The organism is Aquamicrobium terrae, assembly GCF_052978165.1.
In genome coordinates this window covers 2,238,393-2,294,160 of record NZ_JBRKLZ010000001.1, presented here as the reverse complement: position 1 = coordinate 2,294,160, position 55,768 = coordinate 2,238,393, and the positions used below count along the sequence as shown (strand labels likewise).

The window sequence follows — 55,768 nt, the reverse complement described above, 5'->3', positions numbered from 1 at the left end:
ACATCCTCACCTTCGAGGAGCATCGCGGCCCGGTGGCGGGGCGCACCTTCGCCTGGGCCGGCGACGGCAACAATGTGCTGCACTCGCTGATGGAGGCGGCCGCCCGCTTCTCCTTCAACGTCAACGTCGCCGTGCCGCAAGGCAGCGAGCCGATGCAGAGCTATGTCGACTGGGCGCGCGCCAACGGCGCTTCGGTGACCTTCTTCCCGACCGCCGAGGAAGCGGTGAGCGGGGTCGACTGCGTCGTCACCGATGCCTGGGTGTCGATGAACCAGGAGCACCGGGCGCGCGGGCACAACGTGTTCCTGCCCTATCAGGTCAACGCCGCCTTGATGGCCAGGGCCAAGCCGGACGCGCTGTTCATGCACTGCTTGCCGGCGCATCGCGGCGAGGAGGTCACCGACGAGGTGATCGACGGCCCGAATTCTGTGGTGTTCGACGAGGCCGAAAACCGGCTGCACGCCCAGAAGGCCATCCTGGCCTGGTGCCTGGACGCGGGCGCCTAGCGGCAGCGCTTGAATCCGTCGGGGTCGGTGCCTATCTCCGGCGCACCATCCCACACCACGACGATGCCAGGGGCCGGCCTTGCTTGCTAAGGCGGGGCCCGCGGCCGGAGACAAGCCATGCTGGAATCCATGACAGTGACCGGACACGAAGCAAAGCCCCGCGAGAAAAAGCTTGGTGAATTCGGCCATGCCGGCGACGACCATGTCGTGCCCTTCGAGGTCGCCGCGCTCGACGTGCGCGGCCGCGCGGTGCAGCTCGGCGCCATGCTCGACGCCATCCTGTCGCGCCATGCCTATCCGGAGCCCGTCGCGCGGCTGCTGGCCCAGGCCGGCGTGCTCACCGTGCTGCTCGGCACGTCGCTGAAATTCCAGGGCAAGTTCATCCTGCAGACGCGCACCGACGGGCCGGTCGACATGCTGGTGGCCGACTTCAGCACGCCGGATGCGCTGCGCGCCTATGCCCGCTTCGATGCGGACAAGGTGGCCGCGCTCGAAGCCGAGGGCAGGACTGACGACATCGCCCTGCTGGGTTCCGGCGTGCTGGCCCTGACCATAGATCAGGGCGCGCATATGCAGCGCTATCAGGGCATCGTGCAGCTCGACGGCATCTCGCTGGAGGAGGCCGCGCGCGTCTATTTCCGGCAGTCGGAACAGATCCCGACCGACCTCAGGCTCGCCGTCGCCAAGCAGGTCGTGGCCGGCGGCGCCGAGCAGTGGCGGGCCGGCGGCCTGCTGGCGCAGTTCCTGCCGCAGGCGCCCGAGCGCATGCGCATGCCCGACCTCAACGGCGGCGACGGCGACGAGACCGAGCCCAGCCACCATCCGCAGGACGACGCCTGGCAGGAGCTTCTGGCGCTGGTCGGCACCATCGAGCCGGCCGAGCTGATCGATCCGACGGTGGGCGCGGAGCGGCTGCTCTACCGGCTGTTCCACGAACATGGCGTGCGCGTCTTCGACGGCGTCGAGGTCACCGACCGCTGCTCCTGTTCGCAGGCGCGGATCAAGGGCATGCTCGACGGCTTCACCGCCGAGGAGGTGCGCGACAGCATCGAGGACGGGCGCATCCGCGTCGAGTGCCAGTTCTGCTCGAAGGCCTATGAGTTCGACCCGGCCGAGTTCCTGCCGGCCGCAGACTGATCACCAACCCGCCGGCGCGCCACAACGGGCCGGCTTTTTTCTGAAAAAGCCTCAATTGACGGTTCGCCGCTCGCCGGGAAGGTCGAGCGAGAAGGCCGGAATGGCGACGTCGAAGGTCTCGCCCTTGGCGTTGCGCATCGTGTAGCTGCCGACCATGAAGCCGGACGGCGTGGTGAGCGGGCAGCCGGAGGTGTATTCGTAGCTGTCGCCGGGGTCGAGTTCGGGCTGGTCGCCGACCACGCCGGCGCCGCGCACTTCCTCCACATGTCCGGTGCCGTCGGTGATGCGCCAGTAGCGCGACATGAGCTGGACGAACTCGCCCGAGTGGTTCCAAACCGTCACCCGATAGCCCCACACATAGCGGCTTTCCGCCGGATCGGACCGCTCCTCCAGATAGAAGGGCCGGACCCTGACCTCGATGTCACGTGTGGTGGCGCTGTACATGCTTCGCCCTCCCGACAGGAAGAATTGGCCTCCGCCCGCGGCCGGTCAAGCCCCTACCTTGCCGGCCTCGCATCCTGATGCGGCTTTTGGCATGATGGGAGCAGGGAACACGCCGATGACGACAGGACAACAGTTTCGCGACATGGCGCTGTCCTTCGAGGGCGCCGCCGAAGGCAGTCATTTCGATGTCACGGACTTCCGCGTGAAGGGCCGGATATTCGCGACATGGCGCGAAAGCGACGGACGGGCGGTGCTGAAGCTCGCGCCCGACCAGCAAGGGCTGCTCATGGAAACCGCGGCGGACATCTTCTCGCCCGCCGCCGGCGCATGGGGCCGCAAAGGCTGGACCGAGGTGGCGCTCGCCGGCGCCGATGAAGCCACGCTGCGCCACGCCATGACCATGGCCTGGCGTTCCGTCGCACGGAAGGCGGGCCGCTGAAGCCCGCCTCCGGGGCCGGAACAATCAGGCCGTCTTGGCGGCTACGGACAGCGCCTGCTCGATGTCCTCCAGCAGATCGTCGGCGTCCTCGAGGCCGATCGAGAAGCGCAGCGTGCCCGGCCCGATGCCGCTTTCGGCGCGCGCCTCCTCGCTCAGGTTCTTGTGCGTGGTGGTCGCCGGATGGGTGATCAGGCTCTTGGCGTCGCCCAGATTGTTGGAGATCAGCACGATGTCGAGCGCGTTCTGGAAGGCGAATGCCGCCTTCTTGCCGCCCTTGATATCGAGGCAGATCAGCGTCGAGCCGCCCGACATCTGCCGTGCGATGATGTCGGCCTGCGGATGGTCGGGACGGCCCGGATAGACGACCCGCTCGACATGGGGGTTCTGCGCCAGGAAATCGGCGATGCGGGCGGCAGAGCGCATCTGCTGGTCGACGCGCACCGGCAGCGTCTCCAGCCCCTTCAGCAGCGCCCAGGCATTGAAGGGCGACATCGAGGGCCCGGTGTGGCGGAAATAGTCGTGCAGGTTCTCGTCGATCCAGTCCTTGTCGGACAGGATGATGCCGCCGAGGCAGCGGCCCTGTCCGTCGATATGCTTGGTCGCCGAATAGACGACGACATGGGCGCCGAGATCCAGCGGCCGCTGCAACAGCGGCGAGGCGAAGACGTTGTCGACCACCAGGCGCGCACCGATGGAATTGGCCAGTCCCGCGACGGCGGCGATGTCGATGACCTCGAGCGTCGGATTGGTCGGGCTTTCGAGGAAGAACAGCTTGGTGTTGGGGCGCACTGCCTGTTCCCAGTTGGCGATGTCGGTGCCGTCGACCAGCGTGGATTCGATGCCGTAGCGCGGCGCCAGGACATCGATGATCCAGCGACACGAGCCGAACAGGGCGCGCGCCGCCACGATATGGTCGCCGGCCTTCAGGCTGCACAGGATGGCGCCGGCCACGGCGGCCATCCCCGAGGCGGTGGCGCGGGCGTCCTCCGCGCCTTCCAGCGCGCACATGCGCTTCTCGAACATGTCGACGGTGGGGTTGGCGTAGCGCGAATAGATGAAGCCGGGCACCTCGCCCTTGAAGCGGGCCTCGGCCGACTCGGCCGTCTCGTAGACATAGCCTTGCGTGAGGAAGATCGCCTCCGACATCTCGCCGAACTGGGACCTGAGCGTTGCACCGTGCACCAGCGTGGTGCGGGGTCTCCAATTGCGTGTCTTGTCTGATGTCATGGCTCTCTTCCAACAACAAAAAAACCGGTCGCGAAAGTCGCAACCGGTACAGACGGCCTTGAGGCCAGACGGTCCTTTAGCGACTTGTTTAACGTGGCTGCAAGCCGACCGGCCAAATCACCACGGGATAAGCCTCCTTTAAACCCCGCTCCGTCTTGCGTCAATCGGCCGTATGTTTAAGACATTCGCGATTGTGGCCCGATCATCGGCCGGGAGCGTACCCTTGCGTCAGACAGGCATTCTACCCGATCAGGACATCGCCGCGCTGTTCGAAAGCGGCGCGCTGGCCGCGCCGCGCGCGCTCGACGCCGACCAGGTCCAGCCGGCCAGCCTCGACCTGCGGCTCGGCGAAAAGGCGTTGCGGGTGCGCGCCTCCTTCCTGCCCGGTCCCGGCCACAGCGTGGCGGAGAAGCTCGACCGGCTGCAACTGCACGAGATCGACCTCACGCAGGGCGCGGTGCTGGAGACAGGCTGCGTCTACATCGTGCCGCTTCTGGAGACATTGGCGCTGCCGGCCGGCGTCTCGGCCTCGGCCAATCCGAAAAGCTCCACCGGGCGGCTCGACATCTTCACGCGGGTGATGACCGACCACGGCGCCGAATTCGACAAGATCGCCGCCGGCTATCACGGCCCGCTCTATCTGGAAGTCAGCCCGCGCACCTTCCCCATCATCGCCCGGACCGGCTCGCGGCTGTCGCAGATCCGCTTCCGCACCGGCAATGCGCTGCTGTCCGAAGATGAACTCAGCGCGCTTCATCGCAGCGAGACGCTGGTCGCCACCGAGCCGCCCGACATTTCGGGTGGCGGCATCGCCCTGTCGATCGACCTCGAGGGCGACGCCGGCGGGCTGATTGGCTACCGCGCCAAGCACCACACCGGCCTGATCGACGTGGACCGCCGCGCCGCGCACGACGTGCTCGACTTCTGGGAGCCGCTCTACAATCGCGGCGCCGCCGAACTGGTGCTGGACCCGGACGAGTTCTACATCCTGGTAAGCCGCGAGGCGGTGCATGTGCCGCCGCTGCATGCTGCCGAGATGACGCCCTTCGACCCGCTGGTGGGCGAATTCCGGGTGCACTATGCCGGCTTCTTCGATCCGGGCTTCGGCCATTCGGCCGCCGGCGGCACCGGCAGCCGCGCCGTGCTGGAGGTGCGCAGCCACGAGGTGCCCTTCATCCTCGACCACGGCCAGATCGTCGGCCGGCTGGTCTATGAGCACATGCTCAAGCGCCCCAAGGCGCTCTACGGCACCGATCTCGGCTCCAACTACCAGGCGCAGGGCCTGAAACTGTCCAAGCATTTCCGCAGCGCTTCCTGACGCAAGGTCAGCGCCCGCACTGCTTTCACCCTAAAGCTTTCGGCTTGTATCGGGCCGATGGCTGTGCTTGGCTGCCCTCCAGGCCAAAGGGGGCCTGTGATTTTTGGGAAGAGGTTCACTATGCGAATTTCCGGATGGCTCGCGGGCGTCGCCACGGCAGCCGTGGTCGCCCTTGCTGCCGGGCAGGCAGCGGCACAGGAAGGGGGCAAGCTCAAGATCGGCACCGAAGGTGCCTATCCTCCCTTCAACACGCTGACCGCCGACGGCAAGCTCGAAGGCTTCGACGTCGACATCGCCAAGGCGCTGTGCGACCAGATGAAGGTGGAATGCGAATTCGTCGTGCAGGACTGGGACGGCATCATCCCCGCCCTGCAGGCCGGCAAGTTCGACGCCATCGTCGCCTCCATGTCGATCACCGACGAACGCAAGGAGCAGGTCGACTTCACCAACAAATACTATGTGACGCCGCTGGCCGTGGCCGCCGTCAAGGACAGCGACCTCAAGGGCACCACGCCCGAAGACCTCGCCGGCAAGACGGTCGGCGCGCAGGCGGCGACCACGCAGGCGATCTACGCCCAGGACCACTACGCCAAGGCCGGCGCCGACGTAAAACTCTATCCGACCCAGGAAGAGGCGGTGCAGGACCTCATCAACGGTCGCCTCGATGCCGTCGTCTCCGACAAGTTCGTGATGGTCGACTGGCTGAAGAACTCGGCCGATGCCGATTGCTGCAAGATGATCGGCGACGTCGAGGGAACCGAGCTGGAAACCGGCATCGCCATCCGCAAGGGCGAGAACGAGCTGCGCGAGAAGCTCAACGCAGCCATCGACGCCATCGTTGCCGACGGCACCTACAAGAAGGTCCAGGACAAGTATTTCGACTTCGACATCTATTGATATCGAAGCCTGTCTCTGGGACCGCACGCAAAAGGCCGCGGTGAAAACTGCGGCCTTTTTGCCACTCTCCCCCTCTTTGTCCGGCCGGCGCAAATCTCTCCTTCCTATTTTTTCGGGTCCGACCTATAGGATTTGTTGACTTTCAAAGTCATGTTTTTAACGCCCGCTCGGCCATCGTGCAGAGCGGTCGAGCAGGAGAACTGCCGGACGGGCCTTCCCGCCTGTGCGGCGAATGTCAAACGCCGATGCACATGATCGAACACTGAACCGCAACGGCTTTTCTGCCGGCACCGTCTCCCCTCCACTTCAGCCAGTCGACCGACCAGCCGCATGGGAACTCTCCCTGTGGGGCGGATCGCGCCTGTCGGACATCTAAAGTGAGGGACTATCGAAATGCATTTCCGCCCGACATCTCGAACGGTAACAGCCTTGGGCCTGCTGCTATCGCTTTCTGTTTTTCCGGCGCTGGCCCAGACGGCGAACTCGGCGGCCGAAGACGAGGAAGAAACAGCCAGCCAACAGGCATCCGGCGATATCGTCCTCAACCAAATCACGGTGCTGTCGGCAAAGGAGCAGCTCAAACAGGCACCCGGTGTCTCCAACATATCCGCCGAGGACATCGCCAAGACACCGCCCACCAACGACATATCCGAGATCGTGCGCAAGATGCCCGGCATCAACCTGACCGGCAACTCAGCGACCGGCGTTCGCGGCAACAATCGCCAGATCGACATCCGCGGCATGGGGCCGGAGAACACGCTGATCCTCATCGACGGCAAGCCGGTTCTGTCGCGCAACGCCGTGCGCTACAGCATGAACGGCGAACGCGACACGCGCGGCGATTCCAACTGGGTGCCGGCAGAAGCCATCGAGCGCATCGAGGTCATTCGCGGACCGGCGGCGGCGCGCTACGGGTCGGGCGCCTCAGGCGGCGTGATCAACATCATCACCAAGCGTCCCGACAAGGCGACCTACAGCGTCAACACCTATTTCAACGTCCCCGAGCATTCGGACGAAGGCGGCAGCAGGCGCGCCAACCTTCTGGCATCCGGCCCGATCAACGATTTTCTGTCCTACCGCTTCTTTGCCGGCATCGGCGAGCAGGAGCCGGACAAGCTCAGCATCAACGGCGGGGAAACAGACGGGGTCACGGCGCCGGCCGGCCGCGAGGGCGTCGTCAACAAGGACCTGAAGGGCCTGCTGTCCTGGGAGGTCAACGAGTCCCACCGGCTCGACTTCGAGGCGAACTGGAGCCGGCAGAGCAACCAGTATGCGGGTGATACGCAATATGGCGGCACCGGCAGCGACATCCTCAAGGAGATCGCGCGCAACGGTGACGAAACCAACCGCATGACCCGCTCGGCGCTCGCCGCCACCCACTACGGCCAGTATGATTTCGGCACGTCGGAAAGCTCCATCCAGTGGGAGCATACCGTCAACAAGCGCCTCAACGAGGGCCTTGCCGGCGGCGGCGAAGGCACCATCTCCACCGGCGGGGACGGCCCGACCTGGGGCACGGCGACGCTCGACAACATCTACGCCAAGAGCGAGTTCAACATCCCGGTTTCGCTCCACTTCGACCAGAAGCTGACGCTCGGCGTCGACTATCGCGGCGAGCTGATGGACGATCCCATTTCGATCCGGCAGACGATCGGCGACGGCATCGATTTCGGCATTCCAAACAACCCGGAAGACCGTGACCCGAAATCCTCGGCTCACATGTTCGGCATCTATGCCGAAGACAACATCATGATCTCCGACGACTTCATCCTGACGCCGGGACTGCGGGTGGACTACCACGACAAGTTCGGCTTGAACTGGAGCCCGAGCCTGAATGCGTCCTACAATTTCACACCCGAGATCACGCTGAAGGCCGGCATCGCGCGGGCCTTCAAGGCGCCCAACCTCTTCCAGCTCAACCCGAACTATGTCTATACGAGCCGCGGCTTCGGATGCCGGGCACCCTATTTCGGGATGTCATGCTACATCATCGGCAACCCCGATCTCGACGCGGAAGTCAGCGTCAACAAGGAAATCGGCATCAATTACACCGACGATGCCGGCTGGAACGCCGGAATCACCTATTTCCACAACGACTACAAGAACAAGATCATCACCGGCTATGAGCCGATCTGGTTCCAGTTCCCCGACCGTCCCACGGAAGGCACCCGTCTCTACCGCTGGGAGAATGGCGGCCCGGCAATCATTTCCGGTCTGGAGGCAAACCTCGCCGTTCCGGTTTTCGACAAGCTGACATGGACGACGAACGCCACCAGGATGATCGAGTCCAAGGACTCCAACGGACAGCCCCTGTCTCTGGTGCCCGAGTACACCATCAACACGGCGCTGAATTACCAGGCGACCGAGGACCTCGGCTTCACCGTGTCGGCCACGCATTACGGCAGGATCAAGCCGCTCACCTGGAACTCCACCAGCGGTGAACCGCGTGAAGGGGATGAGCTGAACGCCCGCAAGGCCTACACCGTCGTCAACGCCAGCCTCGACTTCCGGCTGAACGAAAATCTCAAGCTCGCCGCCGGCGTGAACAACATCTTCGACGAGAGGCTGTTCCGAACCGGCGACGGGGCCAACACGTTCAACGAACCCGGCAGGGCCTACTTCCTCTCGCTCTCGGGCGCGTTCTGAGCGGAGGCTGCCGCCTCCCCTATCGACACGGGCATCCGCGCATGGCGCGGATGCCTTCCCGGCTCTCCATCCCTTGCCGCGGCCGATGCATGAAGGCCGGGGAACCCATTGCGGTCAGGCTGCGTTCATGTTTGTTGTGCAATGTGGGGCCGGCTTTCAGACAAGGAGAAGGACCAGATGAACATCCTCAAATTTGCCGCCATGGGCGCCGTAGCCCTGACGATCGGTCTTGCCGGCTGCTCGCAGACGCCCCAGCAGCAACGCGCCACCACGGGTGCGGCACTGGGTGGTGCCGGTGGCGCGCTGGTCGGCCAGGCCATCGGCCGCGACACCAAGAGCACGCTGATCGGCGCCGGCGCCGGCGCGCTGCTCGGAGCCGTTGTGGCCACCTCGGGCGGCCCGCAGCCGGGCGACCGCCAGATGTGTCGCTATCGCGCGCCGGACGGCCGCGTCTATGTCGCGGAATGCGACGAGCGCTACTATCGCGGCCAATACTAAGCCGCAGGACCAAGGGGCCGCGGGCATACTGGCGAACGCCACCCGCAGCTCCGGCCCGCATTCCTGCAACGCCAGACGATTCCGTCTGGCGGAAAAATGCTCGACGCAGGGAAAACCGCGCGGATGACTTGGAGCGGGTAGCGGGAATCGAACCCGCGCGTTCAGCTTGGGAAGCTGACAGGCTACCATTACATCATACCCGCGCCGCGCTTCGTTAGCATGCGCGGGCTGCCCGCCGCAACGGGCAAAGTACAGCGATTTTTTGCGAACCGGCCGGCTGCTGTAGCAAGGCGACCGGCGAGTTTGATGTTTTGGCCAGGCAGTCACAACGTATGGAACTTTCGTCCAGTCCCAGTCGGACGAAAGCGTCTGTCCGTACTTTCAACCAGGTCAGGGTGCACTCACTTGCCCGGACGGCCCATGTGCCGGGCCGTCACTGCTTGAGGATGCCGGATTTCCTGGCGGTCCAGGTGGCGATGTAGTCCATCAGTCCGGGCGACAGGCAGTCATAGGGTTCGAGGCCGAGTTCCCTCAACCGGGCGCGCACGCCATCCATCTCGGCAGGGTCGACGCCCGCCTCGATGATCGAGGAGACGAAGGCGGCAAAGCCCGGTTCGGGCCAGCCGCTCTCCTCGAAGCGCTCCGGATGGATGAAATCCAGCCCCTTGAACGGGTGGTCGCGCTCGACCGGGCCGTACATGTGCACGCCGCATTCCTTGCAGGCATGACGCTGGATCAGCGCCGAGGCATCGACCACCGCAAGCTTGTCGCCGTTCTCGACGACGGCAACATTCTCGTGGGCGGCCACCGCGACGATCGAGAAGGCGGCTCCTTCCGGCTTCCAGCACTTGGTGCAGCCGCAGGCGTGGTTGTGGGCGATCTGGCCCTTGATGGCCACCTTCACCGGCCGGCTGGCGCAGGCGCATACCAGCGTGCCCCCCTCGAAGCCGGCGCTGCCCTGTTTCACCCCGCCGTCGAGGGCCGGATGTATCGTCACGGTACTTGTCATGAGTTCCTCCTCCGCCTTTTTGCTTGTTCGCGGTCCCGGACATCGAAGGCCGGCCGCCGCAGCCTCAATATACCACGACGCTTCGGATGCTTTCGCCCCTGTGCATGAGGTCGAAGCCGTTGTTGATGTCGTCGAGGGGCATGGTGTGGGTGATCATCGGGTCGATCTGGATCTTGCCCTCCATGTACCAGTCGACGATCCGCGGCACGTCGGTGCGGCCCCTCGCGCCGCCGAAGGCGGTGCCCATCCAGCTGCGCCCGGTGACCAGCTGGAACGGCCGCGTCGCGATCTCCTGGCCCGCCCCCGCAACCCCGATGACCACCGACTTGCCCCAGCCGCGATGCGAGGCCTCCAGCGCCTGGCGCATCACCTTGACATTGCCCGTGCAGTCGAAGGTGTAGTCGGCCCCGCCGATCTGATCGGCCCCGCGCCTGGTCAGGTTGACGATCTCGGCCACCACGTCCTCGACCTCGCTCGGGTTGACGAAATGGGTCATGCCGAACCGCTCGCCCCAGGCCTTCTTGTCGTTGTTCAGATCGACGCCGACGATCATGTCGGCCCCGGCCAGCCGCAGCCCCTGGATGACGTTCAAACCGATGCCGCCCAGCCCGAACACCGCCGCCGTCGCCCCGATCTCCACCTTGGCGGTGTTGATCACCGCCCCGATGCCGGTCGTCACCCCGCAGCCGATGTAGCAGATCTTGTCGAAGGGCGCGTCCGGGTTGACCCTGGCCAGCGCGATCTCGGGCAGCACGGTGAAGTTGGAGAAGGTCGAGCAGCCCATATAGTGGTGGATCTTTTCGCCGCCCACCGAAAAGCGCGAGGTGCCGTCGGGCATCAAGCCTTGCCCCTGGGTGGCGCGGATGGCCGTGCACAGGTTGGTCTTGCGCGACAGGCACGACGGGCAGGACCGGCATTCGGGCGTGTAGAGCGGGATGACGTGGTCGCCCTTCCTCAGGCTGGTCACCCCCTTGCCGACATCGACCACCACGCCCGCCCCCTCATGGCCGAGGATGGCCGGGAAGATGCCTTCGGGATCGGCCCCCGACAGGGTGAACTCGTCGGTGTGGCAGATGCCCGTCGCCTTGACCTCGACCAGCACCTCGCCCTCGCGCGGGCCCTCAAGGTCAACCTCCATCACCTCCAGAGGCTTGCCCGCTCCAACAGCTACAGCGGCACGCGTTTTCATTGAAATGCTCCTGATATTCTTTGGCAGCAACATAAATACTTGATTTATTCTGAGACAGGCGACCAACATCGCCGCCCGCCTCACCGTGATCAGTCAGCCGGTGGAGAGAGCCGACCCGACGGAGCCTTTGGACGCAGTCGATGCCTCGGCCGCGTCGGTTTCTTCCCCAAAGTCCTTCGGCATGCGACGGCGCAAAATTGCGACGCAAATGATGCTCAGCACCGCCATGGCCGCGAGGTAATAGCCGATGGAGTGCGAACCGTAGGTGGCCGCGAGGTCCGTGGCGATGATAGGCGCCAACGCCCCTCCGAATATCCCGCCCAGGCTGTAGGCGAGCGCAGCACCCGTATATCGCAGGCTGGGCTTGAACAATTCCGGCAGGAAGGCGCCCATCGGACCATAGATTCCTCCCATGACGGCCAGCGTCATGGACAACGCCAGCGCAATGAGCCAGGAATTGCCGGTGTCGAGCATCGGGAAAAAGAAGAACGACCAGATGATCGCGACGAAGGCCGAAATCGTGATGACGCGCGGACGGCCGTAGCGATCGCCCAGCATGCCGCAAACCAGCGTCGATGTGGCCATGGCGACAACCGCAACCATCGTCAGGCTCAGCATATGGGAGCGCTCGAGGCCAAGTGTCTGCACCCCATAGGAGAGGCCGAAAGTTCCGGTGGTGAAGAACAGCACATAGGTAATGGCCGTCGACATGCCTCCCAGAACAACCTGAACCGAATTGGTCTTCAGGACACTTACGATCGGCGCGGACGACTGGGCTTCCTTATCGAGCACCCGCTGGAAGACCGGCGTCTCGGCTATGCTGAGCCGGATATACAGGCCGAAGACGATGAGGACGGTGCTGAGCAGGAACGGAATTCGCCATCCCCAGTTCATGAATTGCTCGTCGCTGAGGAAAAGGCTGAGGCCGAGGAAGATGCCGTTGGAAAGCAGGAAGCCGGGGGCGCTGCCGAGCTGCGGAAGAGCACCAAACAGCCCCCGCCGCCCCTTGGGTGCGAATTCGGTCGCGACCAGCGCCGCTCCGCCCCATTCGCCACCCAGGCCTATGCCCTGAAGAAAGCGCAGCAGGCATAGAAGGACCGGTGCGGTAATGCCGATGGAATCGTAGGTCGGCAGGAGGCCGATCAGAACCGTCGCGACGCCCATGGTCACCAGCGAGGCGACCAGCATGGCCTTGCGGCCGATGCGGTCGCCGAAATGGCCGAACACGACCGCTCCCAGAGGGCGCGAAACGAAGCCCACCGCAAAGGTGGCAAAAGCCGCGATGGTTCCAACTACAGGATCAAGGCTCGGGAAGAAGATCTTGCTGAATACAAGTGCTGCGGCGATGCCGTATATGTAAAAATCATAGAATTCGATAGTCGTTCCTATCAGGCTTGCAATGGCCACGCGCCTTTGCATCGCTTTCGGGGCTTCCGCCATAACTCCCTCCCATCATGTAGATGCAGTGGTCCGTCCTGTGCCGGCCGGGTTCTTGCGATTCAGCCTTGCCGGGCAAACTTCATCCGGACCAACGCAAACGATACTCAAAAGTTTATCGCATGCAATATCGATTACTTTGTATGCATTCCCAAAAATTTATGTTACGCGAGCGCGCGCACAGGCGAGCAAAATCTGGCGGGCCCGGGTTTTCCCGCTAAATTTTTTTCAGTTGGCCTCCATCATGGCCGCCGGAAGGCACCGGAACCGGCCCACCGGGCAGCAACTCCCGGTTCAAGGCGGCCTGACGGCGCGAAATCCTGACGATCCAGGCCCGCAGTTCTGCGCCGAGCGGCTTGTCGAGCGCGGAAAGCTCCCATGCCAGGAAATAGGTTTGCGCCAATTTGAGGCGCAGATCGAAGGGGGCGACCAGGCGGCCGGCCATCAGATCGTCGCGGACCATCGAAAGCTGGGCCAGGACAAATCCACGCCCGTTGACGGCGGCGTCGATGGCGGCGCTGGAAATCGAAAACCGCAGGTCCCTGGGTGCGTTGGGTGGCCGTTCGCCGATACTTTCCGCCCAGTCCCTCCAGCTCGGCGGCTGCTGGTAGCCGGAATCCCATTCGATGCCCAACAGTGTCCTGCGCAGAATATCGGCCGGCTGCCGCACAGGATTTGCGGCAAGGAATGCAGGCGAACACGCCGGCACGACCCAGTCGGTGAACAGCTCGGCATAGTGTTCGAACGCCTTGACCCGATCTCCGTAGGAAATTCGGAAATCGACGGGTTCGTCCCCGCGCTGCGGTTCGGCGCCGGTTCCCACCAGACGAACATGGGCGCCGGTCTTCATCTGCCAGTCGAAAAGCGGGGGGCCGAGCCACTTGCTGGCCAATGAAGGAAGGCAACTGACCACCAGGCTGCTTTCCTCCCGCAAGACCTGCAATTCGGCCTGCGCTTCCCGCAACTGGTCGAACGCCCCGCTGATCCGGCTGTGGTAGATACGTCCCCACGGCGTCAGCGAAATGACCTTGCCGTGCCGTTCAAGCAGCCGCAGTCCGAGCATATCCTCGATACGCCGGATCTGCTGGCTTACCGCACCACTCGTCACGCCCAGTTCGTCGGCGGTCGCCCTGACGCTTCCATGGCGGCCAAAGGCTTCGAACGCCTGCACCGCCCGCAATGGTGGGAGCTTTTTCACACCCGTTCCCTCTTTCTTATTTTGATTTAGTAAAACTAAACCAGAGCGCAATTGCAATCGTTTTGCTCCGGTTGGGTCCGGGGCTATCATCCGGTTGTCAGAAGGGCAGTTCGCAGGGATCAGGCGAGCAGGCGAATTTCAGAGCCCGGACAACAGAGCAATTCACAATCCTGCACGGTCGGGTCGGCATCGGTCATTCGATGACGCCGTCGTGCGGACGAATACCGCAGCTTTGCGAAGGAGGAATGGACATTGGTTGACGTGCGCAGGATCAGGGGCGGAGAAGGCCTGGACGACATCAACGACGAACTCGACGAGATTCTGGATTCGGTCGTCGAGAACACGCGTCAGGCCACGGAAGCGTTCTTCGCCGCTTACGATCAAAATCCTGACCCCAAAATTCTCGCAGCATGGCTGCAGCCGCGCGCCTGGCGTGAAATCGACTACGTTTTCCTGCTGAACGAACAGATCCGGCGCTATGGCCTGGCCTTCGAGCGGCGCCACATCACGCTGCTGGCCAAACAGTCGTTTCAGGAAGCCGAGCACTACGAAATGGTGGGCAGGGCCATTGAATCCCTGGGTGGCAAGGTTCCCGTCTCGACGCCTCCCCAAGCCAAGCCGTGGAGCGACTTCCTGTGGGATTGCCTGGAGCGCCACCCGCTGGCCGCCATTGCCGCGTGGAACTGCTCCGAGACCTCCGCATCCGGCAGCTTCGAGCCGACTTTCAGAGCCGGCGAACGCCATGGCTTCGATGAAGTGGTGCGGATCTACAAGCAGATCGAGAACGACGAGAAGTTTCATGTCGGACTGGGCCGGCAGGTGCTGGCCGCCTATGCCAAGACCGACACTGACCGCGAGGAAATCCTGAGGGCCATGCGCGGCATGCGCGACCTCGCATGGAAGACCTTCACGCCTGAATCCGTCACCCAGGCCCGGAGCGCCTGAGGCCGCTGCCCGAAATCATCTGGAACCACGGAAGATGTCGCAGGTGGCGACATCTCAGCCAAGCCGAACCGGTTGCGTAACGAGATTGGCCGAGCTTATGACGACATTCGACTCCTGGTCGCTCGAACAGGCGAGCAAACTGTTCGACCTGGTCATCACGCGACTCGATCGCATTGCCGAAGGTGTACTGAGCATCGAGCTTGCTGCACCGGACGGAGAACGCCTGCCGGACTGGCGACCGGGCGCGCATATCGATGTGCTGCTGCCCGGAGAGATCGTGCGCCAGTACTCTTTATGTGGGAACCCCGAAGATGCGGATCGCTGGCGCATCGGCGTGCTGCGCGATCCCTGCAGCCGGGGTGGCTCCAGCTATCTTCATGAAGAGCTGGAAGAGGGCGGCCGGCTCACCGTCGCCGGACCGCGCAACAATTTCGGCCTGGTCGATTCGAAACGCTACCTCTTCATTGCCGGAGGCATCGGAATAACGCCGATCATCCCGATGATCCGCACGGTCGCCGGGCAGGGAAAGCCATGGACACTTCTATATGGCGGGCGCAGCCGGCGTTCGATGGCCTTCCTTGAAGAGATCGGGGAGATCCCCGGAGGCGAGATCCATATCGTTCCGCAGGATGAATTCGGACTGCTCGATCTGGATCGGTTTCTCGGACAGCACGATCCGGAAGCGGTCGTCTATTGCTGCGGGCCTGGTCCGCTGCTCAACGCTGTCGAGGAAAAATGCCAGACATGGCGGGCCGGCGCCCTCCATCTGGAACGCTTTGCCCCGAGCGAGAAGGCGGCCTTCAAGGAGGCGGGCAGCTTCGAGGTCGAACTGGCCAGATCCGGCCGCCGGCTTGTCGTCCCGCCCTATCGCAGCCTGCTCGACATTCTTGAGGAAAATGGCTGCCAAGTCACCAATTCCTGCCGTGCCGGCATTTGCGGCACCTGCCTTGTGCGCGTGCTTTCCGGGGTCCCCGAACACAATGACGACGTTCTCAGCCGCGCCGATCAGGAAGCGGGGAAGGTGATGCTGGTTTGCGTATCCCGGGCCAAGAGCGATCGCCTCGTACTCGACCTTTAAGGGTGCGTGCCGGACACGGCCGGCGGAAGCAGTGCGCCGAAACAACCGATGCGAACCGATACGGGCTTTGAGCGGGACACCCAGAAACCCGGAGGCCAGGCAGGATATGAAAAAGGGAGGTATAAGAATAATGACGAAACAACCACGGAAAAGCGCAAGGGGAATCCCGTTTCTGATCGCGCTGGGTTTTACCCTGGCGTTTTCGAGCCTGTCGGCAGCACAGGAATGGGCCCCGTCCAAGCCCTTGCACCTGATCGTGCCTTACCCGGCCGGGGGCACCAGCGACACCATCGCCCGCTTGATCGCTCCACAACTCGGTGAGGCGCTCGGGCAACCGGTCGTGGTGGAAAACAAGACCGGCGGAGGCGGCGTTACCGGCACGGAGGCGATCCTGCGCGCGCCCGCGGATGGGCATACCTTCGGCATCATCGCAAGCTCATACGCCTCGAGCGTCCATCTTGTCCCCGACCTGCCCTATGACCCGGTCAAGGATGCCCAGCCTCTGACCCTGGTCACCCGCGTTGGCGTGGCCCTGGTCACCAATCCCCAGTTTCCGGCCAAGACGCTGGCTGAGCTTCTGGAAATGGCGAAGAAGGACCCCGGCACCATCCCCTACGGTTCCGCTGGAAACGGCCTGTCGGGGCATTTTGCCGGAGAGGCGATGAAGCTCGCGGCCAATGTCGACATGGTCCATGTCCCCTATCGCGGCGGCGCCCCGGGTCTCAACGACGTCATCGCCGGCCAGATTCCCATGATGTTCAACGTGATCTCGTCGGTGATGTCTTCGGTCGAGGGCGGCAAGGTGCGGCCACTGGCCGTAACCAGCGCCCAACGCTCGAAAGTCATGCCAGATGTTCCCACCATGGCCGAGGCCGGGTTGGAGAATGTCGAGATCTATGAGTGGTACGGCCTCGTCGCGCCAGCCGGAATTCCACCCGAAGCCACCGGACGCCTGCATCAGGAGCTGGAGAAAGTGTTGAAGCAGGACGCCTTCATCGAGCGGATGGACAAGCAGGGTATCGAGGTGGTGGCGAATTCACCGGAAGATTTCGCGACCTTCATCTCGGGGGAAATCGAACGCTTCGGCGCCCTCGTCAAGTCGGCGAACATCACGCTCGACTGAGATGACGACCATCGTGCGCGGCAGGGAGGCGATCCCGCAACCTGCCGCGTCTTCCCATCTTAAAATCATACATCTGGAGCGGAATTGCATGAAAAGAACGACGTTCGTCGATGCCGTCTACACGCAGACCGAAGGTGAAACGACCTGCATCATAAACGGGCAATTCCTCTTTCCGGGAGGGACCACCCTTCTGGAAAAGCGCGAGCATTTCAGGAAGCGCTTCGACTGGGTGCGCAAGGCCATCCTGAATGAACCACGCGGACACAATGATCTGTTCGGCGCGCTGATCGTGCCGTCCTCCACCCCTGAAGCCGATGTCGGCGTCATCTGGCTGGACGGCGACGGCTATGGCGACATGTGCGGACACGGCACCATAGCCACCTCGATGATCATGACGGCTTTCGACCTGACCCCACAGTCGTCGAGCCCCAACCGGATCCGGATCGAAACACCCGCCGGGATCGTTGTCTCCGAAGTCGAAGTCGATGGCGACGATGTAAGGTCGTGCCGCTTCGAAAATGTTCCGGCCTTCCTGGCCGAACGCGACATCCCTGTGGGGCTCCCTGATCTCGGTACGGTTTCCGCCGACATTGCCTTCGGCGGCAACTATTTCATCACCATCCCGCTTCCGGAATCGTTTTGCCGGATCGCGCCGGAGAACGGGGCAATCCTCGCCAGGCTGGGCGTGCTGGCCAAGCGCCAGATCAATGAGAAAATCCAGCTCGTCCATCCGGAAAAGCCGCACATCACCGAAATCGATCTGGTGACCTTCTACCAGCCGTCACAGCGGCCCGGCGCGTTCTATCGCTGCGTCCACACCTATCGCAACGGCAAGATGGACCGTTCACCGGGGGGAACCGGCACCTCGGCCATGCTTGCAATGCTCGAGGGACGCGGCCGGATAAAAATCGGCGAACCGATACAGGCGGAAGGACTGCTGGGCTCCGGCACATTCGAAGGCTGCATCGTTCGCGAGACGACCGTGGGCGGAAACCGGGCGGTGGTCCCTACCGTCAAGGGCCGCTCGACCATCGTCGGCTTTGCCAAATGGCATCTCGATCCGAATGACGAAAACGGCAGGGGCTACGTGATCAGCACCGTCTGATCACCGTTGTTCCCGTGTCCCGGAGGGTTCGAAGTGGCAAGTGCAAGGGCCGTGGCGCAGGCGCGCAATATCGATGATCTGCGAAGTCTCGCCCGACGGCGGGTCCCGCGCTTCTCGTTCGAGTATGTCGATGGCGGTGCCGAGGATGAAACGACGATGGCGGCCAATCGCGCCTCCTTTGCCGCCACGCGGATCCTGCCGCGGCAACTGGCCGGCATTCGCGCGGTCGATATGTCCGTCGACATTCTCGGCAAAACCTCGCAATTGCCTTTCGCGGTTGCGCCGACGGGTTACAACGGCCTGCTGGCCAAGAACGGTGACCTGGTCCTGGCCCGGACCGCGCGCCTGGCAGGCATCCCGTTCACGCAAAGCACCATGTCGAGCAGTTCGATCGAGGAAGTGGCCCGCGTGATCGATGGCGGCCGGCATTGGTTCCAGCTCTACATGCTGAAGGACACCACCATCACCCGCCGTCTGGTCGAACGGGCGCAGCAGGCGGGATGCGAAGCGCTGGTGCTGACCAGCGATGCCATCGTGCTCGGGAACCGCGAAACCGACAAGCACAATTACGCGAGCCCCGGCAAACTGACATGGGGCGCAAAACTGGATGTCGCCAGGCGCATGGCCTGGCTGCTCGACGTGGTGGCGCCCCATGGCCCGCCGGGGTTCGGCAATCTGGCCGAGTTTCTGCCACGCGGACAAACCAGTGCCATCGACGGCGCACGCTTCATTTCCGCCCAGATGGATACGGCCCTGTCCTGGGAAACCGTCGACTGGCTGCGCTCGATCTGGCCGCACAAGCTCGTGGTCAAGGGCATCATGCGCGTGGAGGATGCACTCGCCGCCGCCGAGCGAGGCGTCGATGCCATCGTCGTATCGAACCATGGCGGACGGCAGCTCGACGGCACGGCAAGCTCGCTCGAAGTACTTTCAGCCATCGGCAAGCCGCTGAACGGGCGCTGCGACATCATTCTGGACAGCGGCGTGAGGCGGGGCAGTGACATTTTCAAGGCTTTGGCCCTCGGGGCCAAGGCCGTGCTGTGCGGCCGCGCGATGCTTTACGGCCTGGCGGCGGGCGGTGCGACGGGGGCGGCCAGGGCGGTAGAAATCCTTCGAACCGAACTGGAGCGCACCATGATGCTGGCCGGCTCCAGCTCACTCATGCAGATCGACCGATCTGCGCTTTGTGTGGCATCGGGCAGCTTCCTGCACCGGTAGCCGACCGATCCAATGGAAGGGAGGTTCCATGCGTGCAATCAAGAATCCAAACGACATTCTCTTTGCGGCCACGCTTTTGTTGATGGCAGGCTTGCTCTACTGGCAGATTTCCAGCTTGCGGATCGGCACGATCCTGCGCATGGGCCCGGGATATATGCCGACGGCATTGTGCGGCCTTATTGCCCTCGCCGGTCTGGGCATTCTCCTACGCTCGTTTTTCCGCGGCGGCGACAGGTTGCATTCCTGGCCGATACGCCCGCTGGTCTTCCTGTTCGCCGGTCTTTTGTCCTTCGGCCTGCTGGTGGAAAGAGCGGGCCTGCTCGTGGCGATGCCGGCGCTCGTCGTGCTCGTCAGTCTGGCCGACCGCGACAGCAGCAAGGGAGAAATTCTGGCTCTGGCGATTGGCCTCACCGTGTTCTCGGCGGGTGTCTTCGTATTTGCGCTGCGCCTTCCCATTCCTCTGTGGGTGATGGGATAGGACGATGCTCGACGCCTTCTCCAATCTGTTCGCCGGCCTTTCGGTCGCCCTGCAAATCCAGAACGTGTTCTACTGTTTCAGCGGCGCGCTGATCGGCACCCTGATCGGTGTCCTGCCCGGCCTCGGGCCTGTTGCAACCATAGCCATTCTGCTTCCGGTCACCTTCTATCTGCCGCCCGTGGCCGCGCTGGTCATGCTCGCCGGCATCTATTACGGCGCACAATATGGCGGATCGACCACGGCCATTCTCGTCAATCTTCCCGGTGAAAGTTCATCGGTGGTCACCTGCCTCGACGGCTACAAGATGGCACGCAACGGGCGGGCTGGGCCCGCGCTTTCCATCGCCGCACTTTCCTCGCTGTTCGCCGGCTTCATCGCGGTGATTCTCATGGCGATATTCGCGACCGGCCTCAGCGAGCTGACGATGTTCTTCGGGCCGGCGGAATATTTCTCGTTGATGATCTTCGGGCTGATCGCCGCCGTCATCCTGGGGCAAGGATCGGTGCTCAGCGCCCTGGCGATGGTCTTCGTCGGCCTGCTGCTGTCGCTTGTCGGCACCGACGTTTCAAGCGGCGTGCAGCGAATGAGCTTCGGTTTCTTCGATCTCAGCGACGGCATCGATTTCGTCCCGCTGGCCATGGGCCTGTTTGCGGTTGCCGAAATCCTCAAGAATCTCGAAAGCCCCGAAGAACGGGTGGTCCTGAAAGGCAGGATCGGCCGGCTGATGCCCAGCCGCGAGGAGTTCAGGAAGGTCGTCCCCTCGGCATTGCGCGGCACCTTCATCGGCTCCTTCCTCGGCCTGTTGCCGGGCGGAGGACCCACCTTGGGTTCCTTCGCCGCCTACACGGTGGAAAAGCGCATCTCGAAATATCCGCATCGCTTCGGAACGGGCGTCGTTGAGGGTGTGGCCGGCCCCGAAGCAGCCAACAATGCCAGTGCCCAGACGGCGTTCGTGCCGCTATTGACACTGGGCATCCCGTCGAACCCGACCATTGCCATGATGGCCGGCGCCATGCTCATCCATGGCATCCAGCCCGGCCCGGAGGTGATGACGAAAAACCCCGACGTGTTCTGGGGCCTGATCGCCAGCATGCTGATCGGCAATCTCATGCTGGTCATCATCAACCTGCCCCTGATCGGGGTCTGGGTATCCCTGCTGAAGATCCCCTATCGGCTGTTCTATCCGGCCATCCTGGTTTTTTGCTGTATCGGCGCCTACAGCGTGAACAACAATGTCTTCGACATCTATGTGATGATCTTCTTCGGCTTTGTCGGATACGCGTTCATGAAGTGGAAGGCCGAACCCGCGCCACTGATCCTGGCCTTTGTGCTCGGTCCGCTTATCGAAGAGAATTTCAGGCGGGCAATGCTGCTTTCGCTCGGCAACCCTACAACCTTCATCACGCGGCCGATCAGCCTTGCATTGCTGTTTGCCGCCGTGGGCCTGATTGCCATCACGCTCGCACCTCGCCTGCGCCGGCAGAAAAACGTTTAGAACAACATAGCTTCATCCTGCCCCTTCGCGACAAGCATGGGGCGGGTTTTTCTTGCGCATGGGGTGCGGTTTGCCTATTCCATGGCCGGAACGGATTTTCAGGAGAACGCCTTGTCCGCCCTCACCCGCTTCCTCGGCGATTCGCCGCTGCGCATCCTGCTCAAGCTGCTCGTCGTCTCGTTCCTCGTCGGGCTGGTGATGAGCGCCTTCGGCTGGTCGCCCTACGATGTCGTCATCGGCATCCGCAATTTCTTCCTCGACATCTGGAACCTCGGCTTCCGCGCCATCGACCGCGTGCTCGGCTACATCCTGCTCGGCGCCGCCATCGTCATCCCGGCCTTCCTGCTCATCCGCATCGCCAATTATCGCAAATAGCCGGAACGCCGGGCTGTAGGCAGGGGATCGCCGGCCACGGCGAGGAACAGGGCGGACACCGTGAGCATCGACAGCAAGGCGCTTCGCCCCACACGCGGCTTCACCGTCTCCAACCGCACGGTGCTGGCCATAGCCGTGCCGATGACGCTGGCCTACATGACGACGCCGCTGCTCGGCCTCGCCGACACGGCGATCATCGGCCAGTATGGCGATGCGGCGCTGCTGGGCGGGCTCGCCGCCGGCGCGCTGGTGTTCAATGTCGTCTTCACCACGCTGAACTTCCTGCGTTCCGGCACCACCGGGCTGGTGGCGCAGGCCTTCGGCGCCGGCGATGCCGGCGAGGAACAGGCCGTGTTCTGGCGTGCCTTTCTCATCGCTTTGGGGCTGGGCCTGCTCATCGCCATCATGGCGCCGCTGATCGCGGCCGGCGGCATAGGCTTCCTCGGCGCCGAACCGGCGGTGAACCGGGCGCTCGACACCTATGTCCGCATCCGCCTGCTGGGCGCGCCCGCCGCGCTGATCAACTATGCGCTCCTCGGCTACCTGCTCGGGCGCGGCGAGGGCAAGGCCGCGCTGGGGCTGCAAATTTTGCTCAACGGCACCAACATCGCCTTTTCGCTCTATCTCGGCCTCCATCTCGGCTGGAACGTGGCCGGCGTCGCCTGGGGCACGATCGGCGGCGAACTGGCGGCCATGCTGGCCGGCATGGCCATCGTGCTGTCGCGCTTCCGCACCGGGCCGCGCATCGACCTGACCCGCATCGCTGACATGGCGTCCGTCTGGCGCATGCTGTCGCTCAACCGCGACATCATGATCCGCTCCTTCGCGCTTCTGGCGACTTTCGCCCTGTTCGCCCGCCAGGGCGCGCAGTTCGGCACGGTGACGCTGGCCGCCAATGCCGTGCTGATGAATTTCTTCATGGCAACCGCCTTCTTCCTCGACGGTTTCGCCACCGCCGCCGAGCAGCTTGCCGGCCGCGCCGTCGGCGCCCGCGACCGCAACGCCTTCCGCCGCACGGTGCGGCTTTGCGCGGTGTGGGGCTTCGTGCTGGCGGGCGTGGCGACGGCGGCGCTGCTTGCCTGGGGCGGCGGTCTCATCGCCTTCCTCACCACCGCCGAGGACGTGCGCGCGATGGCCACCGCCTTCCTGCCCTGGGCAGCCTTTACCGCGGTCAGCGCCGTGCTTGCCTTCGAGATGGACGGGGTCTTCATCGGCGCGACATGGTCGACGGACATGCGCAACATCATGCTTCTGGCGCTGGCTGCCTTCGCGGCGGCCATGACGGTGCTGACTCCGCTGCTCGGCAATCACGGCCTGTGGATCGCGTTGCACATCTTCCTGCTGATGCGCGGGCTTGGCCTTGCCGCCATGCTGCCCAGACGCGAACGCTCGACCTTCGCGCCCGGCCCTGCGCAAACGGTCTCGTAAAGCCGGCCTTCAGAGCGGCTTTGCCGCCCATTTTTCCAGCGAGACGTCGCGCAGCTCCCGCACCGAAGCGTGCCCGCCCCGCTGCAACGCACCGGCCATGTCCGACAGCATGCGCGCCGGCAGCGAGGGGCCCGCGAAGATCATGCCCGTATAGAGCTGGACGAGGTCGGCCCCGGCGCGGATCTTCTCCAGCGCCGTCTCAGCCGAATTCACCCCGCCGACGCCGATGATGGCGATCTCGGGACCCAGCAGCTTGCGCATCTTCGCCAGCACGACCGTCGAGCGCTCGAACAGCACCTTGCCCGACAGACCGCCCGTCTCGCCGGCGACCGCGCCACTTTTCAGCGGCGGGCGCGAGATGGTGGTATTGGAGACGATGACGCCGTCGATGCCGCTGGCCAGAACCTCGGCGGCGATGTCCTCCAGCTCGGCCTCGACCAGGTCGGGAGCGATCTTGAGGAAGACCGGCGGCCTTGCCGCCGCGGCCTCGCGCGCGGCCATGACGCGCGACAGAAGCTCGGCCAGTTGCGCGCGCGCCTGCATGTTGCGCAGGCCCGGCGTGTTGGGCGAGGAGATGTTGGCGGTGAGATAGGAGGCGAGCGGCGCAAAGCGCGCCACGCCGCGCTCATAGTCGGCGATGCGGTCGGCGCTGTCCTTGTTGGCGCCGATATTGACGCCGACGATGCCGCCCCTGCCCTTGCGGACGCGAAGCCGGCGCTCGGCCGCCTCATGGCCCTCATTGTTGAAGCCGAGCCGGTTGATGACCGCCTCGTCCTCGGTCAGGCGGAAGATGCGCGGGCGCGGATTGCCCGGCTGCGCCAGCGGTGTGACGGTGCCCACTTCGGCAAAGCCGAAGCCGAGGCCGAGAAGCGCATCCGGCACCTCGGCGTTCTTGTCGTAACCGGCCGCCATGCCGAGCGGATTGGGAAAATCGAGGCCGCACAGCCGCACCCGGAGGCGTTCATCACGCGGCGGCTTCGGCCCGACCGGCAGGCCGCAGCGCAACGCGGCGATGGAAAGCCCGTGCGCGGTTTCGGGATCGAGGGAAAACAGCAGCTTCCTGCCGATCGCATCCAGCGCGCTCATGCCTACTCCGGTTTGGAAAATGGGGGCGGTTCAGAAAATGGGGCCAGTTCGGGAAACCGATGCCGCCCGTCCTCCGCCAGCGGCAGCGGGCGCACCCAAAGGGCCGCGTCGACGGCAAGGGCCGCGTAGAGATGCGGAAACAGCGCGCCGCCGCGCGAGGGCTCCCAGCGCAGGGCCTCGCCCAGAGCCGCGCCGTCGACGGCGACCAGGACCAGGTCGTCCTGCCCGGCGAAGTGCTTTGCCGCGGTCTCGCACAGCTGGGCGGCGGTCGAGAAATGGATATAGCCGTCGGCCAGGTCCACCGGCGCACCGGCGAAGCTTCCCGTGCGCTCGGCTTCGCGCCACAGGGTGCGCGGAACGATCTTGTAGATGAGGCTCGACATGAGCGGGCTATACCGCCAAGCCCCGGCCATGGAAAGTGCGCCTGTGCGGCCATCCCCATTTCGGGCACAATGGCTGCTATACTCCGGCCACCATATTTGGGGGCAAACAGCCGGAAGGAGGCTTCCATGCGAGACCGCATCCTGATCGCCCTGCCCTTGCTCGCCCTGCTGGCGATCCCGGCTTCGGCCCAGGGCGAGGCCGAGCGCTACCGGATGGAAAAGACCGACGACGGCTTCGTGCGCATGGACACGACCACCGGTGCCATGTCGACCTGCCGCGAGCAGTCCGGCCAGCTTGTCTGCCGCATGGCGGCCGACGAGCGCAACGTCGTGCAGGACGAGATGGAGCGCCTGCAAAGCCAGGTGAAGGCGTTGGAAGACCGGGTGGCGAAGCTCGAGAACTCGCTGGCCGCGCGGCTGGAATCCACCCTGCCCACGGAGGAGGAGTTCAACAAGACGATGAGCTATGTCGAGCGGTTCTTCCGCTCCTTCATGGGCATCGTCAAGGACATGGAAAATCAGGACACCGCCGGACCGAAGCCGGCGCCGGACCGGACCTGAGCACGGCCGCGGGCCGGAACGGAGGCGCCGAACCGACGGCGTAAAGTTTGTGCTTGAAAACACGGCACGCCGACGCATAATTCGCCGGCTGCCGTCGAAACGGGCAGACAAGCGGTGGCGGGGAGGAATCATTGCCGTCAGGCTACACCTTCGTAATCGCCGATGATCACCCGCTGTTTCGCGGGGCCTTGAAGGAGGCGATCGCCGGCATCGGCGAGGAGCCGTCCATTCTCGAAGCCGGCGATTTCGAGAGCGCCAAGTCGGTGCTGGTCGGCAATGGCGACATCGATCTTTTGTTGCTCGACCTCGCCATGCCGGGCGCCAGCGGGCTTTCGGGCCTGATCTCGCTGCACGGCATCCAGCCCTCACTGCCCATCGTGGTGGTCTCGGCGCATGACGATGCGGTGACGATCCGGCGGGCGCTGGATCTCGGTGCCTCCGGCTTCATCTCCAAATCGGCCAGCATGGAGGAAATCCGCAGCGCGGTGCGCACCGTGCTGGACGGCGGCATCGCGGCGCCGGCGGAAATGGACCTCGGCGAGGAGCGCGACCCCGAAATCTCCAACCTGATCCGGCGCCTGCAAACGCTGACGCCGCAGCAGACGCGGGTGCTCTCCATGCTCGGCGAAGGGCTGCTCAACAAGCAGATCGCCTATGAGCTCGGCGTATCGGAAGCCACGGTGAAGGCGCATGTCTCGGCGATCCTGCAGAAGCTCGACGTCGACAGCCGCACGCAGGCCGTGATCCAGCTCTCCAAGATCGGCACCGACTCCATCGCCGCCGCCTGAGCGCCGGCGTGCACGGCCTGCACCTTTCGCGACCATGATTCTTTGCCCGACGCATGATCCTGTCCGAACAGGCTGCACCTTTCGGGATCATGGTTGTTTGCCCGACGCATGATCCTGTCCGAAAAGTCTGCAACTTTTCGGGATCATGCTTTACTCCGCCGCCAGCGGGCGCACGCGCGAAAGCATGGTGCGCAGGGCGGCCGGGCGCACCGGCTTGTTGATGACCGTGACACCGCGCGCCTCGGCCTCGGCGCGTACTTCGGTCGAGCGATCCGCCGTTACCAGCACGGCCGGCGTCTCGATCCCGTAGATGTCGCGCAGGCGGTCGATGGCATCGAGCCCGTTCTCGCCGTCGAGATGATAGTCGGCAAGGATGATGTCGACCGGCGGCCGCCGGTCGCGCGCCTCGAGGAATGCGCGCAAGCCGGAGAAAACCGTGACCGAGCAGCCCCAGCCCTCCAGCAACAGGCGCATGCCTTCCAGAATGCGGGGATCGTTGTCGATGCACAGGACTTCGAGGCCCGACAGGGTCGAGAAGGGCCGTGGCGGCGGCACCTGCCGCCGCACGGGTCGTGCCGCCTCGCCGGAGACGACAGGCAGAAGCACCGAAAACCGGGTTCCCTGCGCCGTCACCGAGGAGATGCGGATTTCCAGATGCAGCACCCGGGCGATGCGGTCGACGATGGAAAGGCCGAGCCCCAGTCCTTCGGCCTCCCGGGCGCCCTCGTCGAGGCGCGTGAACTCGCGGAACACGGTGTTGAGCTGGTCCGGCCCGATGCCGATGCCGGTGTCGATCACCTGGATCTCGACCAGCTCGCCGCGCCGGCGTGCGCCGACCAGCACGCGGCCCCGGCGCGTGTATTTGATGGCATTGGAAACGAGGTTCTGGACCAGCCGCCTGAACAGGTTGCGGTCGGTGCGCACGCTGATCGACGAGGGCACGATGCGCAGCCGCAGCCCCTTGGCCGAGGCCATCGGCTGAAAGTCGGTGGCGATCTGCTGCAACAGGCCGTCCAGGCTGAAGACGGTCTCGTCCGGTTTCATGGCCCCCGCATCGAGGCGCGATATGTCGAGCACGGCGCCCAGGATGGTCTCCACCGATTCCAGCGAGGATTCGATGTTGACGGCCGCGTCGCCGAGCGGGCCGCGCGGCGCCTTCTCGATCAGCGAGGAGCAGTAGAGCCGCGCCGCGTTGAGCGGCTGGAGGATATCGTGGCCGACGGCGGCAAGGAAGCGCGTCTTGCCCAGATTGGCCTCCTCGGCGATCTTCTGCGCCTGCGCCAGCTCTTCGTTGACCTGCGTCAGCTCGGCCGTGCGCCGCACCACCCGCTGTTCCAGCGTCTCGTTCACCCGCTTCAGGGCGAGGTCGGCCTGCATGCGCTGGGTGATGTCGGCATAGGTGGCGACGATCCCGCCGTCGGGCATCGGGTTGGAGCGCAGCTCGAGAATGCGCCCGCTGGTGAGCAGTTCGAGCTGCCAGGGCTCGCCGAAGCGCGTCAGGCGGTTGAGCGCCGCAACCTCCTCGGCCCCGGTGATGTCGCCGCGGTCGCCGAGGAAACCGAAGATCTGGGCCAGCGACACCCCCACCTGCCCCATCTCGTCCGGCAGGTCGAACAGCAGGCGGTATTGCCGGTTCCAGCAGGTCAGCCGCAGATCCTTGTCGAACACGGTGATGCCCTGCTCCATCTGGTCGAGCGCGATCTGGAGCAGGTCGCGGTTCTGCTGGAGCGCGTCCGACGCATCGTCGAGCAGGCGGAAGGCATGCTTGGCCGAGCGGTCGTGGCGCTGCACCAGGAGGGACAGGATGAGGCGAGCCGAGGAGGACCCGACGGCGCTGGCCAGGAGCTGCTCGCCGAAGCGCAGGGTTTCGGCCGTGGCCGGCGCGTTGCCGGGAAAGCTGCGTCCCTCGCGCTGCTCGAACGACTGGAACGAGCGCTCGGTGCGCTCCACCCCCAGATAGCGCGCGATGGTGTCCTTCATCTCGTTGACGGTGACCTCGGTGCGCAGCCGCCGCAGGCTCGGCATCGGGCTGGTCTCGCGCGGCACGAAGATCGCCGCCTGGATGCGCTCGCGCGGATGCGAGGCCCGCGACAGCGAGCCCAGCACGTAGAAGACGACATTGACGGCAAGGCTCCATAGCACGCCATGGGTCAGCGGCTCGCCGCTGGTGCCGAACAGCGCCTGCGGCTTCAGCGCCGCGATGCCCAGAGGCCCGTCGACCAGAAAGGAGGTGTCGGGCGGCAGCAGCGAGGGCACGAACAGCGTATAGGCCCACAGCAGAATGCCGAACACCATGCCGAGCACCGCGCCGCGGGCGTTGGCCCCGCGCCACACCAGCCCGCCGACGAAGGCCGGCGCGAACTGGGCGATGGCGGCGAAGGAGATCAGGCCGAAGGCGACGAGGCGCACATTGTCGGCCATCTCCTGATAATAGAGGAACGACACGAACAGGATGCAGAAGATCGCCGCGCGGCGGATGACGATGATCACCTTCGACCAGTCCTCGCGCTCGCCCGAGGCCGAGCGCAGCAGGCGGCGCAGCACCAGCGGAATGACGAGGTCGTTGGAGATCATGATCGACAGCGCCACGCTTTCGACGATCACCATGGCGGTGGCGGCCGAAAGCCCGCCGATGAAGGCGATCATGGCCATGACGTGATGGCCGTTGAACAGGGGGACGGCCAGAACATAGAGGTCGGCGCTGGCGCGCCCGCCCACCACGGTGAGGCCGCCGAAGGCGATGACCACCACGAACAGGTTGATGAGCACCAGATAGAGCGGGAACAGCCAGTTCGCGGTCTTCAGCTCCTGCTCGGAACGGTTCTCGACGATGGTCATGTAGAACTGGCGCGGCAGCATGACGATGGCGCTGCCGGCCAGCATGGTCAGCACGATCCAGGTCGACGGCGAGGTCTGGAAGCCCATCGAGGCCTGCACCATCTCGTTGGCCTGCATGGCCTCGAACAGATTGTCGGGGCTGCTGAACAAGAACAGCGTCACCGCAATGCCGACGGCAAGGAAGGCGGCCAGCTTGATGACCGACTCCACCGCCATGGCCAGCACCAGCCCGTCCTGATGCTCCGTCGCATCGGCATGCCGCGTCCCGAACAGCACCGCGAAGGCGGCCAGCAGGAAGGCCACCAGGAAGGCGACGTCGCGATAGACGAATTCGTCGGAGATCACGTCGGGCGAATAGAAGGCCGCCATCAGGCCGATGGAGCCGGCGATGGAGCGCAGTTGCAGCGCGATATAGGGGATGATGCCGACCGTGGCGATGATGGTGGCGATCGAGGCGACGGCGAAGCTCTTGCCGTAGCGGGCAGCCAGAAAGTCGGCGATCGAGGTGATCTTCTCGGCCTTGCTCAGCCGGATGACCCGCCGCAGGAACGGGTAGCCGAAGATGAAGATCAGGATCGGCCCGACATAGATGGTCAGGAATTCGAGGCCGCGCTCGGAAGCGAGGCCCACCGAGCCGAAGAAGGTCCACGAGGTGCAGTAGATCGCAAGGCTCAGCGAATAGATATAGGGGCGCGAGGCGATGGGGCCGCGCCGCGCCGCATGGCGATCGCCGAGGGCGGCGACGGCGAACAGCATCGTCACATAGAGAATGGCGGCGACAACGATCAACCAGCCCAGCACGGCTCGACTTCCACGGCTTCCTGACGATACGAGGCAAGCACAGCCGGGCATGGCTGTCCACCGCGACCTTCGGCGTGGAGGGCAGGCGGGCAGGGCTGGCGGAAACCGGGCCGCGATTTCCCCGTTTTTCAACCCACGGTTTCTGCTATTGTCGCACGGGCACCGACCGGGTGGGGCAGCAACGAAGCGGCATGTGCCGCACACATTGGAGAGGAAAATGCTGAAGGAATTTCAGGAGTTTATTTCCAGAGGCAATGTAATGGATCTGGCCGTCGGCGTGATCATCGGCGCCGCCTTCGGCAAGATCGTCGATTCGCTGGTCAACGACATCATCATGCCCATCGTCGGCGCCGTCTTCGGCGGCCTCGACTTCAACAACTTCTTCCTGCCGCTGTCCTCGACGGTGACGGCAACCTCGCTGGCCGCGGCCAGGGAACAGGGCGCGGTATTCGCCTACGGCTCCTTCCTCACCGTGGTCCTGAACTTCCTGATCCTGGCCTGGATCATCTTCCTGATGGTCAAGGGGGTGAACAGCATCCGCAAGCGCGTGGAGCGCCAGCCCGAAGCGGCGGCGGACGCCCCGCCGCCCGCCGACGTTGCCCTGCTGACCGAAATCCGCGACCTGCTGGCGCGCAAATAGGCTTCTTCACAGGCAGGCAATCAACACCCCGGCTGTCCCGCGGCCGGGGCTTTTTTCATCCTGCGGCCGCGAAAGCGGCCTTCAACGCATCGGCGCCCTCCAGCACCGCCTGCCGCGACGGCGAGAAGCCGGCGCCCAGCATCTTGCGGCCGAGCATGTGGTCGGCCGGGCGGTTGACCGATTCGATGGCGAGCAGCCTGTCGCCGGCGAAGTGATAGACGGAGAACCTGTTGTCCTGCGGCTCGCCGACCACCAGATGGCTGTCGGCGCCGGCGGTCAGCCCCACCATCTGCAGCTTCATGTCGCCGATGTCCGACCAGAACCACGGCACCGCCCCATAGGCGTCCGCGCCGCCGACGATGGTGCGCGCCGCCAGCCGCGCCTGGTCGGTGGCGTTCTGCACCGATTCCAGCCGCACGTCGCCGCCGGTGGACCAGTGGCGGTAGGACGCGACATCGCCGACCGACAGGACCTCGGGCACCGAGGTGCGCATCTGCGCATCGACGCGGATGCCGTTCGAGACGGCAAGCCCGGCCTGCTCGGCCAGTTCCACATTGGGCACGACCCCGACCCCGACGATGACGAGTTGCGCCGGCAGGCGCTCGCCGGCGGAGGTGACGGCGGCCGAGACATGTCCGTTTTCGCCCTCCAGCCGGCTGACCGTCGTGCCGGTGAGGATGCGCACGCCCATATCGGCCAGGCGCTGGCGCACATGCTGGCCGATCGGCGGCGCCACGACGCGGCCGAGCAGCCGGTCCATGGCTTCGACCACGGTGACGTTGCGGCCGGCGGCGCGCAGCGTGGCGGCGATCTCCAGCCCGATGAAGCCGCCGCCGAGCACCACCACGTCCGCGCAGGCGCCGCTGAGCTCGCGGATCAGGCGGGCATCCGCCACCTCGCGCAGCGAGACGACGCCGGCCAGGCCGGCCCCGTCGATGGGCAGCTTGCGCGGGCGCGAGCCGGTGGCCAGGACCAGCCGGTCGAAGGCCAGCGGCGCAGCGCCGGCCAGTTCGAGGCGGCGGCCGGCCAAGTCGATGCCGGTGACGCGCAACCCGGGCCGGTAGTCGATGGCGTTGCCGCTGTAGAAGCTTTCGCCGCGCAGAAGCTGGGGCCGCGCCTCGGCATCCTTGATGAAGGTCTTGGACAGCGGCGGCTTGTGATAGGGAAGCTCGTTTTCCTCGCCGATCAGCAGAACGGGGCCGTCGAAGCCCTCCTCGCGCAGGCTGGCCGCCGCCTGCACTCCGGCATGGCCGGCTCCCACAATGATCGCACCATTCTTCATCGCACAGCTTCCCGGATTTCAAGCATTCGAGGACAGGGCCTACCCCCGCCAGATGGCGACTGGCGCCCCGCGCGGCAAGAGGGTGCGACCGGCGTCGCACCGCCCGGGCCCGGCTGTCAACCGGCAATTGCCGGCCGTTGCGCCTGTAAACCTGACTCCTTCAGTTTAGAATAATTCTAAACTATTGTTTTGATTGCCCTTTTTGGAGATTTTGATTGACTTTCGGCAGACGGGAAGCTTTATGAGAATGTGCGTTTTGGCGCATACCTTTGATGTGAGGGCCTTTAACCCTTTCGATTGGAGGCTTCGGTGTTGTTTCGTGCCGGCAATGTCCGTCGTGGATTTGTCCTGCCCCGTCCGCGGCAAGGTGCCGTGCCGACCGTGACATCATCTCCTTCCGTCGAAGCAGTCCGTGCAGCCGGCACCGGTTCGCCTCCCCGGCGCCGGCAAGCGGACATCTGAACTCCTTGAGGAGATGAGAGTGATGACGAGAAACCGGGTCTCGACCCGCCACATGGCCAGAATGGCGGCGATCGGCGCCACCGCGGCGCTGACGGCAGCCATTTTCATCCTGCCGGCCAGGGCGGAGACCGACGCGAAAGCGATCATCAAGACCTATTCCGACATCGCGCTTGCCAAATACGAAGACTCGCTGACAACCGCCAAGACGCTGGACACGGCCATCGACGCCCTGCTCGCCACGCCTTCCGCCGAGACGCTGGATGCGGCCAAGGCAGCCTGGAAGGCGGCGCGCATTCCCTACCAGCAGACGGAGGTCTATCGCTTCGGCAATGCCATCGTCGACGATTGGGAAGGACGGGTGAATGCCTGGCCGCTGGACGAGGGCCTGATCGACTATGTCGACACCAGCTACGGCACCGAATCCGACGAAAACACCCTCTATACCGCCAATGTGATCGCCAACACCAAGATCGAGATCGACGGCCAGGAAGTCGACGCCTCCAAGCTGACGCCGGAATTCCTGTCCGGCACGCTGCAGGAAGCCGGCGACATCGAGGCCAATGTGGCCACCGGCTATCACGCCATCGAATTCCTGCTGTGGGGCCAGGACCTCAACGGCACCGGCCCGGGCGCCGGCGAGCGCCCCTTTACCGACTATGACAAGGCCAATTGCACCGGCGGCAATTGCGAGCGCCGCGCCGAATATCTGAAGGCGGCTTCCACCCTGCTGGTTTCGGACCTGCAGGAAATGGTCGACAACTGGAAGGAAGGCGGCGAGGCCCGCAAGGCGCTGACCGACGGCGACGACAACACCGGCCTGTCGACCATCCTCACCGGCATGGGCTCGCTCTCCTATGGCGAGCTTGCCGGCGAGCGCATGAAGCTCGGCCTGCTGCTGCACGATCCGGAGGAAGAGCACGACTGCTTCTCCGACAACACCCACATCTCGCATCTCTACGACGCGGCCGGCATCCGCGAAGCCTATCTGGGCAGCTACAAGCGCATCGACGGCTCGACCGTCGAAGGCCCCTCGCTGTCCGAGATGGTCAAGGGGATCGACCCCGCGCTCGACACCGAGATGACCGGCAAGCTGGATGCGACCGTGGCCAAGATGGAAGCCATCCAGGCGCGCGCCGAGGGGGGCGAGGCCTATGACCAGCAGATCGGCGAGGGCAACGCGGAAGGCAATGCCACCGTGCAGGCCGCCATCGACGCGCTGGTCGACCAGACCAAGTCGATCGAACGCGTGGTCGCCGCTCTGAAGCTCGACGCCATAGCCTTCGAGGGCTCCGACAGCCTCGACGCTCCCGACAAGGTTTTCCAGTAAGGACCGCTCCCCACCTCCCCTTCCAGCTATGGCGGCGCTGTTACGCGCCGCTCAGCCAGGCCGAGACGACATGCTGATCTGCCACTGCAACATCATCACCGAAAAGGAGATCGAGGACGCAATCGTCGATCTGCTGGACAGCGATCCGTGGCAGCTGATCGTGCCGGCGAAAGTCTATCATTATATGAAGAAGCGCGGTCGTTGTTGCGGCTGCTTCCCAAATGTGGTCGAAACGATCATTCGGGTAACCGAGGAGTACCACGTCCGCTCGGAGGCGGGCGGCGTGGACATCGTTTCACACTTGGATCGCGTAAGAGAATTGCGCATCCAATACGGGAGCAGGACCCATGAAAGGCGACTCACAAATCATCGAGCGGCTTAACGAAGCTCTTTTCCTGGAGCTTGGTGCTGTCAATCAGTATTGGCTGCACTATCGTCTTCTGGAAGACTGGGGTTATCAGAAGCTCGCCAAGAAAGAGCGCGAGGAATCGATCGAGGAGATGCATCACGCCGACAAGCTGGTGGCGCGCATCATCTTCCTCGAAGGCCATCCGAACCTTCAATCCGTGGCCCCGCTGCGCATCGGCCAGAATGTGAAGGAAGTGCTGGAATCGGACCTGGCCGGCGAATATGACGCGCGCACCTCCTACAAGCGGTCGCGCGAGATTTGCAACGAACTGGGCGACTACGTCACCATGAAGCTGTTCGAGGAACTGCTCTCGGACGAGGAAGGGCATATCGACTTCCTCGAGACGCAGCTCGACCTGCTCGCTTCGATCGGCGAAGAGAAATACGGCCTTCTCAACGCCGCCCCGGCCAACGAGGCCGAATAGGACATGCGGGAATGCGGCGCATACTAGGTTTTCTGCGTCGCCGGCGGCGGGCCGGTTCTGGCCTGCCGCATCCCTCCGATCCCGGAGCCGGCTCCGGGCCCGCACGACATGGTGCCGCAAGGCGTGTTCGCCTGGCGTCGGGTGGACGTGACTGCGCCGCCCCCTGCGGGCGGCGGCTCATGCTTCTCCGGAAGGGCGCGGGCGCCCTGGCGGCGCTGCTGCTGGTGCCGGCCTCGCCGGCGACGGCCGGCGACCTGCCCGACACGCCTTCGGTGCGCGACGACCTCACGCCCAAGGACCTTGCCCGCGTCAGGGCGATCACCACGCCGACCGCGGATTTTTCCAGGCCCGAACAGTTCGAACTGATGCAGGGCGGCGCCGGCACCGCGAAGAAGCGCATCAACGCCAATTCCTTCTCGCACTCCTCGGCCAACATCACCTTCGAGGAGGAAGGCACCTTCAAGCTCGGCAACGCCATCTTCCGCAAGAACTGGGTGTCGTCGCCCTCCTCCACCCAGGCCTCGGACGGGCTGGGACCGCTGTTCAACGCCCGCGCCTGCCAGAGCTGTCATCTCAAGGACGGGCGCGGCCACCCGCCGGAGGCCAGCCTCGACGCCACCTCCATGTTCCTGCGCCTTGCCCGGGAAGCCGAGACGGAAGAGGAGAAGCAGGCGGTCGCCGCGCACCAGGTGCTGAACTTCCCTGATCCGGTCTACGGCACCCAGTTGCAGGACCTCGCCGTGCCGGGGCTGGTCAGCGAAGGGCGCATGCGCATCACCTATGAGGACGTGCCCGTCACCCTCGGCGACGGCACCGCCGTCTCGCTGCGCAAGCCGAGCTATGCGATCGACGACCTCGGCTACGGTCCGCTCGACAAGCGCACGACCTTGTCGCCACGCATCGCCAATCCGATGATCGGCCTCGGCCTCGTCGAGCAGATCCACCCCGCCGACATCCTCGCCAATGCCGACCCCGACGATGCGAACGGCGACGGCATTTCCGGCAAGGCGGCGATCGTGCCCGATCCCGCAACCGGCAAGCCGACGCTCGGCCGCTTCGGCTGGAAGGCCCAGGCGGCCACCATCCGCCAGCAATCGGCCGACGCGCTGGCCGGCGACATCGGCATTTCCTCGCCCGAGGCGCCGCGCCATTGGGGCGACTGCACCGAGGCGCAGAAGACCTGCCTCGAAATGCAGAGCGGCGTTCAGGCGCGGCTCGGCGACACCGAGGCGCCGGAGCCGATCATGGACCTGGTGACCTTCTACTCGCAGAACCTTGCCGTGCCGGTGCGCCGCGATCTCGACAACAAGGAGGTCCTGGCCGGCAAGCAGGCGTTCTACGACATGGGCTGCACCTCCTGCCACACGCCTAAATTCGTCACCCGCCGCGATGCGCCGAACAAGGCGCATGCCTTCCAGCTCATCTGGCCCTATTCCGACTTCCTGCTGCACGACATGGGCGAAGGGCTCGCCGACGGGCAGCAGGTGGGCGTCGCCGACGGCCATGAGTGGCGCACGCCGCCGCTGTGGGGCATCGGGCTGACGCAACGGGTGAACAACCACACCTTCTTCTTGCATGACGGGCGCGCCCGCAACCTGACCGAAGCCATATTGTGGCACGGCGGCGAGGCGCAAGGCGCGCGCGACCGCTTTGCCGCCGCCGGTGCCGAAGACCGCGCGGCGCTGATCAAGTTCCTGGAGTCGCTCTAGATGAAATCCCTGGCGCTCGCCTTGGCCTTCTCCCTCTTCATACCGGCCGCAACCCAAGCGGCGATGCCGGCTTCCGACGTCATCGGACAGGCGGTCGAGGGCTTCGTCCGCCCTGCCTATGGCGACCTCGCGGAGCACGCCGCCGCGCTCGAAACGGCCGTCGAGGCCCTGTGCAAGACCCCCTCGCAGGACGCCCTCGACAGCGCGCGCGCCGAATTCGGACAGGCCGCGCAAAGCTGGTCGAAAGTGGAGCTGATCATGTTCGGCCCCATCCGCGAGGGCAACCGGCTGGAGCGGTTGCTGTTCTGGCCGGACCGCAAGAGCATCGGCCTCAAGCAGGTGCAGGCCGCCCTTGCGGCCAAGGACCCGGATGCCGCCGACCCGGACAGGATCGCCGGCAAGAGCGTCGCCATGCAGGGCTTCGGGGCGCTGGAATATGTGCTGTTCGGCACCGATTCCGGCCAGCTGGCCGGAAGCGAAGGGGCCTATCGCTGCAGCTTCGGCGCGGCGGTGGCCGGCAACATCGCCGCTGTGAGCGCCGAGGTGCGCGACGCCTGGAACCGGACGGACGGCTTCGCCGCCATCTGGGGCAGCCCCGGCCCGGACAATCCCGTCTATCGCAACGGTTCGGAAGCCGTGACCGAGCTGATGGGCGTGTTCATCAACGGGCTCGAAATGGTGCGCGACGTGCGGCTCAGGGGCTTCCTCGGCTCGCGCCCGGAAAAGGACAAGCCGAAGCAGGCGCTCTACTGGCGCTCGCAGGGCACGACCGCCTCGCTCGCCGCCAATCTCGAAGGCCTGCACGGCCTGTTCCGGGCCTCGCATCTTGCCGATGCCCTATCGCCGGAGGCGCGCTGGATCGCCGAATCCATCGAAATTCAGCTCACCAACGGCGCCGAGGCCGCACGCTCCCTGCAAGGCCCGGTCGAGGAGGTGCTGGCTGATCCGGCACGGCGCGAAAAGCTCGACTACTACGGCACCGTCGCCTCCAGCCTCTCCAACCTGTTCGGCGTGAGGCTGAGCGGCGAGTTCGGGCTGACCGCCGGTTTCTCGTCGCTCGACGGCGACTGACACGTGGAGACGGCCGAAACAGGAAAGGCACCGCAATGCGCACGCCACTGATCGACCGCCGCCACTTCCTGCGCGCCGCAGGCGCCGGCTTCGCCGCGGCCCTTGCCCCCGCCGCCTGGGCGCGCACGCTGGCGGCGGATGCCGTTTTCGCCACCGCCTTCGTGCGCCGCGACGGCAGCTACGGCGCGGCGGTGCTGTCCGAAGCCGGCAAGGTGCTGCACACGGTCGATCTGCCGGATCGCGGCCATGACGTGACCTTCGACCCCGTTTCCGGGCGCTCGGTGGTGTTCGCGCGCCAGCCCGGCACCTTCGCCATGGTTTTCGACCACAAGGGCCGCGAGGAGCCGCTGGCCATTGCCAGCGTGCCGGGCCGGCACTTCTTCGGCCATGGCGTGTTCACGCAGGACGGCGCGCTGCTCTACGCGACCGAGAACGACTTCGACAATGGCGAGGGCATGGTCGGCGTCTATGACGCCCGCTCCGGCTTCCGGCGCGTGGGCGAATTCCCCACCTACGGCGTCGGCCCGCATGAATTGCTGCTGCTCGGCGACGGACGCACGCTGGCCATCGCCAATGGCGGCATCGAAACCCATCCCGACTATGGCCGGGCCGAGCTCAACATCGCCACCATGCAGCCTTCCTATGTGCTGGTCGACCGCATCAGCGGCGACCTGATCGAGAAGCACGAGCTGCCCGCCGACCTGCACAAGCTGTCGATCCGCCACATGGACACCGACGCCGACGGCAATGTGTGGTTCGGCTGCCAGTATCGCGGGCCGGTGACCGACCGTCCGCCGCTGGTCGGCAAGGCCACGCGCGACAAGGGCATCGCGCTGATCGACATGCCGCAGGAGGTGCTCAACAGCCTGCGCAACTATGTCGGCTCGGTCGCCGCCAACCCCCTGTCGGGCACCGTGGCGGTGACCTCGCCGCAGGGCAATTCGCTGGCGGTGATCGATGCCGCGACAGCCAAAGTGCTGTCGGCACAGGACCTGACCGAAGTGTGCGGCGTCGCCCCGGACGGCAAGGGCTTTCTGGCGACCACGGGCGGCGGCGTCATCGTCGGGCCCCACGGCAAATCCCTCGACGATCCCGACCATGTCTGGGACAACCACCTGCTGCGCATCGAAGAGGCGTGAGCGCGAGCAGCCGGTGACGGCTGGCCTCTCATCCGCTTAAAGCGCGTCGCGATCTTCCAGGTTCGTTCCCTACGCTTTAAGCTGTTGTTTTTACGCATGTCGTGGTCCCGAAACCGGCTCCCACGTTCGTGCGACATGCTCTGGAGCAGCGGGCGTTCTGACGAACGCGGCCGCTGTTCCAGCTTGGTTTTCCAGCCGCATTTGTGCAACGCCAGACGATTCCGTCTGGCTGCAAAATGCTTCAGGCCGCATTCGCCAGACGCTGGCTGTCCATCCTGTAGGAAATCGCCTCGGCCAGATGGATCCGCCCGACGCCCTCGCTGCCGTCGAGGTCGGCCAGCGTACGCGCCACCTTCAGCACGCGATGGTAGGCGCGGCCGGAGAAGCCGAGTTTTTCGCTGGCGTCCTGCAACAGGGCCAGGCCCGCCTGATCCGGCGCGGCAACGGTCTCGATCAGCGACGGCGGGCACTGGGCGTTGGTGAGCACGCCGTCCGCGCCCGATACCTCGAAGCGCACGCGCTGGAGCTCGCGGGCCCGCGCCACCCGAGCAGCGACGGAGGCGCTGGTTTCCGATTTGCCGGGCCGGATCAGATCAGTTGCAGAAATCGCCGGCACCTCGATCCTGAGATCGATGCGGTCGAGCAGCGGCCCGGAAATGCGTGCCTGATATTCGGTACGGCAGCGCTCGCCGCGCGCGCAACGGAAGCCCGGCTCGCCCGCCATGCCGCAGCGGCACGGGTTCATGGCCGCGACGAGCTGGATGCGCGCCGGATAGCTGACGCGATGATTGGCGCGGGCGATCATGCAGGCGCCGGTTTCCAGCGGCTGGCGCAGGGCATCGAGCGTCTGCGGCGAGAATTCGGGCAATTCGTCGAGGAACAGCACGCCGTGATGGGCGAGCGAGATTTCCCCCGGCCGCGCCCGCAGCCCGCCGCCGACCAGAGCCGCCATCGAGGCCGAATGATGCGGGGCGCGGAACGGACGCCGGTCGGTCAGCCGGCCCTCGGCCAGCTCGCCGGCAACGGAGGCGATCATCGACACTTCGAGCAATTCGCGCGGCGACAGCGGCGGCAGGATGGACGGCAGGCGTTGGGCGAGCATCGACTTGCCGGAGCCGGGCGGCCCGACCATCAGGATGGTATTGACAAGAGACCTTTTGACATTGATGTGAATTTTATGCCTGAGACCTCTCCTCCCCTTGCCTTCTCCTACCTGCGCTTCTCGACTCCTGAGCAAATGCGCGGTGACAGCTTCCGTCGCCAGACCGAGCTTGCGGCCCGATATGCTAGGGAGCATGGGCTTGTTCTAGATACTCGATCCTTTGCGGACCTTGGTGTTTCCGCCTTCCGGGGCGCAAACATTCAAACGGGCAAGCTAGGTGAGTTCCTCTATGCCGTCCAGATCGGCGCTATTCCGCGTGGCTCCTACCTCCTCATGGAAAGCCTCGACCGCATGTCCCGCGCCGATCCTTGGGATGCGGTAAGCGAACTCAGGAAGATCGTTAGAGCGGGCATTAAGGTCGTCACGCTTCTAAATGGGCGGGTCTATGCGGCTGATAACGATAGCTCGGACTTCTCCCTGCTAGAGGCCGTCGTGGTTCTCATACGGGCGCATGAGGAAAGCGCCACCAAGTCTAGACGACTTAGGGCTGCATGGGAGAAGAAGCGGGAGGATGCCGGGGATAGGCCAATCACCTCTATCGCCCCCGCATGGCTGCACCCCTTGGCTGATGGCAAGGGGTTCTCAATCATGGAGGATCGGGCGGAAATTGTCCGGGGCATCTTCACAGCCTTCCTTGGGGGTGAGGGAACTCACTCCATCGCGCAACGTCTTAATGAGGATGGTGTGAAGCCCTTCGGGCGGGGCAAGTTCTGGCATCGTTCTTACGTCCTCAAGGTGCTGGATAACCGTGCCACGGTCGGGGAGTTCACACCACATACCCTCGAATATGATGGTGCGGGAAAGAAGCTGAGGAGGCCTCAGGCTCCCCTCTCCGGCTACTACCCTGCGATAATTGACATGGAGACGTTCGCAAGGGCGAAAGCCATGAGGACAGCCAAGCGCGGTCCTGCACAGTCTGCCGGTAGCCGCAAGGTCTCTCACCTGTTGGCGGGTTTGGCCCGGTGTCCACGCTGTGGGAGCGCTATGCTCAGGGTCAATAAGGGAAGCGGCCCAAAGGGACGCCGCCCGTACCTTGTTTGTAGCCGCGCCAAGGCCGGGGCAGGCTGTGAGTATCGCGGAGTGAGGGTGGATCGCGTAGAGCCGCGTGTTGTGGAAGCACATGAGCATCTGGCCCATGAGATGCCTAAGGTGTCAATGACCGTGGAATCGGGACCCTGTATTTTCGCCTAAAAGGGACCCCGGTTTAGGGTGATGAAGGGCACGGCGGTTAGCGCCCGATCAGGCGAAGCTGGTCGGGGTTGCACAGCCTGATCGGGTGCGTTTCGTTGGCTTTCGGCTTTAGCTTTGAGAGCGGCTCTTGAAGCGCCAGGATTCGTTTCCGGTCTCGACGATCTCGCAGTGATGGGTCAGGCGATCGAGCAGCGCGGTGGTCATCTTGGCGTCGCCGAAGACAGTGGGCCATTCGCCGAACGCCAGATTGGTGGTGATGATGACGCTGGTGCGCTCGTAGAGTTTCGAGACGAGGTGGAAGAGCAACTGCCCGCCGGCCTGGGCGAAGGGGAGATAGCCGAGTTCATCGAGCACGACGAAGTCGAGCCGGGTAAGATGATCGGCAATGCGGCCTTGCCGACCGGCGCGGGTCTCCGTCTCCAGCCTGTTGACCAGGTCGACGACATTGAAGAAGCGGCCGCGCGCGCCGTTGCGGATGAGCGCCCGGGCAATGGCGATGGCCAGATGGGATTTGCCCGTGCCGGTGCCGCCGACCAGGACGACGTTACGCTGATCGGCGACAAAGGCTCCGCCGGCGAGATCGCGGATCAGGCTCTCGTTGACGGGCGTGCCGGTGAAGTCGAAGTCGTCGATGTCCTTGGCCAACGGCAGCTTGGCGACGGTGAGCTGGTATTTGATGGAGCGTGCCTGCTTCTCGGATATCTCCGCCTGCAGCAGATCGCCGACGATCTTCGGTGGTTCGTGCTGGCGCTTGATGGCGACGCCCATGATCTCGTCATAGGCTGATCGCATCCCGTAAAGCTTCAGCGTGCCCATCAGTTCCAGAACCTCGGTGCGTTCCATGGCTGTTCGTCCTCCTGAGACTGTCATAGCGGGCGCAGTCGGCGATCGGCTCGTGAGCCAGCTTCAGCGCCTGGGGAATGGAAAGGATCGTGCCCGGCGCCGGATCGCGGCGGCGGGCCAGGATGTTGAGGATCACCGCCGCCGACGAGACGCCGTGATCGAGCGCCTCCTGACAGGCCGCCTCGACCGCGTTCAATCCGTCGCTCAGCACACAGGTGAGGATCGACACCATCTGCCGGTCGCCATCGTCGGCCGCCTTGAGCTTGCGACGTATCTTCTCCATGGCTGACGGCAGAACCCAGCCACGGAACGGCGCACCGTTGCGCAGCCCGCCGGGCTTGCGGGCCAGCACCGGCACATAGTGCCAGGGATCGTAGATCACCTCGTTGCGGCCGAAGCAGCGGGCATGTTCGCCGACCACCACGCCGTCCTGGCGGATGACGATGCGATCGGCATAGGCATGGATCTCGACCGGCCGGCCGACGGCGCTCGACAGCACCGAGTATTTGTTGTTGTCGAAGCGCACCGTGCAGGTCTTCGACACGGAGGCCGGAACACAGTGGAAGCCGTCGAAGCGGCCGGCATAGGGAATGAAGCTGGCCCGCTCCTCCTCGAACACCTCCCAGATCGTGCGGTCACCCTGTTCGGGATGCCGGTGCGCCTTGGCGTAGGAGACGCATTTGTCGAGAAGCCAGCCGTTCAAATCCTCCAGCGTCTTGAAGCGCAGTCTCGGCGTGAAGAAACGCTCGCGCACCAGCCCGACCTGGTTCTCGACCTGGCCCTTCTCCCAACCCGACGCCGGCGTGCAGGCTTCAGGTTCGACAAGGTAATGTCCGCACATCTGCGCAAAGCGGCGGTTATAGCGGCGATCCCTGCCGATGAAGATCGCGTCAACCGCCGTCTTCATATTATCATAGATGCCGCGCGTGCACGTTCCACGAAAGAACGCGAACGCCCGGTCGTGTGCATCGAACACCATCTCCTGCGTCTCACGGGGATAGGCCCGAACGAAGAACATGCGGCTGTGGCAAAGCCGCATGTGCGCCACCTTCACGGTGACCGTCACGCCGTCCAGCAGGACGATCTCATGGCTCCAGTCGAACTGGTAGGCCTCGCCTGGCGCGAAGCTCAGCGGAATGTAGGCCTCGGCGGCAGCGCTGCCGCGGTGCTCTTCCCAATCTTGCGCATGCCGCCACACCGAGCTGTAGCTGCCGTCATAGCCGAGGCCTCGGAGTTCCTCGAAGATCCGGATCAGCGTGAGCCGCTCACGCTGCGGCTTCGCCACATTCGCCAACAACAGCCCGTCCAGCTTCTCGCGCCAGGCTCCCATGCGAGGATACGGCTGATGCTTGCGCTCGTAGCGGAACTCGGTCTCGTCCGATCGCAGCACCTTGCGAACCACCTTCCGCGAGATGCCCAGCTCCCGGCAGATCGCCTTGATCGACTTCCCCTGCACCAGCGACAGCCGACGTATCTTTGCAATCGTCTCCACAACCAACATCCAAAACACAAATGCCTCCGATCAAACCGGAGGCATCTTGATGACCCCACGTTAAGGGGTCCCGTTTGGACGAAAATCACCCCTCAAACAGGGTCCTCATTCCACGAAAAATCACAACAGGCCCGTCATCCGAAAGGGTGGCGGGCTTTTGTTACACTTGCATGGCCGATATGCTTAAGGGGAGTTTGTCCCTGAGGATTACACATGCCGCTTTTCTCTTTCGTTTATCCGGATGATAAGGGTGGCGAGCGTGAAATTCTGGATATCGAATTCTCCAGTCCGGAAGCCGCTCGTGCCGAGGCATTGCGCTCAGCAAAGGACCTCTACGACGAGTCCGTCGAGAGGGGAGGGCAACCGTCAGGATGGGCGGTCAGGTTGCGCTATAAAGACGGAAAGCAGATCTGCGAGATATTGTTCGATGACGTGACGGAAATGGCTGTCGCCTCTCCGATCTGAGCTGTGATGGCCTCTATACTGGGCCAGCACCTTCATCTGTGGGATCAGGGTCGGCCTCATAGGCTTTGCGTAGGTGCGGGACTACGCGCTCGATGGCCTCCAGTGCCTCGGGAATGGACCATCCGGCATTGGTTGCTAAATCCAGCAACTCCCTAAGGGCAACATCCATTGCCTTTTGGCAATCGATGCTACGGTCAGGGTACATTCCCTCATGGTTTGGTCGGATGATCTTGTCCATGCCGCCAGCAACGGCGACGGCGGGAATTGGATCCCTCTATTGCCTGGTCATGCTGCCGATCAACGCCTCGCCGTCGCCTCGATGCAGGCCGCAGTACCATTTCGGCTTAATGTTCTTGTTCGGGCTATAGCCAAAACTACCCCATTTCAGGCAGTTCGGATGCTCGCACCGATGGTCATAAATCTCGGACGGATCTGCTGCTGCCTCATTGGACAGGCGGTTTGGGTCGTTGCTCATGACTCACCCTCTGTTGGGGTGACATCGTCCAGTGCCATCTCGGCATTGAGATAGCCATTGCTGATCAGCCAATCCCGAAGCACAAGGAGTGCGGCTTCCTCACCCGTTAGCCGATCCTGTAGCGCGAACCGATGAAGCGCTTGGTAGACGTCCGCAGGGATGTCGATTGTGATCTTGGGCATCAGATCAGGGTCCCCATCTTTTCCCGACATCTGACTTGATAGGAAATAGGCGGCCCAAATGAAGCTGAGCCGCCAATCGGATTCTAGTTTTCATTCTACTATATTTTTCGTCGAGCATTCTCCGCGATGATAAACCAACCCGGTGCCATGCCGCTCGTCCAAGTCACGTCGGCTTCGGCGTCGTGCTGTTCTTCCAGTGGTTCGGGTTCGAAATCAGGATCGCCGTCGATCTTGTCAAGGAGATCGATTAGTCGGTCGATGGCTCCTTCCAGGAGTTGCCGGTGGAAACTCATTGCTTTGTCCATTCGACAACCAGATTGCCTCCGAGGGCCTTTACTGCTCGTTCGATATGAGTATGCCCTACCCGCTGCCGTCCCGCAGCTTGCCGAAAAATCTTCCTGGTCCCCAAGGAGCGATCCAAATCGGCCAGGGACATGTTCAGTTCAAAGGCGCGCTGGCGAATTGAATGGACCAAGGCGTTTTCTGACGGCGCAGGCGGACGGCGGGCGGTGTGAATTTTGCAGTAGCTCAACCTCCCTCCTATTTGCTGGATTGAAAGACCTAGCTCCGCAGCGATCTCTTTTCGTTGAAAGCCTGCCGCCACAAGTTTCCGAAGCTTGTTGTCTTGAGCTGCAGTCCAGACGTGCCGGTTGCTTGTCAGGTTGCAGCGCCCTGCGAACGCACGGATGGCCGTATTGGAACGATGGGGAAGCCGTTCAGCAATCGCGCCCATGTCCGGCCAATACGAGACGACGACCTCATGCTCTTTCAGCGTCCAGTCGTTGCTACGCCGAATAACCCGGTGAACTCGAACGGAAGCATTTCCAATTGTACCATGCATGGCGCATGTCTCCTGTTGGAATTGGCCCACCCATGCGCGATGGTGCTCCTCGAAAACCAGGAAGACGACACCTGACGTTACGTCATGCCCCGGTTCCACAGGCTTCACGAGGATTGTTGGGGAGGAAGCTTTTTTGATTTCAGGTGCCGGGCAACCTTAAAGAGGGTTCTTAAACGTGAGCTCCGTGCCGATTTTCGCCGGCGCGCGCTGGTGGAAACCGTCGCAAATCTACCGCGAGAGTTGCTGAGCAGCGGCAGAGTTTCCTGAACAGTGCGTTCAGAGCCCATTCATCGGAGGCCTCCTAGGGTTCGGGCATTCCCAGCGCTACAGGAGGAGGGTGTTATGAGGGTGAAGATTTCTGTTCTGGCGGCAGTCTTGTCCGTCCTGCCAATAGCAAGCGCGTCCGCTGCGTGCATGAGCAATATCAACGGCGGAACGACCATGAACGAGGGCGATTGCTACAGGCATAGCAACGGCCAGACTGTCGGGTGTCATGGCGGACAGCTCGGCGTTGTCGGCGGCACGACAAACAAGTGCAAAGCGTGGATCAAGGTTGAGCGTTTGTCCGCCAGTGGCATGGGCAGCACCGCGCACGATGCGAACCGGGCGAGCAAGGGAAGCATGTTCTCTTCAAACCCTACTTTGCAAAATTAGTTCGATGTGAAGCTGGCCGGTGTGGGAAACGCCGGCCAGAAGGCACAAAGGGGGAGTTTTATATCTCTAGGGGGCAGGAGCGAGAAAAATCGGGCCTATTTTCGCGGGAGGCTCGGAAGATCACGGATGCGCTTGACTTCTTCCTTCACCCTATCGGTAGCCCTATCGACGCTGTGAGCCATGGCAGATCGAGGGCGCGCATAATCCTTCGGCGTGCCGAGGTCTAGTTCATATTGGTCCCCCGAAGCCTTCGCCGTTGGGAAAAGCTTGAGCGCGTAGACAATGGCCAGTGCGCCGAGGGCGGGGGTAAGGAAAGCGATGATCTGCCAGAAGTTCATGGTCATAGCTCCGAGAGCTGTTCGACTGCCTTCAAATGTAGGACGAAACTGGCCACAAAGCAAAGGCAAGCCACAAAAGACGCCAAAGGCAACGACTGGTTCGTCGGCCCCTCATGCAAAGTGAGCGCAATGATTGGCGAAAGTGCGCCGGCTGTGAACGTGCCAATAGCTAGGCCGTTGATGTAATTGGCGCGAAGTTTGATCTGCTCGCGCTGGGCTTCGGTAATCTCTGCCATATTTCGGAATCAATCCCCTCGCAGGGACCATAGCCGAGTCTCATTCGGCTTCTCAACCTGATTAAGCGCTCCCCGCCGTCTCGGTATCCTCATCAATCTCTAGGGATTTGAGATACCCTTGGCCTATCAGCCAGTCCCGCAGGGCTGTGGCAGCCGCGTCTTCCGGCGTGGCGATATCAAACTGCGCCATAAATCGACGCAGGGCGACTTGTTCGGCGTGCAGCAGAGTGAGGGTGACCTTCATGCACTGTCTCCCGTCAGTGCGGCATGAACCGCTTGCCTTTCAGGCTCTTTGGGCGCTCGGCCTCGATTTCCTCATGGAACTGGGCCATGGCCTTCAGCCATATCTTGGTTTTGAGCGGAACCGGCTCGACGCCCTCCAGCCAAGCAAGTACCAGGCTGATATCGCATTCCAGCGCGTCGGCCAGTGTGTCTGGCGTCCAGCGGATAATTCGCAGGCAGGCGGATAGCTCGGCAGGCGTCATCTTCCCCTCTCACGGCCATCCAAGCATCTTTGTCGGGGGCTCTCAATACTCATAAGCCCAAACTCTATTCAATGGCTCGTAATACGATGTGAGACCAAACCGATAGCTCCGGGATCCTCTTGAGGCATAGAAGACTCCAGCGATTTTTGGGGTGTTGGTTATGCGGCCGTAAGTGCGAAACCTTCAGTATTGACGAAGTCGTAAAGATTGTCAGTCTGGCACAAAACTGTGTAGGGATTGGAAAAGTGGCAACGAGGCGGAAGCTATCTCGCGACATCTACAGGTCGCGCCTGGCCAAGCGAGAAGAACTTGAAGCGAAGATCGCCAAGCTGATTGGCGAATTGCTGAAAGAGCATGATCCAACATTGCATTTACCAGGGCTTCGAACGGCTTCGGAAGTTGCCGCAATGATTGCGGCCCAGATCGCTGTCCAGCCACAATCGGTACAAAGGTCCATGGCCGCTCTGGAGGATCACCTCACGGAGCTAGCGACTGACTTCGTCGCTAACGTGGTAGAGGCCGCGCAAAGCAACCTCGAACACGGCATCAAGCGCTTCTATGCCGCGGGACCTGCCAACCCAGATGGCCTGCAATTACCTGATGACTGGGCAGGCCCCGTTGCGGGCCCCACCCTGATCGAGAAGTATTTCGGGGTGAACCGCTCCACCCTACACCGGTGGCATAGGCGGGGTGAATGCGTGGCGCTCAATGCCAAGACCAGCAAGAAGCCGGTGTTTCCGCTTAAACAGTTTCTCGATGGCCGCCCGGTCGATGGGCTGGCACAGGTCATCACTGTTTTCGGTGACCAACGCGCGGCTTGGCAATGGCTTATCGCGCCGAACACGGAACTGGATGATGAAACCCCGATTGATCTGCTGATCGAGGGAGAGCAGGATCGCGTGATTGAGCTGGCGCGTAGCTTTCAATCCTGACTTTTAAAGAAAGAACCCGGCAGTTGCCTGCCGGGTTCTTCTGTTCAGACGGTAGAACCGATCTTAGAACGAACGCTGGAAGCGGAGGTAACCACCCCAACCATCGTCGCCGTCGTAGTCAACATAGGTGACTTCGGGACGGATGTTGAAGCCCGGGACGAGCTGGTAGTTGACGCCAACGGCAGCGCCGAAGTTGTCACCATCGTCATAGGCAAGCTGAAGGTCCAGCGAAGCCTTCTCGTTGACGCGGTACTGAGCACCACCCCAAACAGCCCAATCGCCTTCCCAAACAGCGTAGTAGTTGAGCTCGTTGCCGTCGCCAATGCCACCCATGACCCACAGGGTCAGAGCGTCGTTGACATTGACGTCGAGGCGGACCTTACCAGCGACTTCACCATAGTTGGAGTCGTAGCCGATCACACCCGAGATCTTGCCCCAGCCCTGCGTGAACGAGGCACCAGCCACGACATGCGGAACGTAGGAGTCGATGGTGTAAAGAACGCCCGAACCTTCTTCCACGCCGATCGTGGCCGAGAAGCCGTTGCCGGCATCGAAGGTGTAGGCGATCAGGTGGGTCTTGCCCGGGGTGTAGTTGACACCGATGTCGTCGTTGATGACGGTGCCGGCCGAGTCGGTCAGAGTCTCGAACAGCGAGTCAGTGTAGGCGATGGTCAGACCACCGAGCTGGATGATGGCGTGCTCAAGAGCCCAAGAGGACTCAGTGCTCGACCAAGGGCCAACCAAATCCGGATCAGCCACGGTTCCGAAGTTGTAGGTGCCGGAAACCGAATCACGCTGGTAATACGTAGCGATATAACCACGCAGGGTGCCGTACTCGGTCTCCGAACGAGCGTCGAAGGTGAGCTGGGCGCGCATGCGCTTGAAGTAGGTGTCGTTGATGTCAGCAGCAACACCGTTGAAATAGTCCTCCTTATCGAGGGACTTCAGACCGTGGTTGTCACCAATGCCGATGTCGTAGCGCAGGTAGCCGCCGACCTTGAGGCAGGTCTCGGTGCCCGGGATGTAGAAGTAGCCAGCGCCGTAGACGTCGCAGATGCGGACGTATTCAGCGGGTTCCGGCTCGGCGACGACGATCGCGTCGGCTGCGCGAGCACCGGATACTGCGACCAGGGCCGCAGCGGAGCCGAGGAGAAGGCTCTTGATGTTCATTTATGCTCTCCAGTTCAAAACTGAATGGTTTCCTAGGTGCCCGAAGGCCGTGGGTGAAAAGATCGTGCGAGTCGCCCCTCTTTCCGGCTCGATTGATTTCCCACCGAGACGATTCATTCAAGCCGATTCCGCCTCTGGAAGCCTCTGACCACCGCCATTCGGAGGATCGTGTTGCAATTTTGACACGATTGAGGCACCCGCCTTAAGAATGTGGTAAGGATTGGGGCCTTTGCCCCACTGGACCAGACGCCAGGGCTATGCTTGTTTATGGCCCTCGATCTCCAGTCGAGAAGAGGCCTCGTCCCGGGTGCATTCTCTGCTACCCAGATGAGGCCTCTGCTATTCTGATACAGAAAACATCGCCCGGTCCATCGGCCGGACCTATCAGCAGACCTACCACATGCTCGCCAAGGGGCTCATCCCAGGCCGCCGTGTCGGCGAGCGGTGGGTGGTCGACCGACGCAACCTGATCGACTTCTTTCGCTCTTGTGGTGAGCATTCGGTGAGTTCTCCACACGAAGACGTCTCATCTGATTGAAATCTAATTGCAATTCCAGACAAATGGCTGCCTTCCTTGGGCAGGTCGGCCGGCGCCAGATTGATCGTCACCCGTTTGGCCGGCATCGACAGGCCCGAGGCATGGAGGGCCGCCTGCACACGCTCACGGCTTTCGGCCACCGCCTTGTCCGGCAGGCCGACGATGGACATGCCGACCTTGCCGGGCGCCACCATCACCTGCACGTCGACAGGCACGGCCTCGATGCCCTGAAAGGCGACTGTGCGCACGCGCGAAACCATATTCCCGCCCCTTCGGACCCGGAAAGCATGGCCATGAGCCGTACTCCGGATCCCGTTCCCCTGCCTGCTGCCAATCACCAAGCGATTGGCCGGCTCACCGCCTGCGATCGTCCCCACACCGGACGGTTGCAGAAGAGAAGCACGAATTGCCGCCCTCTTCAAGAACATTAAGGGAACAAAATCGTGGTAAAAGTGCATTCTGGTTGTACCGGATTGAAAAAAGAGAACGCCTGTTCCGGTGGGGAGGCGTCAAGTCTGCCTGCCGGGTGCGGAAGGTTGTTGCCCGGACAACAAATTCCGCTTTTCCGAAGCCGGCTCATCGCGCCGCCGGATGCGGGAGAAATGCATCTTGATACCCCTTCGAGGAACATCGCGGGAACAGACTTGCGTAAAAATTGCAATCCGGTTGCAGCCGATTGAGAAATGAGAACGCCTGTTCCGCCAAGCGGCCATGTGCAAAAAAGCCGGCGGAATGTACCGCCGGCTTTTGCAACGATGAGGGGGCCGACTCCGCAGAGCAGCCCTGATCGCGATCTCCGCTTACTGGGCGGCGGCCTTGGCGGCCTCGATCCAGCCGTCGAAGGTCTGCTGGTTGGCCTTGATCCATTCGTCGGCCTGACGCTCCAGATCGGCAGGCTTGTCCGCACCCTGATACATCTGGGCGTTCTGGGCGAAGATGTCCTCCAGCGGGATGCTCATCTCCTCGAACAGCTTCCTGGCGGCCGGGTTCTTCTCCAGGAACTCGTCATTGGCGACGACCTGGATGTCGTTGGCCGGCCAGCCCATCTGGCAGGGGTTGCTGGCGCAGCCCTTCACGTCGGGAATGGAGGTCTGCGACTCCATTTCCTTCTGGTCTTCCGGCAGCGACGGCTTCGACACTTCGAGCCACACCACGTCCTCGTCCGGCTTCAGCATGCCGACCGTCCAGTTCGGGGTCCAGGTGTAGAAGAAGATCGGCTTGCCCTGCTCGTAGCGGCTGATGGCATCGGCCATGGAGGCGGAATAGGCGGCCTTGATCGGCTCGACCGTGTCGCCCAGCCCGTAGGCTTCCATCTGGTGGGTGATGGTCAGTTCGCAGCCCCAGCCCGGCGGGCAGGCGACCAGATCGGCCTTGCCGTCGCCATTGTCGTCGAAAAGCTTGGCGACCTCGGGCTTCTTGAAGTCGTCGACGGTGCGGATGTTGTGCTCCTCGGCCGTCTTCTTGTCGATCAGATAGCCCTGCAACGCGCCGCCCTTGGCGACATAGCCGACAGTGCTGGCCTTGCCCTTGATCTCGTCCAGATAGGTGTTGTGCAGCGGGAACCAGCCGCTGGCCCAGAAGTCCATGTCACCCTGACCGAGCGCCTGGTAGAAGGGCGGATTGTCGAGCGCCGTCGGACCCTGGACCGTATAGCCCAGCGCTTCCATCGCCTTCTTGTAAACCTGGGCCTGGAACCACTCGGTGTCCCAGGTGGGCTGGCCCATGCGCACGGTCGTGCCTTCGCCCGGCAGCGATTGCGCAGCCAGCGGCGAGACGCTGAGCGTCAGTGCCGTCAGTGCCGCGCCGATACCGTAAAGAATCCTGTTTCCGGCCATTTCATGTTTCTCCCTGTTCTGGCGTTGGGTGAATTGGGACTTGGTCGTCCGTCGATATGTCTTGCGAGTTCTCCATGCATTGCTAAAGGGCATGCGGCGGGAGGCCGTCAGCCTCCCCTGCCTTTGCCCTCGTTTCCGGTTTCGCCCAGCGCCTGCGTCACCCGGTCGAGGATGATCGCCATCAGCACGATGCCGAGGCCACCGACGCTGGCATAGCCGACATCGAGCCGGCCGAGGCCGGTGTTGACGATGAGGCCGAGGCCGCCGGCGCCGATCAGCGCGCCGATCACGGCCATGGACAGCGCCAGCATCAGCGTCTGGTTGACGCCGGTCATGATGGTGCGCAGCGCCAGCGGAAGCTGGATCTCCCACAGGATCTGGCGCGAGGTCGAGCCGAAGGCGCGGCCGGCCTCCACCAGTTCCTCCTGCACCTGGCGGATGCCGAGATTGGTGAGGCGCACCAGCGGCGGCAGCGCGAAGATGATGGTGGCGATGACGGCCGGCACCATGCCGACGCCGAACAGCATGACGATCGGCACCAGATAGACGAAGGACGGGATGGTCTGCATCACGTCCAGGATCGGCCGGATGATGGCCGCGGCCCTGTCGCTGCGCGCCGCCAGAATGCCGGCCGGAATGCCGACGATGATGCAGAACACCACGGCGGTGATAATCATGGCCAGCGTGACCATGGTCTCGCGCCATATGCCGATCCATTCGAGCAGCAGCAGCGACACAAGCGTAAAGAGGGCCACGCCCCTGCCCGCCGCGCGCCAGGCGCCCAGCACGACCAGAACCAGCAACACGGCAAAGGGGATGGCGAGCAGCAGCGCCTGGAGGTTGTCCATGAGCATCTGGATCGGCATCTGCACGAGGCGGAAGAAGGGCCGCAGCATCGGCACCAGCCAATCCTTGACCACCATCTGGATCCAGTCGTCGAGCGGCAGTTCCCCGTAGCGGGACGGGCGGGCGAAGTCGGTGGCGGCGCGAAGCGTGTTCATCGTGTCGGACATGGTCACTGCCTCCCCTGCCTGGATGGATCCTGCTCGGCCTGGTCGCCGGCGAGCACCGAGGCGATGTCGGCCGCATCGACCCGGCCTTCGGGCCGGCCCTCGGCGCCCAGCACCACGATCGGGCCGCCTTCGGACGCGAGGCTGAAGGCCTCATGCAAGGGGCGGCTGCCCTCGATGGTGACGGCGCCCTTCTCGACCAGTTCCTGCAGCGCGGCAGGATCGTCGGTGCTGCGGATCGCCGTGCGCACCGGCAGCACCCGGCCGCGGTCGATGTCGCGGGTGAAGGCGGCGACATAGTCGTCGGCCGGGTTGAGCACGATCTCGGCCGGCCTGCCGACCTGCGCCAGGCGGCCGTCCTTCATCACCGCGACATGGTCGCCGAGCGTCAGCGCCTCGTTGAGGTCATGGGTGATGAAGATGATGGTGGTGCGGTAGCGGCGCTGTAATTCCATCAGCTCGCCCTGCATGTCGCGCCGGATCAGCGGATCGAGCGCGCTGAACGGCTCGTCCATGAGCAGGATCTCGGGATCGAGCGCCAGCGCCCGGGCAAGGCCGACGCGCTGCTGCATGCCGCCGCTGAGGTTGGAGGGGTAACGGTCCCCCCAGCCGGCAAGGCCGACATTCTCCAGCGCCTTCAGCGCCTTCTCGCGCCGCTCGGCCTTGGCCATGCCGCGCATCTTGAGCCCGTATTCGACATTCTCGGCCACGGTGCGGTGCGGCAGCAGCGCGAAATGCTGGAACACCATGGTGATCTTGCCGAGCCGCAATTCGCGCAGGCGATCCTCGGAGACGTTGACGATGTCCTCGCCGTCGATCTCGATGGAGCCGACGGACGGATCGTGCAGCCGGTTGAGGCAGCGCACCAGCGTGGACTTGCCCGAGCCGGACAGGCCCATGACCACGAAGATCTCGCCGGCCTCGACCGAGAAGGAGACGTTGTTGATGGCGAGCACCGCGCCGGTGCGCTTGAGAATGTCGCCCTTGGAAACGCCCTGGCGCGCCAGTTCGAGCGCTTCGCCGGCATTGGTGCCGAAGGCCTTGCTGACGCCGCGCACCTCGATGCGTCTGGCCGATTGCGAACTGGTCGGAGGTTCCGGGGTTTGCGTTCCGTGCATCAAGGGCGGCCTCCCGGTGAAACGGGAGCGATTGCCGGGGCGCCGGTGGTGGCGCATTCATATGCCGGAGTGCGGAAAGTGAAGATTTCGGCGCGGTTCCCATCCGGGAAGATGTGGAAGGCGCCGGGCGTTGCCTGGCAGTCGGCTTTCCCACGAGCGGAAAAGCCTGATTTCGATACTGGGATGACTCGTCTCCTCATCGTTCCTGCCCCCAATGCTCGTCCCGGGTTCCCAGCCGGTCGGCTTTCTATTTTGAGGGTCATGATTTCAAGCTTACCCCAGGGTTGTAAACCCCAAGGCCCCGAATGATAGGCATTACACCATGTAATGCAACCCGTAATGAAAGAAACCGGGACCCTAGGCCTCGGAGAAGGCCGCAACGGCTTTCGGCTGGACGATGTCCGGCTGGGCGCGCTCCGCACGGATCCAGCGCAGGAAGGCATCCACCTGCGGCTTGACCGGCTGGCCGTTGCGCAGCACCACGAAGTAGGATTCGCGCGTGCGCAGCGACTCGGCGGAGACGCGCACCAGCCGGTTCTGCAACAGAAGATCGTGGACCAGCCTGTGCCAGCCGAGCGCGATGCCTTCGCCGCGCATCGCGGCATGGATGGCGTCGGTGTAGAAGCTGCAGCTCAACGTCACATTGCGGGGCGCGGCACCGTGGCCGAAGGCGTTGAGCCAGCGGTCCCAGCCGATCCAGCTCGGATCGGGAGAATCGCTGACGATCAGGCTGTGGCGGGTGAGATCGGCCACACAGTCGGGCGAGCCGTGGGCGGCCAGATAGTCGGGGCTGCACACCGGGAAAACATCGTCATTGAACAATATGATCGCCCGCCCGTCGGGCCAGTTGCCCTCGCCGTAGCGGATGGCGATGTCGACGTCCTCGCGCAGCAGGTTCACATTGGCGTCCTGGCTGATCACCTTCAGCCGGATCTCGGGGTGCCGGCGGCGGAAGTCGGAAATCTTCGGCAGCAGCCAGAAATGCGAGAAGGCCACCGACGCCGAGATGACCAGTTCGCCGGCGCTGGTTTCGGCGGTCAGAGACTGCACGGTGCGGGTGATGGTGCCCAGCGCCTCGGACATGGATTTCGACAAGGTCTGGCCGCGCTCGGTCAGTTCGATCGAGCGGTGCAGGCGGCGGAAAAGCTGGAAGCCCAGGTTCTGCTCCAAAGCCTGCACCTGACGGCTCACCGCCGCCTGGGTGATGCCGAGTTCGGCCGCGGCGCGGGTGAAGCTCAACTGCCGCGCGGCGGCTTCGAACACCACCAGCGACGTCATCGAGGGAAGCTGACGGCGAAAACCAGACATGAGCCTGCCTTATGCTTGAAACCGCATGATGGTCCGGAAGCCGGCATCCGGCAAGCCTCCTGTCGCGCTCACGTGCCCCTCGGCTTGGCGCGGCTGGTGGCCTCAGCCAGCAGCGGGTTCTCCGGCCAGACATGCTTGGGATAGCGCCCGCGCATGTCGGAGCGAACATCGGCCCACGAGCCCCGCCAGAAGCCGGGCAGGTCGCGGGTCGTCTGGATCGGCCGGTGCGCAGGCGACAGCAGCTCCAGCGTCAGCGGCACGGTGCCGCCGGCGATGGCGGGATGCACGCCGAGGCCGAACAATTCCTGCACGCGAATGGCCAGAACCGGCTGCTCGCCATCATAGCGGATCGGCACGCGACTGCCCGACGGCGCGTCGAAATGGGTGGGGGCCAGCGCATCGACGCGCCGCTGCAAATCATGCGGCACCAATGCGGTGAGGCCGTCTGCAAGCGCACCGCCGCCGATGGAGGAAAGCGAGGCCGCGCCGTTCAGGAAGGGCAAAAGCCATTCCTCCAGCCGGGCAACGAGCGCCTCGTCCGCCATGTCCGGCCAGGGCTCGCCCAGCCCCTTGCGCAGCCAGGACAGGCGCTGGCGCAGCGTCGTCGCTTGCCTGTCCCATGGCAGGATGGAGAGCCCGTGGGCGCGCACGGCATCGAGCACGGCTTCATTCGCCTCGTCACCCTTTGGGGCGGGCAGCATGCGCTCGGAAAGCACGATGGCACCGAGCCGGCTCTGCTCGCGCACCCGCACGCTGCGGCGCTCCAGATCGAACAGCGTCTCGCGGCGGCTTTCGATGTCGTGGCCGAGCAAGGCGCGGATATCGTCCTCGCCGACGGCGGCCGCTGCGGTGATGCGCGCGTTCTGCGCCTTGCCCTGCAAGTCCGCGACGACGAGGAAAGGCTCTCCGGCCAGCGGGTCGGACGCATCGAGCATGGCGCCCGAGCCATTGGCGAGGACGAAGCGCCCGCGCTCGCCGCGCGCCTTGGCGACGCGATCCGGCCATGCATGCAGCAGCAGGGCGCCGGGGGTGAAAGGGTCCCCGCTCCTGGAACCCTTGCCGGCGCTGCGCGCCAGCCGCTCGGCCAATTGCCGCGCCGCATTGGCGCGCGGCGAGCGTTCGCCGGCAAGGCGCATCAGCCGCCGCTCCAGATCGACGCTGTCGCCGCCCAGTCCGCGCTCGGTCAGGAGCACGGCGAGCACGGCGGCATCCCGCTCATCGCCGCTTCGGGCCGCCTCGGCCACCATATGCGCAAGCCGCACCGGCAGGGCGAGGCGGCGCATCGCCTGTCCGGCTTCGGTGAGGCGGCCGTCCGCATCGACGGCGCCCAGCGTGCGCAGCAGGTTGCGGGCCTCGTTGAGCGCCGGGCCGGGAGGCGGATCG

At 63.9% G+C, this 55,768-nt stretch carries 55 protein-coding genes, 1 tRNA gene, 2 pseudogenes and 1 riboswitch (2 of these 59 only partly in view); of the genes and pseudogenes, 29 read left to right on the top strand and 29 right to left on the bottom strand.

Annotated elements, in window-relative coordinates; translation table 11 throughout:
* Positions 1-506: the 3' portion of an ornithine carbamoyltransferase gene (argF, locus tag ACVCNR_RS11405; protein WP_354194561.1), read on the top strand. It extends 412 nt beyond the left edge of the window; 506 of the gene's 918 nt are visible here — the last part of the coding sequence; its start codon lies off the left edge, out of view; its stop codon occupies positions 504-506.
* Between the two features lie 117 nt (positions 507-623).
* Positions 624-1,643 carry an Hsp33 family molecular chaperone gene (locus ACVCNR_RS11400; protein ID WP_447074877.1) on the top strand — a complete coding sequence of 340 codons (1,020 nt, stop codon included), beginning with the start codon at positions 624-626 and terminating at the stop codon, positions 1,641-1,643.
* 51 nt (positions 1,644-1,694) lie between these two features.
* Here ACVCNR_RS11400 and apaG read toward each other — a convergent pair whose 3' ends face one another.
* Positions 1,695-2,087 (bottom strand): Co2+/Mg2+ efflux facilitator ApaG/CorD, encoded by a 393-nt coding sequence (gene apaG / locus ACVCNR_RS11395; RefSeq protein WP_447074875.1) that lies wholly within the window; start codon positions 2,085-2,087, stop codon positions 1,695-1,697.
* 115 nt (positions 2,088-2,202) lie between these two features.
* Here apaG and ACVCNR_RS11390 point away from each other — a divergent pair, with 115 nt between their 5' ends.
* On the top strand, positions 2,203-2,526 hold the full coding sequence (locus ACVCNR_RS11390) for an MmcQ/YjbR family DNA-binding protein (RefSeq protein WP_447074873.1): 324 nt from the start codon (positions 2,203-2,205) through the stop codon (positions 2,524-2,526).
* A 24-nt stretch (positions 2,527-2,550) separates the two neighbouring features.
* Here the strand turns inward: ACVCNR_RS11390 and ACVCNR_RS11385 are convergent, their stop codons facing one another.
* Positions 2,551-3,753 carry an O-succinylhomoserine sulfhydrylase gene (locus tag ACVCNR_RS11385; RefSeq protein WP_354194553.1) on the bottom strand — a complete coding sequence of 401 codons (1,203 nt, stop codon included), beginning with the start codon at positions 3,751-3,753 and terminating at the stop codon, positions 2,551-2,553.
* A gap of 56 nt (positions 3,754-3,809) precedes the next feature.
* Positions 3,810-3,887: riboswitch (SAM riboswitch) on the bottom strand.
* Positions 3,888-3,976: 89 nt separating this feature from the next.
* On the opposite strand from ACVCNR_RS11385, the gene ACVCNR_RS11380 reads away from it, so the two are divergent.
* The 4 genes from ACVCNR_RS11380 to ACVCNR_RS11365 all read left to right on the top strand — a co-directional run bounded on the left by ACVCNR_RS11380 (position 3,977) and on the right by ACVCNR_RS11365 (position 9,112).
* Positions 3,977-5,071, top strand: coding sequence for a 2'-deoxycytidine 5'-triphosphate deaminase (locus ACVCNR_RS11380; protein WP_447074872.1), 1,095 nt, complete (start codon positions 3,977-3,979; stop codon positions 5,069-5,071).
* Positions 5,072-5,191: 120 nt separating this feature from the next.
* Positions 5,192-5,968: an ABC transporter substrate-binding protein gene (locus tag ACVCNR_RS11375; protein ID WP_447074871.1), complete on the top strand. Its 777-nt coding sequence runs from the start codon at positions 5,192-5,194 to the stop codon at positions 5,966-5,968.
* Positions 5,969-6,397: 429 nt separating this feature from the next.
* Positions 6,398-8,614 (top strand): FepA family TonB-dependent siderophore receptor, encoded by a 2,217-nt coding sequence (locus ACVCNR_RS11370; RefSeq protein WP_447074869.1) that lies wholly within the window; start codon positions 6,398-6,400, stop codon positions 8,612-8,614.
* 177 nt (positions 8,615-8,791) lie between these two features.
* Positions 8,792-9,112 carry a YMGG-like glycine zipper-containing protein gene (locus ACVCNR_RS11365; RefSeq protein WP_354194545.1) on the top strand — a complete coding sequence of 107 codons (321 nt, stop codon included), beginning with the start codon at positions 8,792-8,794 and terminating at the stop codon, positions 9,110-9,112.
* Positions 9,113-9,241: 129 nt separating this feature from the next.
* On the opposite strand, the gene ACVCNR_RS11360 is transcribed toward ACVCNR_RS11365, so the two are convergent.
* The 5 genes from ACVCNR_RS11360 to ACVCNR_RS11340 form a co-directional block, all read right to left on the bottom strand.
* A tRNA-Gly gene (locus tag ACVCNR_RS11360) sits at positions 9,242-9,315 on the bottom strand.
* Between the two features lie 230 nt (positions 9,316-9,545).
* Positions 9,546-10,121: an S-(hydroxymethyl)glutathione synthase gene (gene gfa / locus ACVCNR_RS11355; protein ID WP_447074867.1), complete on the bottom strand. Its 576-nt coding sequence runs from the start codon at positions 10,119-10,121 to the stop codon at positions 9,546-9,548.
* Between the two features lie 64 nt (positions 10,122-10,185).
* Positions 10,186-11,310, bottom strand: coding sequence for an S-(hydroxymethyl)glutathione dehydrogenase/class III alcohol dehydrogenase (locus ACVCNR_RS11350; protein ID WP_447074865.1), 1,125 nt, complete (start codon positions 11,308-11,310; stop codon positions 10,186-10,188).
* A 93-nt stretch (positions 11,311-11,403) separates the two neighbouring features.
* Entirely contained in the window at positions 11,404-12,750 is a 1,347-nt protein-coding gene (locus ACVCNR_RS11345; protein ID WP_354194539.1) for an MFS transporter, read from the bottom strand.
* Between the two features lie 214 nt (positions 12,751-12,964).
* Complete coding sequence (locus tag ACVCNR_RS11340) at positions 12,965-14,002, bottom strand: LysR family transcriptional regulator (RefSeq protein ID WP_447074863.1); 1,038 nt, start codon at positions 14,000-14,002, stop codon at positions 12,965-12,967.
* Between the two features lie 204 nt (positions 14,003-14,206).
* Here ACVCNR_RS11340 and ACVCNR_RS11335 point away from each other — a divergent pair, with 204 nt between their 5' ends.
* The 9 genes from ACVCNR_RS11335 (at position 14,207) to ACVCNR_RS11295 (ending at position 23,190) form a co-directional block, all read left to right on the top strand.
* Entirely contained in the window at positions 14,207-14,890 is a 684-nt protein-coding gene (locus ACVCNR_RS11335) for a hypothetical protein (RefSeq protein WP_447075684.1), read from the top strand.
* Between the two features lie 97 nt (positions 14,891-14,987).
* On the top strand, positions 14,988-15,968 hold the full coding sequence (locus tag ACVCNR_RS11330) for a PDR/VanB family oxidoreductase (protein ID WP_447074862.1): 981 nt from the start codon (positions 14,988-14,990) through the stop codon (positions 15,966-15,968).
* 130 nt (positions 15,969-16,098) lie between these two features.
* On the top strand, positions 16,099-17,091 hold the full coding sequence (locus ACVCNR_RS11325; protein ID WP_447074861.1) for a Bug family tripartite tricarboxylate transporter substrate binding protein: 993 nt from the start codon (positions 16,099-16,101) through the stop codon (positions 17,089-17,091).
* 88 nt (positions 17,092-17,179) lie between these two features.
* Entirely contained in the window at positions 17,180-18,196 is a 1,017-nt protein-coding gene (locus tag ACVCNR_RS11320) for a proline racemase family protein (protein WP_447074859.1), read from the top strand.
* A 51-nt stretch (positions 18,197-18,247) separates the two neighbouring features.
* A complete protein-coding gene (locus ACVCNR_RS11315; protein WP_447074857.1) occupies positions 18,248-19,414 on the top strand; it encodes an alpha-hydroxy acid oxidase in 1,167 nt (388 codons plus the stop codon).
* A gap of 28 nt (positions 19,415-19,442) precedes the next feature.
* Entirely contained in the window at positions 19,443-19,892 is a 450-nt protein-coding gene (locus tag ACVCNR_RS11310) for a tripartite tricarboxylate transporter TctB family protein (protein ID WP_447074856.1), read from the top strand.
* A 4-nt stretch (positions 19,893-19,896) separates the two neighbouring features.
* The gene (locus ACVCNR_RS11305; protein WP_447074855.1) at positions 19,897-21,387 is read left to right on the top strand and encodes a tripartite tricarboxylate transporter permease; all 1,491 of its coding nucleotides are present in this window, start codon (positions 19,897-19,899) and stop codon (positions 21,385-21,387) included.
* An 81-nt stretch (positions 21,388-21,468) separates the two neighbouring features.
* Entirely contained in the window at positions 21,469-21,762 is a 294-nt protein-coding gene (locus tag ACVCNR_RS11300) for a DUF6460 domain-containing protein (RefSeq protein WP_447075683.1), read from the top strand.
* Positions 21,763-21,903: 141 nt separating this feature from the next.
* Complete coding sequence (locus ACVCNR_RS11295) at positions 21,904-23,190, top strand: MATE family efflux transporter (RefSeq protein WP_447075682.1); 1,287 nt, start codon at positions 21,904-21,906, stop codon at positions 23,188-23,190.
* A 9-nt stretch (positions 23,191-23,199) separates the two neighbouring features.
* On the opposite strand, the gene ACVCNR_RS11290 is transcribed toward ACVCNR_RS11295, so the two are convergent.
* Positions 23,200-24,276 (bottom strand): quinone-dependent dihydroorotate dehydrogenase, encoded by a 1,077-nt coding sequence (locus ACVCNR_RS11290; protein WP_447074853.1) that lies wholly within the window; start codon positions 24,274-24,276, stop codon positions 23,200-23,202.
* 2 nt (positions 24,277-24,278) lie between these two features.
* On the bottom strand, positions 24,279-24,659 hold the full coding sequence (locus ACVCNR_RS11285) for a DUF952 domain-containing protein (RefSeq protein ID WP_354194519.1): 381 nt from the start codon (positions 24,657-24,659) through the stop codon (positions 24,279-24,281).
* A 126-nt stretch (positions 24,660-24,785) separates the two neighbouring features.
* Between ACVCNR_RS11285 and ACVCNR_RS11280 the strand changes: the two genes are divergently transcribed.
* Both ACVCNR_RS11280 and ACVCNR_RS11275 read left to right on the top strand, forming a co-directional pair.
* Entirely contained in the window at positions 24,786-25,220 is a 435-nt protein-coding gene (locus ACVCNR_RS11280; protein ID WP_354194517.1) for a hypothetical protein, read from the top strand.
* Positions 25,221-25,351: 131 nt separating this feature from the next.
* Positions 25,352-26,008 carry a response regulator gene (locus ACVCNR_RS11275; RefSeq protein ID WP_354194515.1) on the top strand — a complete coding sequence of 219 codons (657 nt, stop codon included), beginning with the start codon at positions 25,352-25,354 and terminating at the stop codon, positions 26,006-26,008.
* A 150-nt stretch (positions 26,009-26,158) separates the two neighbouring features.
* On the opposite strand, the gene ACVCNR_RS11270 is transcribed toward ACVCNR_RS11275, so the two are convergent.
* Positions 26,159-29,647, bottom strand: coding sequence for a hybrid sensor histidine kinase/response regulator (locus tag ACVCNR_RS11270; RefSeq protein WP_354194513.1), 3,489 nt, complete (start codon positions 29,645-29,647; stop codon positions 26,159-26,161).
* Between the two features lie 217 nt (positions 29,648-29,864).
* Between ACVCNR_RS11270 and mscL the strand changes: the two genes are divergently transcribed.
* On the top strand, positions 29,865-30,287 hold the full coding sequence (mscL, locus tag ACVCNR_RS11265; protein ID WP_354194511.1) for a large conductance mechanosensitive channel protein MscL: 423 nt from the start codon (positions 29,865-29,867) through the stop codon (positions 30,285-30,287).
* Positions 30,288-30,342: 55 nt separating this feature from the next.
* Here the strand turns inward: mscL and ACVCNR_RS11260 are convergent, their stop codons facing one another.
* On the bottom strand, positions 30,343-31,569 hold the full coding sequence (locus ACVCNR_RS11260; protein ID WP_447074852.1) for an NAD(P)/FAD-dependent oxidoreductase: 1,227 nt from the start codon (positions 31,567-31,569) through the stop codon (positions 30,343-30,345).
* Between the two features lie 514 nt (positions 31,570-32,083).
* On the opposite strand from ACVCNR_RS11260, the gene ACVCNR_RS11255 reads away from it, so the two are divergent.
* The 6 genes from ACVCNR_RS11255 (at position 32,084) to ACVCNR_RS11230 (ending at position 38,110) form a co-directional block, all read left to right on the top strand.
* Positions 32,084-33,358, top strand: coding sequence for an imelysin family protein (locus ACVCNR_RS11255; protein WP_435521555.1), 1,275 nt, complete (start codon positions 32,084-32,086; stop codon positions 33,356-33,358).
* A 70-nt stretch (positions 33,359-33,428) separates the two neighbouring features.
* Positions 33,429-33,740, top strand: coding sequence for a (2Fe-2S)-binding protein (locus ACVCNR_RS11250; protein ID WP_354194505.1), 312 nt, complete (start codon positions 33,429-33,431; stop codon positions 33,738-33,740).
* Positions 33,706-34,191: a bacterioferritin gene (bfr, locus tag ACVCNR_RS11245; protein WP_354194503.1), complete on the top strand. Its 486-nt coding sequence runs from the start codon at positions 33,706-33,708 to the stop codon at positions 34,189-34,191. Before ACVCNR_RS11250 ends, bfr begins: the two co-directional genes overlap by 35 nt.
* An 11-nt stretch (positions 34,192-34,202) precedes the next feature.
* Entirely contained in the window at positions 34,203-35,900 is a 1,698-nt protein-coding gene (locus tag ACVCNR_RS11240; RefSeq protein ID WP_447074850.1) for a di-heme oxidoreductase family protein, read from the top strand.
* Complete coding sequence (locus tag ACVCNR_RS11235; RefSeq protein WP_447074849.1) at positions 35,901-36,971, top strand: imelysin family protein; 1,071 nt, start codon at positions 35,901-35,903, stop codon at positions 36,969-36,971.
* Positions 36,972-37,006: 35 nt separating this feature from the next.
* Complete coding sequence (locus ACVCNR_RS11230; RefSeq protein WP_447074847.1) at positions 37,007-38,110, top strand: DUF1513 domain-containing protein; 1,104 nt, start codon at positions 37,007-37,009, stop codon at positions 38,108-38,110.
* Between the two features lie 241 nt (positions 38,111-38,351).
* Here the strand turns inward: ACVCNR_RS11230 and ACVCNR_RS11225 are convergent.
* Positions 38,352-39,323 (bottom strand): annotated as a pseudogene (locus ACVCNR_RS11225) (YifB family Mg chelatase-like AAA ATPase); the annotation flags it as partial.
* Here ACVCNR_RS11225 and ACVCNR_RS11220 point away from each other — a divergent pair.
* The gene (locus tag ACVCNR_RS11220) at positions 39,288-40,463 is read left to right on the top strand and encodes a recombinase family protein (protein WP_447074846.1); all 1,176 of its coding nucleotides are present in this window, start codon (positions 39,288-39,290) and stop codon (positions 40,461-40,463) included. The pseudogene ACVCNR_RS11225 and the gene ACVCNR_RS11220 sit on opposite strands and share 36 nt — an antisense overlap.
* Positions 40,464-40,571: 108 nt before the next feature.
* Here the strand turns inward: ACVCNR_RS11220 and istB are convergent, their stop codons facing one another.
* Both istB and istA read right to left on the bottom strand, forming a co-directional pair.
* Positions 40,572-41,306 carry an IS21-like element helper ATPase IstB gene (gene istB / locus ACVCNR_RS11215; RefSeq protein ID WP_035033516.1) on the bottom strand — a complete coding sequence of 245 codons (735 nt, stop codon included), beginning with the start codon at positions 41,304-41,306 and terminating at the stop codon, positions 40,572-40,574.
* Positions 41,239-42,807, bottom strand: coding sequence for an IS21 family transposase (istA, locus tag ACVCNR_RS11210; RefSeq protein WP_447075681.1), 1,569 nt, complete (start codon positions 42,805-42,807; stop codon positions 41,239-41,241). Before istA ends, istB begins: the two co-directional genes overlap by 68 nt.
* A 204-nt stretch (positions 42,808-43,011) precedes the next feature.
* Between istA and ACVCNR_RS11205 the strand changes: the two genes are divergently transcribed.
* Positions 43,012-43,263, top strand: a complete 252-nt coding sequence (locus ACVCNR_RS11205) for a DUF6894 family protein (protein ID WP_447074845.1) — start codon at positions 43,012-43,014, stop codon at positions 43,261-43,263.
* A gap of 274 nt (positions 43,264-43,537) precedes the next feature.
* On the opposite strand, the gene ACVCNR_RS11200 is transcribed toward ACVCNR_RS11205, so the two are convergent.
* The 4 genes from ACVCNR_RS11200 to ACVCNR_RS11185 form a co-directional block, all read right to left on the bottom strand.
* Complete coding sequence (locus tag ACVCNR_RS11200; RefSeq protein WP_447074844.1) at positions 43,538-43,738, bottom strand: hypothetical protein; 201 nt, start codon at positions 43,736-43,738, stop codon at positions 43,538-43,540.
* Positions 43,735-43,920, bottom strand: coding sequence for a hypothetical protein (locus ACVCNR_RS11195; protein ID WP_447074842.1), 186 nt, complete (start codon positions 43,918-43,920; stop codon positions 43,735-43,737). Before ACVCNR_RS11195 ends, ACVCNR_RS11200 begins: the two co-directional genes overlap by 4 nt.
* A 98-nt stretch (positions 43,921-44,018) precedes the next feature.
* A complete protein-coding gene (locus ACVCNR_RS11190; RefSeq protein ID WP_447075680.1) occupies positions 44,019-44,213 on the bottom strand; it encodes a hypothetical protein in 195 nt (64 codons plus the stop codon).
* Positions 44,210-44,761, bottom strand: coding sequence for a hypothetical protein (locus ACVCNR_RS11185; RefSeq protein ID WP_447074841.1), 552 nt, complete (start codon positions 44,759-44,761; stop codon positions 44,210-44,212). The genes ACVCNR_RS11190 and ACVCNR_RS11185 overlap by 4 nt, the downstream gene beginning before the upstream one ends.
* A 342-nt stretch (positions 44,762-45,103) precedes the next feature.
* On the opposite strand from ACVCNR_RS11185, the gene ACVCNR_RS11180 reads away from it, so the two are divergent.
* Complete coding sequence (locus ACVCNR_RS11180; protein WP_447074840.1) at positions 45,104-45,415, top strand: hypothetical protein; 312 nt, start codon at positions 45,104-45,106, stop codon at positions 45,413-45,415.
* Between the two features lie 95 nt (positions 45,416-45,510).
* Here ACVCNR_RS11180 and ACVCNR_RS11175 read toward each other — a convergent pair whose 3' ends face one another.
* The 4 genes from ACVCNR_RS11175 to ACVCNR_RS11160 form a co-directional block, all read right to left on the bottom strand.
* A complete protein-coding gene (locus ACVCNR_RS11175; RefSeq protein WP_447074839.1) occupies positions 45,511-45,753 on the bottom strand; it encodes a hypothetical protein in 243 nt (80 codons plus the stop codon).
* 2 nt (positions 45,754-45,755) lie between these two features.
* On the bottom strand, positions 45,756-45,989 hold the full coding sequence (locus ACVCNR_RS11170) for a hypothetical protein (protein WP_447074838.1): 234 nt from the start codon (positions 45,987-45,989) through the stop codon (positions 45,756-45,758).
* 61 nt (positions 45,990-46,050) lie between these two features.
* Positions 46,051-46,233, bottom strand: coding sequence for a hypothetical protein (locus ACVCNR_RS11165; protein WP_447074837.1), 183 nt, complete (start codon positions 46,231-46,233; stop codon positions 46,051-46,053).
* 13 nt (positions 46,234-46,246) lie between these two features.
* The gene (locus tag ACVCNR_RS11160) at positions 46,247-46,474 is read right to left on the bottom strand and encodes a hypothetical protein (protein WP_447074836.1); all 228 of its coding nucleotides are present in this window, start codon (positions 46,472-46,474) and stop codon (positions 46,247-46,249) included.
* Positions 46,475-46,719: 245 nt separating this feature from the next.
* Between ACVCNR_RS11160 and ACVCNR_RS11155 the strand changes: the two genes are divergently transcribed.
* Positions 46,720-47,406, top strand: coding sequence for an antitoxin Xre/MbcA/ParS-like domain-containing protein (locus ACVCNR_RS11155; RefSeq protein WP_447074835.1), 687 nt, complete (start codon positions 46,720-46,722; stop codon positions 47,404-47,406).
* Positions 47,407-47,469: 63 nt separating this feature from the next.
* Here ACVCNR_RS11155 and ACVCNR_RS11150 read toward each other — a convergent pair whose 3' ends face one another.
* The 7 genes and pseudogenes from ACVCNR_RS11150 to hrpB form a co-directional block, all read right to left on the bottom strand.
* Positions 47,470-48,576, bottom strand: coding sequence for a porin (locus ACVCNR_RS11150; RefSeq protein WP_447074834.1), 1,107 nt, complete (start codon positions 48,574-48,576; stop codon positions 47,470-47,472).
* A gap of 561 nt (positions 48,577-49,137) precedes the next feature.
* Positions 49,138-49,374: pseudogene (locus ACVCNR_RS11145) on the bottom strand (magnesium chelatase domain-containing protein); the annotation flags it as partial.
* 540 nt (positions 49,375-49,914) lie between these two features.
* A complete protein-coding gene (gene proX / locus ACVCNR_RS11140) occupies positions 49,915-50,949 on the bottom strand; it encodes a glycine betaine/L-proline ABC transporter substrate-binding protein ProX (protein WP_354194493.1) in 1,035 nt (344 codons plus the stop codon).
* 107 nt (positions 50,950-51,056) lie between these two features.
* Positions 51,057-51,962: an ABC transporter permease gene (locus ACVCNR_RS11135; protein ID WP_354194491.1), complete on the bottom strand. Its 906-nt coding sequence runs from the start codon at positions 51,960-51,962 to the stop codon at positions 51,057-51,059.
* Positions 51,963-51,964: 2 nt separating this feature from the next.
* Positions 51,965-53,077: a quaternary amine ABC transporter ATP-binding protein gene (locus ACVCNR_RS11130; protein WP_354194489.1), complete on the bottom strand. Its 1,113-nt coding sequence runs from the start codon at positions 53,075-53,077 to the stop codon at positions 51,965-51,967.
* 357 nt (positions 53,078-53,434) lie between these two features.
* Positions 53,435-54,385, bottom strand: a complete 951-nt coding sequence (locus tag ACVCNR_RS11125) for a LysR substrate-binding domain-containing protein (protein WP_447074833.1) — start codon at positions 54,383-54,385, stop codon at positions 53,435-53,437.
* Positions 54,386-54,453: 68 nt separating this feature from the next.
* On the bottom strand, positions 54,454-55,768 hold the 3' portion of the coding sequence (hrpB, locus tag ACVCNR_RS11120; protein ID WP_447074832.1) for an ATP-dependent helicase HrpB. It continues 1,148 nt past the right edge of the window; the window shows 1,315 of its 2,463 coding nt (coding positions 1,149-2,463); its start codon lies beyond the right edge, outside the window; the stop codon is at positions 54,454-54,456.

Excerpts from the sequence above, each read along its gene's own strand:
- ACVCNR_RS11255 (WP_435521555.1), top strand. The coding sequence starts at position 32,084 with ATGGCCAGAATGGCGGCGATCGGCGCCACCGCGGCGCTGACGGCAGCC.
- istA (WP_447075681.1), bottom strand. The coding sequence starts at position 42,807 with ATGTTGGTTGTGGAGACGATTGCAAAGATACGTCGGCTGTCGCTGGTG.
- ACVCNR_RS11375 (WP_447074871.1), top strand. The coding sequence starts at position 5,192 with ATGCGAATTTCCGGATGGCTCGCGGGCGTCGCCACGGCAGCCGTGGTC.
- ACVCNR_RS11200 (WP_447074844.1), bottom strand. The coding sequence starts at position 43,738 with ATGAGCAACGACCCAAACCGCCTGTCCAATGAGGCAGCAGCAGATCCG.
- ACVCNR_RS11175 (WP_447074839.1), bottom strand. The coding sequence starts at position 45,753 with ATGAACTTCTGGCAGATCATCGCTTTCCTTACCCCCGCCCTCGGCGCA.
- ACVCNR_RS11130 (WP_354194489.1), bottom strand. The coding sequence starts at position 53,077 with ATGCACGGAACGCAAACCCCGGAACCTCCGACCAGTTCGCAATCGGCC.
- ACVCNR_RS11305 (WP_447074855.1), top strand. The coding sequence starts at position 19,897 with ATGCTCGACGCCTTCTCCAATCTGTTCGCCGGCCTTTCGGTCGCCCTG.
- ACVCNR_RS11250 (WP_354194505.1), top strand. The coding sequence starts at position 33,429 with ATGCTGATCTGCCACTGCAACATCATCACCGAAAAGGAGATCGAGGAC.
- gfa (WP_447074867.1), bottom strand. The coding sequence starts at position 10,121 with ATGACAAGTACCGTGACGATACATCCGGCCCTCGACGGCGGGGTGAAA.
- ACVCNR_RS11345 (WP_354194539.1), bottom strand. The coding sequence starts at position 12,750 with ATGGCGGAAGCCCCGAAAGCGATGCAAAGGCGCGTGGCCATTGCAAGC.
- ACVCNR_RS11400 (WP_447074877.1), top strand. The coding sequence starts at position 624 with ATGCTGGAATCCATGACAGTGACCGGACACGAAGCAAAGCCCCGCGAG.
- ACVCNR_RS11160 (WP_447074836.1), bottom strand. The coding sequence starts at position 46,474 with ATGACGCCTGCCGAGCTATCCGCCTGCCTGCGAATTATCCGCTGGACG.
- ACVCNR_RS11300 (WP_447075683.1), top strand. The coding sequence starts at position 21,469 with ATGGCCGGAACGGATTTTCAGGAGAACGCCTTGTCCGCCCTCACCCGC.
- ACVCNR_RS11125 (WP_447074833.1), bottom strand. The coding sequence starts at position 54,385 with ATGTCTGGTTTTCGCCGTCAGCTTCCCTCGATGACGTCGCTGGTGGTG.
- ACVCNR_RS11290 (WP_447074853.1), bottom strand. The coding sequence starts at position 24,276 with ATGAGCGCGCTGGATGCGATCGGCAGGAAGCTGCTGTTTTCCCTCGAT.
- ACVCNR_RS11385 (WP_354194553.1), bottom strand. The coding sequence starts at position 3,753 with ATGACATCAGACAAGACACGCAATTGGAGACCCCGCACCACGCTGGTG.
- ACVCNR_RS11350 (WP_447074865.1), bottom strand. The coding sequence starts at position 11,310 with ATGAAAACGCGTGCCGCTGTAGCTGTTGGAGCGGGCAAGCCTCTGGAG.
- ACVCNR_RS11165 (WP_447074837.1), bottom strand. The coding sequence starts at position 46,233 with ATGAAGGTCACCCTCACTCTGCTGCACGCCGAACAAGTCGCCCTGCGT.
- ACVCNR_RS11195 (WP_447074842.1), bottom strand. The coding sequence starts at position 43,920 with ATGCCCAAGATCACAATCGACATCCCTGCGGACGTCTACCAAGCGCTT.
- ACVCNR_RS11135 (WP_354194491.1), bottom strand. The coding sequence starts at position 51,962 with ATGTCCGACACGATGAACACGCTTCGCGCCGCCACCGACTTCGCCCGC.
- ACVCNR_RS11220 (WP_447074846.1), top strand. The coding sequence starts at position 39,288 with ATGCCTGAGACCTCTCCTCCCCTTGCCTTCTCCTACCTGCGCTTCTCG.
- ACVCNR_RS11230 (WP_447074847.1), top strand. The coding sequence starts at position 37,007 with ATGCGCACGCCACTGATCGACCGCCGCCACTTCCTGCGCGCCGCAGGC.
- mscL (WP_354194511.1), top strand. The coding sequence starts at position 29,865 with ATGCTGAAGGAATTTCAGGAGTTTATTTCCAGAGGCAATGTAATGGAT.
- ACVCNR_RS11325 (WP_447074861.1), top strand. The coding sequence starts at position 16,099 with ATGACGAAACAACCACGGAAAAGCGCAAGGGGAATCCCGTTTCTGATC.
- ACVCNR_RS11310 (WP_447074856.1), top strand. The coding sequence starts at position 19,443 with ATGCGTGCAATCAAGAATCCAAACGACATTCTCTTTGCGGCCACGCTT.
- ACVCNR_RS11330 (WP_447074862.1), top strand. The coding sequence starts at position 14,988 with ATGACGACATTCGACTCCTGGTCGCTCGAACAGGCGAGCAAACTGTTC.
- istB (WP_035033516.1), bottom strand. The coding sequence starts at position 41,306 with ATGGAACGCACCGAGGTTCTGGAACTGATGGGCACGCTGAAGCTTTAC.
- bfr (WP_354194503.1), top strand. The coding sequence starts at position 33,706 with ATGAAAGGCGACTCACAAATCATCGAGCGGCTTAACGAAGCTCTTTTC.
- ACVCNR_RS11150 (WP_447074834.1), bottom strand. The coding sequence starts at position 48,576 with ATGAACATCAAGAGCCTTCTCCTCGGCTCCGCTGCGGCCCTGGTCGCA.
- ACVCNR_RS11280 (WP_354194517.1), top strand. The coding sequence starts at position 24,786 with ATGCGAGACCGCATCCTGATCGCCCTGCCCTTGCTCGCCCTGCTGGCG.
- ACVCNR_RS11295 (WP_447075682.1), top strand. The coding sequence starts at position 21,904 with ATGACGCTGGCCTACATGACGACGCCGCTGCTCGGCCTCGCCGACACG.
- ACVCNR_RS11205 (WP_447074845.1), top strand. The coding sequence starts at position 43,012 with ATGCCGCTTTTCTCTTTCGTTTATCCGGATGATAAGGGTGGCGAGCGT.
- ACVCNR_RS11320 (WP_447074859.1), top strand. The coding sequence starts at position 17,180 with ATGAAAAGAACGACGTTCGTCGATGCCGTCTACACGCAGACCGAAGGT.
- ACVCNR_RS11390 (WP_447074873.1), top strand. The coding sequence starts at position 2,203 with ATGACGACAGGACAACAGTTTCGCGACATGGCGCTGTCCTTCGAGGGC.
- ACVCNR_RS11260 (WP_447074852.1), bottom strand. The coding sequence starts at position 31,569 with ATGAAGAATGGTGCGATCATTGTGGGAGCCGGCCATGCCGGAGTGCAG.
- ACVCNR_RS11180 (WP_447074840.1), top strand. The coding sequence starts at position 45,104 with ATGAGGGTGAAGATTTCTGTTCTGGCGGCAGTCTTGTCCGTCCTGCCA.
- proX (WP_354194493.1), bottom strand. The coding sequence starts at position 50,949 with ATGGCCGGAAACAGGATTCTTTACGGTATCGGCGCGGCACTGACGGCA.
- apaG (WP_447074875.1), bottom strand. The coding sequence starts at position 2,087 with ATGTACAGCGCCACCACACGTGACATCGAGGTCAGGGTCCGGCCCTTC.
- ACVCNR_RS11185 (WP_447074841.1), bottom strand. The coding sequence starts at position 44,761 with ATGCATGGTACAATTGGAAATGCTTCCGTTCGAGTTCACCGGGTTATT.
- ACVCNR_RS11170 (WP_447074838.1), bottom strand. The coding sequence starts at position 45,989 with ATGGCAGAGATTACCGAAGCCCAGCGCGAGCAGATCAAACTTCGCGCC.
- ACVCNR_RS11285 (WP_354194519.1), bottom strand. The coding sequence starts at position 24,659 with ATGTCGAGCCTCATCTACAAGATCGTTCCGCGCACCCTGTGGCGCGAA.
- ACVCNR_RS11240 (WP_447074850.1), top strand. The coding sequence starts at position 34,203 with ATGCGGCGCATACTAGGTTTTCTGCGTCGCCGGCGGCGGGCCGGTTCT.
- ACVCNR_RS11190 (WP_447075680.1), bottom strand. The coding sequence starts at position 44,213 with ATGAGTTTCCACCGGCAACTCCTGGAAGGAGCCATCGACCGACTAATC.
- ACVCNR_RS11235 (WP_447074849.1), top strand. The coding sequence starts at position 35,901 with ATGAAATCCCTGGCGCTCGCCTTGGCCTTCTCCCTCTTCATACCGGCC.
- ACVCNR_RS11365 (WP_354194545.1), top strand. The coding sequence starts at position 8,792 with ATGAACATCCTCAAATTTGCCGCCATGGGCGCCGTAGCCCTGACGATC.